The following is a 56741-nucleotide window of genomic DNA, read 5'->3' on the forward strand; positions in this document are numbered from 1 at the left end:
TGATATCAGACATATTAAGAGGGGGCGCAGCAGCCAACATGATTCAGGCTCATGGGCAATCAAGCTCCACCGCAGAAGTAGCAATATTAATCAGGAGGTTACAACGCGCGAATCGAAAGGCTTTTCAAGATACTGTTATCAACATGAAGAAATAGACACAACCCTGAATCAGGCCTGCACAGGGACTGAAACCTGTTTACCCTCGCAGCGGTTACCGCGAAAGCAAACAGGATCATCAAGAAATAGCGGGAGCCCGCCTGTAAGCCGGGTTTTGTCGAGGACAATCATTCATCTAGGACGCATGTCACCATACGCCTCAAGCAACCTACCCGGACCCGACGTGGGCCACGCCTTAAGGGTCCCTATTTGGTCTTGCTCCGAGTGGGGTTTACCATCGCCGTGGAATGTTACCACCCACGCGGTGCGCTCTTACCGCACCCTTTCACCCTTACCGTGACTCCGAAGAGCCCTTAGGCGGTCTACTCTCTGCTGCACTTTCCGTCGGCTCACGCCGCCCAGACGTTATCTGGCACTCTGCCCTGTGGAGCCCGGACTTTCCTCCCCTCTGCAAAAGCAGAGCGGCGATTGTCTGGCAAACTCCCGGGGCGAAGAATACCAGCAACCGCCCTCAGCGCAAAGCGCTCTGTGACACCAACCAGTCATAAATCTGCTTTTTCTTAAGCCCAGTGATGCTGGCCGCCAACCCGGCGGCCTGTTTCGGCGGCAACTCCTCTGCCAACAGTCGCGCAATGCGCTCGGCCTCCGCATCCAACACCTGAGGCAAGGAATCGGAACGGGTAGCACCATGCAACAGTACAACAAACTCACCCCGTTGCTGATTGGTATCGGCATTTACCCAATCACACAGCTGCGCAAGGGTACCGCCCTGTATGGTTTCAAACGTTTTGGTCAGCTCACGCGCGACCACAGCCTGGCGATCATCGCCATAGACCTCACGCATCATGGCAAGACTATCCACGATACGATGTGTGGACTCATAGAAGATCAGAGTTGCGGTTTCAGCAAGATGCTGCTCCAACTGCTTACGCCTCATGCCCGGCTTGGACGGCAGAAAGCCACAGAACAGAAAACGATCAGACGGCAGGCCGGATACGCTCAGCGCAGCAACAAATGCACAACAACCAGGCACAGGAGACACCTTGAACCCTGCATCTCTGACACGCTTGACCAGCACATAACCCGGGTCTGAAATCAGCGGCGTGCCAGCATCCGAAACCAGCGCAAGGCTCTTGCCTTCGGTTAAATACTGAACTATCTGCAAACTTCTTGCGTCCTCATTATGATCATGGACTGAAATCATAGGGACTTTAATGTTAAAGTGCGCCAGCATACGACCGGTATGCCGGGTATCCTCAGCTGCGATATAATCTACGCTGCTCAGAATACTGAGGGCACGGGGCGACAGGTCATCAAGGTTGCCAATCGGTGTGGCTATGACATATAAAACTGGATCCGACATCACATTACCATCCGCTTGCGGGTGTCAGAGTATATGATGAATAGAGTACGCTTGTCTTTTGCTTTAATACTGATCACCATTTTTGTGGCGGGGTGTACCCCTTCGCCTAAAGTACCGCCTCGCACGGCAATCCCGGCACAGGACAGTATTGTGGCCCTGTTGCGAGCCGCCGAGGAATCCCCCCCCATACGCGCAGCAGAGTTACGTGTAGAGGCAGCAAGACGCCTGGTGGATCAGGGGCGCCATGAAGACGCTGTTGCAGCGCTTGATCAGGTAGACACCCGCAGCCTACCCCCTTCACTGGCCTTTGAAGTATCACGACTGCGCGCCTCTTCATCCCTGGAGCGCCAGGATGGCAGTCGCGCACTGCAGTACCTCGACTGGGCTCAGCTGCCACCCAGCATGGATCCCGCACAGGCCGTTGAACTGGCTGAACTTCGCGCCGATGCCTATGAGCAGCAGGATGATCCTTTATCCGCATTGCGCGAGCTGATCATCAGCAGCCAACTGGAGATAGATCACTCCACACGGCTTTATCTGCATGAGCGCATCTGGCGTGAGCTGACCCAGCTCAACCCCAACTTGCTGGACAGTGCCGTGCGTGATCAGCGTAACGGCTATCATGAACAGGGCTGGTTCGAACTGGCACAGACCATGGCCAGCCGCCGTGACCATACCGGCCAGATGGAAGCGCTGGAGCAGTGGCAGATATTGTGGCAGGGCCATCCAGCTGCCATTGAGCCACCCCAGCTGCTGACAGGCATGCAACCCTCGCCCTCAATGGCTCTGCTGCCGACACCCGCACAGCACGGTGGGCGCATTGGCCTGCTGCTGCCTTTTTCCGGTCAACTGAGCCAGGCAGCAACCAATATAAGTGAAGGTTTCATAACAGCCATGCAGACCCAGGGAACAGGCTTCCCGCAGCCTCATCTGCTGATGCTGGACTCAGCACAGATCAGCACGCCGGAACAGCTCTTCGCGGTTGCTCAGCAACAACAGCTGAATCTGATCATAGGCCCACTGGATCGCAGCTTCGTCAACGCCATTGCACAGCAACCCTTCCACCCGGTCCCGGTACTTGCCCTGAATCAGGCAGATCCCGGACCCAGCATGCCCTATCAACTAGACCTGTCTTCAGAACAGGAAGCGATAGAGGTGGCCGAGCGGGCGTTTCGTGATGGTCACCGCAGCATACTGATCATCACACCAAGTGCCGCCTGGGGTGACAGACTGGAGCGGACATTCACTCGTCACTTTGAGTCACTGGGCGGCAGAGTGGCAGGCAGTCTGCGTGCCGATACCAGCGCCAACCTCTCTGGCCAGATCAGTTCACTGGTGGCCACAGATCCGAGACAGCAAAGCTCAATTGCCCTGCGTATCCGTCAGGGAGAGAAGATAGAACCCGAAGAACGACGCCGCCAGGATGTTGATGCGATTCTTCTGGCTGCCAGCCCGCAGGACGCCAGACAGATTCAACCGATGCTGGCTTACCATTATGCCGGCGACATACCCATCTATGCGACTTCACACCTGTATGATGGCCAGCCAGACAGAACAAGAGACACCGATCTGAACAATATTCAGTTCACCGATCTACCCTGGCGAATCAGAGAGCCGAGCCCGACGCATCAGGCAATGCGTGCAGCACGCACCTCCCTCTACGATGATCTGGGCAAGCTGTATGCGCTGGGTGCCGATGCCTACACCCTCTTCCCCTATCTGCAGCAACTGGCATCAACACCCGGCAGCTATATTGAAGGTGAAACCGGCCGCCTGAGCCTGGATCAGCAAAACCGCATAGTGCGCACCCTCCCTTGGGCTATATTCAGAAATGGAATACCACAACCACTTGATTATTGAGAGAAATTCATGGATAGAATTGCTATCGGCACGGATGCCGAAGAACGCGCAACCCTGTGGCTACAGGAGCAGGGGTTGGTACTGCTGCAGAAAAATGCACGCTGCCGCCTCGGCGAGATAGATCTGATCATGCGGGATGAGCAGACGCTTGTTTTCGTAGAGGTGCGACAAAGACGCAGTCGAGCCTATGGCGGTGCAGCCGCTTCAGTGGATTGGCGCAAGCAGCTGAAGATCATACGGACCGCCCGCTATCTGATTGCCGGCAACCCGCGCTGGTCTTCACTGACATGTCGCTTCGACGTAATCGCTTTTGAAGGAGATCAGGAGCCGGTATGGTATAAGGATGCCTTCCGTGCCTGACCTGTGGAAACCGAGTTGATGGAATTACAAGACAGAATCATAAATCAATTTCATAACGCAATGGAGGTGAATGCTCAGACCATCGAGCAGAATACAGCCCTTATTGCGGCAGCGGGTGAACTCCTGCTGCACTGCCTGGTCAGTGAGAACAAGGTACTCTGTGCAGGCAATGGCGCATCTGCAGCCCTGAGCCAACACTTCAGCGCGTTGCTGATAAACCGTTATCGGCACGAGCGCCCCGGATTACCCGCACTCTCACTCAGTGCGGACAGCGCCACGCTGAGTGGTATCGCTGAGGACAGCGGTTTTGCTGACATCTACTCGAAACAGATCAGAGCATTTGGACAGCCTGGGGACATACTGCTGGCCATATCACCCGATGGACGCGCAGCCAGCCTGGTTCAGGCCATTCAGGCAGCGCATGATCGCGGTATGCTGGTAATTGCACTGACCGGTGCCGACGGTGGAAACATGACCGCTCTGATGCAACCCGACGAGATAGAGATATGCGTCCCCTCCACCGACGAGATAGCAGTGCACGACGCTCATCAACTGATACTGCACTGCCTGTGTGACCTGATCGATTATCAATTATTTGGAGCCTGAGCCATGAAAAAAACCCTGCCCTTGCTGCTGTTGCTGTGCGCTTTCATTACCGGCTGCTCAACCATTGTCAGCAGCACCCGGGAAACCCCGATTGATGAACACGAAGGCAGACGAACCATCGGTAACTTCATTGAAGACAATTCGATTGAGTTCAAGGTCAAGGTCAATATCAACAAGGGGTCTCAGGCACTGGCAGACTCAAACATCAGCGTTAACAGCTTCAATCGCCAGATCCTGCTTACCGGCCAGGTGCCCAACGAGCGGGTCAAGGCAGAAGCGGCTGAAGTGGCCAGCCAGGTCCGCGAAGTTCGCAAGATCCATAACGAGCTGGAAATTGCTGGACCGACTTCGATGATGATCCGAGCCAATGACACCTATCTCTCAGGACGGGTCAAGGCACAGCTTCTGGCAGATCGTAATACGGAAGGGATGCGCATCAAGGTGGTAACCGAGAACAGTACCGTCTACCTGATGGGATTAGTGACTCCTGCAGAAGCCGATATCGCGGTTGAAGTTGTACGCTCAATCGTCGGTGTACGCAAGATTGTGAAAGTGTTTGAGTATATCTGATTGGCAAGAGATCGGAACGAGATCCCGGGGTAGCCAGAACAGCAGCCCGGGATTGCAAGAAAATCAGAGTCGTTATTTGACAATTTTCAATGATGGCGGCTTGGACTTGCCCCCCTTACCAGCCTTGGTACCTTTTGCCGGGACCACGCCACTTGGCCCCTTGGATTTCGGTGGCCCAGGTGGTTCAGGCGACTCAGACGGCACCTCGGTCTGAGCAACCGATGTCAGCAGATCTGCACCCGGCTCCATGCCAAACACCATCCCCATGCCATTCTCACGCGCATAGATCGCCACAATGGCGGCCACAGGCACAAAAACATTCATCGGTACGCCACCAAAGCGCGCATTGAATGAAATTGCATCATGCCCAAGCAACAGATCCCTGACCGCACCATAGCCGATATTCAGAACAATCTGATCATTCTGAATAAACTGTACAGGTACCAGAACTCCCTGCATCCTGGTATCGACAGCTATATGCGGCGTCATATCATTGTCAGTGATCCATTGATGCAATGCCTGCAACAGGTATGAACGGCTTGGTGTCATTAACTCTACCCTGATATTCCGATTACTGTGTCAGTCACGCATTTCACGCTCAGCTTCCGACAGGCTTGCCTGGAAAGACTCACGCTCAAAAAGACGTTTCATGTATGCCAGCAGCGGTTTGCACTGCGCTTCAGGCAAATCAATGCCCATCACCTGCAGACGCCACAGTAAAGGCGCAATACAGCAATCCACCAGCGTAAACTCATCACTCATGAAGAACGGCTTGTCAGCAAAGATAGGCGCAATGGAAACCAGACTGTCGCGCAGCTCCTTGCGTGCCCGCTCCAGGGTTTCATCATCAGCCTGCCCTGTCAGCAATATATCCGCATGCACACACCAGTCACGCTGTATGCGATACATGAACAGACGACTGTCAGCTCTGGCCACCGGATACACTGGCAGCAGAGGGGGATGAGGAAAACGCTCATCCAGATATTCCATCATCACACCAGGCTCATAGAGCACCAGATCTCGATCCAGCAGTGTCGGCAAAGTGTTATAAGGATTCAGCCCGACAAGATCTTCAGGCATATCTTCCACTTTACAGTCCACAACATCAACAGCAACGCCTTTTTCCGCCAGCACAATGCGGACACGATGGCTGTATTGATCATCACCATCAGAAAAAAACGTCATGGAAGAACGCTTAGCCACAACACCCATCGAATTACCTCATAATGTATCAGGTACAAAAACAAAAAAGCTACGCGACCCTTGCGGATCGCGTAGTACATTTACCGCCCCATTTCTGGTATCAGTGAATATCTTTCCAGTACTCACGCTTCAACGCATAGGCAAACACGAAGAAGATAGCCAGGAAGATTAACACATAAAGGCCAATTCGTTCAGAATCCATTCTGGTTGGTTCACCAACATAGGTCATGAAGTTAACCAGATCATAGATCGCCTGATCAAACTCCTGCTCCGAAAGACTACCCGTATCAGGCTGCACCGTCAGACACTGCCCCATGCGCTTACCGGTCAGAGGATCAACTGTGCCCTTGTTGCCCTTTTCCAACTCTTCCATTGTGCAGCTGTTGATGACGACACCCTGCAGGTCTTCAAGCACATTCGGCATACCGACATCGGTAAACAGTGCATTGTTGACACCCCATGGGCGGGAGTCATCACGATAAAAAGTACGCATATAGGTGTAGAGCCAGCGAGAGTTGCGTACGCGGGTTAGGTTTGTCAGATCTGGCGGTGGAGCACCGAACCATCCTGCCGCATCCGACTTATCCATAGAGATGGTCATCAGGTCGTTAATGCCATGCTCACCCAGAATCAGATACTCCTCCATCAGATCCTCAGGAATACCCAGGTCATCAGCGGTACGGGCAAAACGCTGGTACTCCAGAGAATGACAGCCCATGCAGCGGTTGACATACAAAGCCATTCCTCGCTGCAGTGACTCCTGATCACGCAGATCGGCCTTGAAGCTGTCCAGCGGATAGTTGCTGGCGGCAGCGGAGGCCAGAGCCGGCACAAGTGCCAGCAATAAAACCAACAGATATTTTTTCATTAGCCTGTCACCCTTTCCGGAACCGGTTTAGTCTTTTCCATCCTGGTGTAGAAAGGCATCAGGATGAAGTAGGCGAAATACAGCACGGTACAGATCTGCGCCACAGCGGTGCGCAGGTCAGTTGCCGGCAATGCACCCAGAACACTGAGAATGACAAAGCTGATGGCAAAGATGACCAGGAATATACGGCTGATATTACCCTTGTAGCGCATTGACTTCACCGGACTGCGGTCAAGCCATGGCAGCACAAACAGAATAGCAATCGCTGCACCCATGACCACAACGCCCCAGAACTTGGCATCCAGACCGAAGAGCGGGAAGGTTACCGCACGCAGCATCGCGTAGAAGGCTGTGAAGTACCAGACAGGCGCGATGTGGTCAGGCGTTTTCAGCGGGTTGGCCGGCTCGAAGTTCGGCGCCTCAAGGAAGTAACCACCCCCTTCAGGGAAGAAGAAGAGTACGATCGAGAAGACAAACAGGAATACCGCAACACCTGCAATATCCTTGACTGTGTAGTAAGGATGGAAAGGGATACCATCAAGCGGCACGCCATTGGCATCCTTCTTCTCTTTGATTTCGATACCATCAGGGTTATTGGAGCCCACTTCGTGCAGCGCAATAATATGCAGCACCACCAGCGCAACGATGACCAGAGGCAGCGCAATGACATGCAGCGCAAAGAAGCGGTTCAGTGTGATACCGGATATCAGATAATCACCCCGAATCCACTGCTGCAGATCGGGACCGATCACAGGAATGGCACCAAACAGTGACACGATAACCTGCGCACCCCAGTAAGACATCTGACCCCATGGCAGCAGATAGCCCATGAAAGCCTCTGCCATCAGCAGCAGGTAGATGGTCATACCGAAGATCCACACCAGCTCACGCGGCTTCTTGTAGGAGCCATAGAGCAGACCACGGAACATATGCAGATAGATGACAACAAAGAATGCTGATGCACCGGTTGAGTGCATGTATCGCAGCAGCCATCCATACTCGACATCACGCATGATGTATTCAATGGACGCAAAGGCACCTTCCGCTGAAGGATTGTAGCTCATGGTCAGCCAGATACCGGTCAGGATCTGATTGACCAGCACCAGCAGTGCCAGTGAACCAAAGAAATACCAGAAGTTGAAGTTCTTTGGCGCATAGTATTTGGATAGATGATCTTCCCACATCTGAGTGGCCGGGAAACGGTCATCGATCCAGCGCATCAGGCCACTTTCTGCTTTACTACGATTAGGATTTCCCATTACGTGTTCTCCTGATCTATACCGATGACCAACGTGTTGTCATCTTCATACGAATGGGGTGGGATAACCAGATTGGTTGGCGCAGGCTGAGCTCTGTATACGCGACCTGACAGGTCGAAACGCGAACCATGGCAAGGACAGAAGAAGCCACCCAGCCACTCACTTCCCAGATCAGCAGGTGCAATCTCTGGACGATAAGTTGGAGAGCAACCCAGGTGAGTACAGATACCCACGACCACCATGATTTCAGGCCTGAGTGCACGAGCCGCTGTTTTCGGGATATAGTCAGGCTGCTCGGATCTGTCGGATTCCGGATCGGCAACACGATCGTTCAACTGATCCAGGTTGGCCAGCGCCTCTTCGGTACGCCTGACGATCCAGACCGGACGACCTCGCCACTCAACAATCATCTGCTGACCAGGCTCGAGTTTACTGATATCAGCCCTGGCAGGGGCACCCGCAGCTCGCGCCTTGGCACTGGGGTGCCAAGAGGCCACGAACGGGACAGCTACCCCTACAGCGCCGACCGCACCCAGTGCAGACGTGGCACCTACGAGGAGCCGACGCCGGCCCTTATTCACGCCGTCATTGCTCATTCACTTCATCTCCACTCATTCGACAGTTTTTTCTGCTACAGAACAGAAGTCCGCCGCCAGTATTTAAACCCACAAAAAATCGGATTCTTCAAATGGCGCAAATAGTAATGAAAATACCCATTTTATACAAGGCATAAAGCCGCAGACCTTAGACCAAGAAACCAGAAAAGTCACACCGGAAACCAGTAACCGCAAGGGCTTGAGCTGCTGACTGATAAATTACTCCGCTTTTGGTAAGGCGAAAAAAAACCCGAAACCTGTACGGGCTTCGGGCTTTTTTGCCAGCGCTTGACACAGGCAGCCATGGCTGCCGGGCAATTAACGCTTGGAGAACTGTGGACGCTTACGTGCTTTACGCAGACCGACCTTCTTACGCTCGACCATACGGGAGTCACGTGTCACGAAACCAGCCTGACGCAGCACGCCACGCAGGTTTTCGTCATATTCCATCAGCGCACGGGTGATACCGTGACGGATAGCACCGGCCTGACCGAAGCTGCCACCACCTGCAACAGTGATCAGCATATCCATCTTGCCGTTCATTTCAGTCAGTTCCAGCGGCTGCATGATGATCATGCGCGCGGTTTCACGACCGAAGTATTCTTCCATAGTGCGCTGGTTGATAGTGATTTTGCCTGTACCTGGACGCAGGAAGACGCGAGCAGTAGAGGTTTTGCGACGGCCTGTGCCGTAATACTGAGTGATTGACATTTTTCGCCTTCCCCTTAGATGTTCAGTTCTTTAGGTTGCTGAGCCTGATGCGGATGCTGATTGCCCGCATAAACTTTCAGCTTGGAGTACATGGCACGACCAAGCGGGCCCTTCGGCAGCATACCTTTCACAGCCAGCTCAATTGTGCGCTCTGGGAAAGTCTGAATCATCTTGTTGAAGTTGGCTTCTTTAAGACCACCAGGGAAGCCGGAATGACGGTAGTACATCTTGTCATTACGCTTGTTACCAGTCACATGTACTTTTTCGGCATTGACGATAACGATGTAGTCGCCGGTATCAACATGTGGAGTAAATTCTGGCTTGTGCTTGCCACGCAGACGGCGTGCAACTTCTGTCGCCAGACGACCAAGAGTTTTACCCTCGGCATTGATCACGTACCAGTCGCGCTTCACATCGGCTGGCTTGGTGCTAACAGTTGTGCTCATTTGAAATCACCTTAACTCGTTAGGCCTCTTCACGCGCAGAGCGACGATCACAGCCTACCTTATAGTTATTTGTTGCCTGCCTTCTTGCAGCCAACGTTTACACCCCTCAAATCAGGGAGCGCAGATTATACTCATCTCTTTTACAAAAAACGAGTATAAAATCGAATAAATTATGCTCTATGCTCACGCGCCAGATATTCGTGCGACTGCATTTCCAGCAATCGACTCTTGGTACGCTCGATTTCGAACGACAAACGCCCTTCAGTATAGATCTCGTGGATCGGAACTGCTGCAGAAATGATCAACTTTACCCCACTGTCGTAAAATTCATCGACCAGATTGATGAAGCGCCGAGCTGCATCATCATTGCTGCGCCCCAGCTGCGGTACATTACTGAGCAGCACCTCATGGTACAACCTGGAGAGTTCAATATAGTCATTCTGCGAGCGCGGCCCTTCACACAGCTCACTGAAATCAAACCAGATCACATCCTCGCACTCACGCCTGCACAGTATCTGGCGACCATTCACCTCTACTGCCTTGCGCTCAACCACAGCACTCAGATCAGGCGCCAGACTTTCGAAACTTTTGTTCAGACTGACATCCGCCTTTTCATCCAGTGGATAATGATAAAGCTCCGCCTGCTGCAGCACTCTCAGGCGATAGTCTATGCCACCATCAACATTCACCACCTCGGTATGTCGATTCAGCAGCGCAATGGCAGGCAGAAAGCGCGCACGTTGCAGACCATCCTTGTACAGACCATCAGGCACAATATTGGATGTCGCGACCAGCACCACACCATTATTGAACAACTGCTCCATCAAGCCGCCAAGAATCATGGCGTCGGTGATATCGGACACGAAGAACTCATCAAAGCAGATGATGCGCGCCTCTTTGGCGTACTTATGCCCTATCTCCACCAGAGGATTCTTAGTCCCTTCGAGCTGCTTCAGCTCCTGATGCACACGCTGCATGAAGCGGTGAAAATGGGTACGGATCTTGCGCTCAAACGGCAGACTCTCGAAGAAGGTATCCATCAGATAAGTCTTGCCGCGACCGACCCCACCCCAGAAGTACAACCCCTTGATTGGCTCAGTCTGGACTTTTCTGAACTTGCCACTGATCCGCTGTATCAGACTGGGAACAGGCGAGTTATCCGTTGCAATCAGCTCATCATAAAGACGCTGCAAGTGCTTGACCGCCACTTCCTGGGTCGGGTCATAGGAGAAATCATCTCTTTCCAGATCCTTTCTATATCGCTCTAACGGAGTCATAGCCTGCCGAAGCCCTCTGCCTGTTCGAAAATCAAGCGCGCACTTTACTGTGCATTTCTTTCAGACGCAATGCGACGAACATCCAGCAGAACCCTGCCACCAGACACTGTTCACACTTGCATCGAACAGCATATCAGGCATCCGCTTCGCAAATTTCAAAGTCATGGGTGATCACCACACCGCCCCGCTCCAGCATCAAGGATGCCGAGCAGTACTGTTCAGCAGACAACTGAACCGCGCGACTGACCTGAGCTTCCTTCAGATTGCGTCCGGTCACAACAAAATGGATATGAATAGAGGTAAAGACAGCCGGCACGGTATCGGCACGCTCTGAACTGATCTCTGCCACACAATCAACGACATCCTGGCGTGACTTCTTCAGAATAGAGATCACATCATAGCTGGTGCAACCACCCAGCCCCAGCAGCATCAGTTCCATCGGGCGGGGACCCGCCTTCTGCTCACCATCGATCATGACATCAAAGCCGGTACCGCTGGTGCCGACAAATCTCAGATCACCATCCCATTTGATAGTCGCTTTCATCAGTATTCTCTTCGTATTTTAGTAATAAGAGCTGTTCCAGTGGATAAGCACCACACCTATTCAGCGTGAAAACATCCGAGAAAAAAATATCAGAGCGAAAACAGCTCTCTGAGCTTCTCACCCGGCTCATCGGCACGCATGAAGGCTTCGCCAACCAGAAATCCGTGCACATTACGTGCTCGCATGGCGCTGACGTCATCTGAGGTGACGATGCCACTTTCAGTCACAACCACACGATCGGCCGGGATCAACGGCAGCAGATCATAGGTATTACTGAGGCTGACATCAAAGCTGTGCAGATCACGGTTGTTGATCCCGATCAGGCGGGTACCGAGCGGCAGAATGCGCATCAACTCCTCTTCGGTATGCACCTCAATCAACACATCCATACCCAGCTCGTGAGTCAGCGCCGTCAGTGATGATAGTTGCTCATCATTCAGAGCTGCCACAATCAGAAGAATACAGTCGGCGCCCAGTACCCGCGCTTCGAGAATCTGATATGGATCAACAATAAAATCCTTGCGGATCACCGGCAGATGACAGGCAGCACGCGCCTGTTGCAGATAGGCATCGCTACCCTGAAAAAAGTCGACATCGGTCAGTACCGACAGGCAACTGGCACCGCCCTGCTCATAGCTGCGAGCGATCGCGGCCGGATCAAAATTTTCGCGGATCACACCTTTGGAAGGACTGGCCTTTTTGGCTTCGGCAATAATACCGGGACGTCCCTGCTCAATACTTCGAACCATCGCATCGACGAAGCCCCTTGGGTCGGTATCGCCGCCTTTCTGGGCCTCGATCTGCTGCCTCAGCGCCTGGGCGGAAACCCGAGCCGAGCGCTCTGCCACTTCCTGCTGCTTGCGCGCAATGATTTTCTTCAGAATTGTCGGTGTATCGCTCATTTTCCGGCCTGTAAAAATTGCTGACTGAACTGTGCCAGCTGTTTCATTTTTGCTGCTGCTGCACCTGATTCGATCACCTCGACCGCCCTGGCAACACCCGCCTTATGACTATCAGCCACACCCGACAGCCAGATTGCTGCTCCGGCATTCAGTGCAATGATCGAGGCGGCTTTTCTTGCAGCGCGCTCATCACTGCCATCCAGCGCCTTGCGAATCAAAGCCAGAGAGTCCTCCACACTGTCGACCTCAAGCCCGATCAGACTCTGACTCTCAATACCCAGAGCCTCAGGCGTGACCGTGTATTCGGTGATAAACCCATCTTTCAACTCAGCGACATGAGTGTGCGTGGCCAGACTGATCTCATCCAGACCATCATCAGCATGCACCACCATGACATGCTCGGCCCCGAGCTGATGCATCACTTCGGCCATCGGGCGGCACAACTGTTCGGTAAACACGCCGATCACCAGATTTTTCACGCCTGCAGGGTTGGTCATCGGTCCGAGAATATTGAAAATAGTACGCATGCCCAACTGTTTGCGCGGGCCTATGGCATGCTTCATCGCACCATGGTGACTCGGAGCGAACATGAAGCCTACGCCCACCTCATCTATGCAACGCGCAACCTGATCCGAGTCCACTCCCAGATAGACACCGGCCGACTCCAGCAGGTCGGCACTGCCACTGTTGGATGACACCGCACGGTTGCCATGTTTAGCCACATTGGCACCCGCCGCAGCGGCAACAAAGGCACTGGCAGTGGATACATTGAACAGATTCGCCCCATCCCCACCAGTACCGACAATATCAACCAGGTGAGATGCACTCACCTTGACTGGTGTCGCCAGCTCACGCATCACCTGTGCAGCGCCGGTGATCTCATCTATGGATTCGCTTTTCATGCGCAGCCCGACAAGGAATCCGGCAATCTGCGCTTCAGAGCACTGCCCCGTCATCACCTGCCGCATCACATCGACCATCTCGGATCGACTGAGATCTATATGCTGTACCACACGGTTCAGCGCTTGCTGTATGTTCATCTGATCTTACTCCAGTCAGTCTGATCTCAAGCCACAGCCAGTGTGCGCCTGATAAAATTATCCAGTAGTTCATGCCCCTGCCGTGTGAGAATCGACTCAGGGTGAAACTGTACGCCTTCGATCGCAAGCGTTTTATGGCGAATACCCATGATCTCGTCCTTCTTGCCCTCGGGTGTCTGAGTCCAGCAGGTTACCTCAAGGCACTCGGGAAGAGTTGTCGCATCTATAATCAGCGAATGATAGCGCGTCACTTCAAGCGGATTCTCAAGCCCGGCAAACACCCCCTTCCCATGATGCCACACCAGAGACGTTTTGCCATGCATCACCTGCCTGGCACGGATTACCTTTGCGCCGAATGCCTGCCCGATAGCCTGATGCCCCAGACAAACACCCAGGATGGGAATCTTACCCGAAAAATGCGTGATGGAGGGAATTGAGATACCCGCCTGATCCGGCGTACAGGGACCGGGGGATATGACCAGATAATCCGGAGAGAGGGCCTCTATGGCCTCAAGTGACAACTGATCATTACGATGGACAAGAACCTCTTTACCCAGCTCCCTGAAGTACTGCACCAGGTTATAGGTAAAGCTATCGTAATTATCGATCATGAGTATTTTTGACATTACACCCTCATATACAGCTGCCGGATAAAGTCGCTTTGTATACAGGGCATAAATAAATCAGCGTATTACGTATATGAGCCCGCCCAGCATAGTCCCATATCTAAGTTCCATATCTAGGCGGCATTCTAACATAGGCAAAGGGCTTGCCGTCTACTCATCCGACGGGCTGTGGAAGTAAGGCAGCAGGCGATCAGTCTCTCTTCTCACCACCTCATAGCACTCACAACAGAGCTCTTCTAGCCTGGGACGATCCAGCACTGTGATATCGCCTCGTTTGTAATGGATGACCCCCAGCTTTTGCAGACGACCAGCAGCCTCTGTCACGCCTTCACGGCGAACACCCAGCATGCTGGCGATCAGCTCCTGAGTCATGGTCAGATGATTGTCAGGCAGACGATCAATCGACATGAGAAGCCAACGGCACAACTGCTGATCAATGGAATGGTGGCGATTACAGACCGCAGTCTGCGCCATCTGGGTAATCAGGGACTGGGTATAGCGCAGCATCAGGTTGTGCAACTGACCATGGAGGTTGAACTCATCTTTCAGGATCTGACTGCGCAATACAAATGCTGAGCCGGCACCCTGCACGACAGCACGACTGGGTGTGCTGAACCCGCCCAGAAACAGAGAGACACCCACAATGCCTTCGTTTCCCACAACAGAAATCTCTGCCGATGAACCGTTCTCCATGACATAAAGCAAAGAGACTATACAGTTGGTAGGGAAGTACACATTCCGCAAGGTATCGCCTGACTCATACAACACCTCACCCAGAGCAAGAGATACCGGCCTGAGATGCGGAAACAAACGCTGCTGCACTTCTTCAGGCAAGGCAGCCAGAAGTCGGTTGTCAGTGGGCAATACTGGATCATTCATGTGGTAACGCCTTTATTCAGCCCCAGAATCATGGCCAAAACTGGATATATGAGTTTTTTGCATTCGGTAGCCAGAAGCCGACCAGTATAGTCCACAAAGACATGTGCCAATGTGCGCTACCGAACATACTCTACACATACCCCTTCCACCGAGTCTCCCTGAAGCTAAAAAAACTGCTTGGTTCGATACCGTACCGACAAGGCTACTACGCCCGGCTAATGTAAGACGACTGCTCAGTATCATCGCCAGTGATGATTCCGGCTGACCCACGAGTCCACGGATAACTGAGATCACTCAGAAAACAACGAGGCATATCATCATGATCCATGCTCACCAAACCTCTTTACCCCTGAACTTTTTACCCCTTCAAGTCAGCAGGTCAGTCCCGAAGCTGGCAATAATCCTTGCCGGTACAGTATTGCTCTCTGCCTGCGCATCATCACCTGAAGCCCCCACTCAGTCACTTCACGCTGCCCAGCAGGCGATCACAACAGCCGAGCAGGCAGGCGTAGCAGACTATTCATCCATTGAGCTGAGCACAGCACGGGCAAAGCTCGCGGCAGCGCACACGGCTGTTAAGCATGAAGAGATGGTTCGCGCTAAACGGATGGCCGAAGAAGCCTTTGTCAGCGCCAAGTTGGCCACAGCCAGAGCGGAAGAGCTCAAGGCCGAAGAGGTCAATGCGCAGATGAAAGCGAGTACAGAAACCTTGAAAGTCGAAATGCGTCGTAATACAGGACAACAGCAATGACCACTAAGCGCTTCAACCTCAAATTGATGACTACCAGCATAGTCGCATCAATCATGCTCACCGCATGCGCAACCACTCAAGCGCCTGATGGCGCAGCTGATGTACGTGGAAAACTGAACCGGTTGCAAGCCAATCAAGAGCTGGCAAGCCGCGCACCTGCCGCGCTCCAGGAAGCTGAAGTAGCTGTTCGCCTGGCAGAAACACCGGAGAGAAACAGAGAGCTGATCACGCACAGACTGGTGATGGCTGATCAAAAAATTGATATCGCAGCAGCCTTGGGACAAGCCCGGCTATATGAAGATCAGCGTGCCGAATTGATCAGAGAAAGTGAGGCTGCACGCCTGGACTCTCGGACCAGAGAAGCCGATCAAGCGAATCTCGATGCATCACTGGCTCGCGAAGATGCAGGTAAGGCGCGGCTGGAAGCCACCGAGCTACAGCGCCAACTGGATGAGCTGAAAGCGCAGGAAACGGATCGAGGTATCGTCATCACCCTTGGGGATGTACTGTTTGCCACAGGCCGATCAGAGCTCACTGGAGCATCCAATGCCCACCTTGCCAAACTCGCCAGATTTCTCAACCAGTATCCAGACCGCACCGTGGTCATAGAGGGACATACGGATAATGTTGGCAGTGAGGGCTCGAACTTCAGCCTGTCACAGAACCGCGCCCTGTCTGTGCAAGCGTTTCTTCTTCAACATGGAGTAGCAAGTAATCGGCTTCGCACGGTACCTATGGGTCAGGGATCTCCTGTCGCCAGCAACGACTCGGCAACGGGTCGTCAACAGAACCGTCGTGTCGAAGTGATCATTGAGAATAATACGCTGACTACCCGATAACTCAACGCTTAAGCATTAAGCCGGGAGCTCTATAGTCTGGAGCTCTCGGGCCCCTCCTGCCTCATGGCAGCCGATAGCTGCTGTACCGAACTCAGCCAGCAGCTCCATCACCCACCCACAGGTGGCGGATAACTGGCCTCCAGAGCCTTGATATGCTCCGACAGGCCTAACGCCTTCTCAACATCTATCTGCAACGCTACCCCGGTACCCAGACTCTCATCCAGCTCACCGGCCTTTACAATCGCTTTCATCACCTGATCCACTCGACGGCTTTCGGCCAGAATCAGTAATACATCACGCGGATTGAGTATTTCAAGCCCCAGAATCCCGATCGCTTTCTGCAACCCCTGCCCGCGTGCATTGGTGATGATTGTTGAACCAGTTGCTCCTGCCTGACGGGATGCATCCAGCACCACATCGCGCTTATCCTCATCCACAAACACCATGATCAGCTTGAAATCCATAACGCCCCCGTTATTCTATCTTTTTCAGCAACTCTTCCATGATGTCATCCATCGAAATGAAACCCACCAGATCATTATCATTAAGCACCAGAAGACGCTTCAGCCTGTGCTGACTCATGATCGCCGCGACATGCTTGACCGCCAGACTCTGCCCAACCGAGAGTGTCGGTTTGGCACAGATGTCATAGACATTGAGCAGATCAATATCTCCATCTTCCGCGATCACGGTTTTCAGGATATTGGTATAGGTGATCAGGCCATAGGCATCATGCGGGTTGGTGCGCTCCACAACCAGAGACTTCAGCCCATGTCGCTTCATCATGCTCAAGGCTTCGCGCAGCTTGGCGAAGGGGGAGATGGTAACCACATCTGTTACCATAAGGTCTTTCACTAACATGGATAACTCCTGTTCCTGTTACTGGCTGATGTTTACAGCGTCTCTTTCATATGTTGTTCAAACTTGGCTACCTGAGACATATCTATACCGCCCAGATGTTCCAGAGGCAGGGTAAACACCAGACCTTTGGAGTCGGTCTCTTGCGGCATCACAATCGACTGTATAGCCTTGAGGACCTGCAAAGACAGGCCTTTTTCAAGCACCATGATCAGCACACTCTGACTGCCATCATAGCTCAGACCGAAAAAGGTTTTCTTCGTATCATTACCTATGCCACGCCCCGACAGTATGGTGATACCACCTGAATCAAGTTCACGGGCAGCATCTATCGCGGGCTGCTCCAGATCTTCTGGAACTATGGCGACAAGAACGGAAAATTTCATGACTTCACCTTACTTAAACTGGCTGTGTACCACTGCATGACAATGGCATAAATCATCACGGTTACGATCGGGAAGATCGAGGCGAAGGCAATCAGCCCAAAACCATCGATCAATACGTTACGACCTTCAATATGGGTGGCGAGACCGATCCCCAGGGCTGTCACCAGTGGCACCGTCACCTCCGATGTGGTCACCCCACCCAGATCATACGCCAGCGCAACAATATAACGCGGTGCAAGAGCTGTCAGAATGATCACCAGAGTATAGCCACTGATGATGTAATAGTGCATGGAGCCACCACTGATGATGCGGTGCACGCCGATGGTAATCCCGACCGCCACACCAATCGCAACCAGCACTCTGATGGCAGTGCCATTGATTTTACCGGACGCCGCCTGCTCCGCCTGCTGCCCCACTGCAATCAATGCCGGTTCCGCCATGGTCGTGGCAAATCCGATCATGAACGCAAAAAGATAAATGAACCCATAGCGTTCCAGAGAAATCAGCTGCTCAGCCATACTGCTGCCGATCGGGAACAGCCCCATTTTCAAGCCCACGACAAAAGCATAGAGACCCAGAATCACCAGAATGAATCCAAAAATTATCTTTGGTGGATTGCTCAGTGGACGCTTGAGGATCAGATACTGGAAAAACAGAATGGTCAGAATAATCGGGATCACGTCACGCAGCATTGTCGCCAGATCCAGCAGCATCCCGATCAAAACATGGCGCCCAACGTCTGAGTCGCCGGAATAGAGCGTCAACTCGGCATCAGGCGCCGGACCGGAAAAAACAATGATACCGTAAAGCTGCACAGTGATCATGGGCACCATGACCGCCAGCGCCACAAGGCCGAAACCGTCGGTGAGCGGATTACGACCACGGATAGACGCCGCCAGACCGATACCGAGTGCCGCAATCAATGGCACCGTGACGATATTGGTCGTAACACCACCGGAGTCATAGGCCAGCCCGACAATCTCCTCGGGTGCGAAGAAGGTCACCAGTACCACCAGCATATAGCCAATGATCATGAACCAATGCAGAGGAAAACCGAAAATGGTCCGAAATACACCCAAAGCAATTACAAAACCAACGGAGATGGCAACCAGCAGACGCAACGTCAGGGCGTCAACCCGCCCTTGGCTGATCTCTTCAGCCTGCTGGGCCACTGCAATCAATGCGGGCTCTGCAACAACCGCAGAAAAGCCTATGGCAAAACCGAAGCTGAGCAGAATGGGAACAGAACCACGTTTGGCAAACTGGTTGGAGAGGCTCTTGCCGACCGGAAAGATACTCAGCTCCAACCCCTGCAGAAAAAGCGCAACACCCACGGCAACGATCAGCAGACCCAGCGCCATGCTCAGGGTGTTATCAGGCACCTGCTGCAGTATCACCAGCTGAAAGAACACCACCACCACAATAATCGGCAGCAGGTTCTTGAGTGCATGCAGAAAGGCATGACTGAAGGCCTTGAGATATATCACGTTAATCCTTGCCCTGTTCGCTGTTCTGTCCGACCTACCCGACGATAACGATCTCAGATAACAACTTTAACTTCTACTTTAATCACAACCGGAACCCAGCCTGGGGTTCGAATTGCACTGAACTGACGCGCATGTTTAGTCTCTATTAATCATGGGATGCTATCATAGTGAACAATTAACTTGCCAGACAGATACTTAGACACAGATCAGGGAAATCTATGAAAAAATCATTCTTTACTCATCAACTGGAGCAGCGTCTGTATAAAATGCTTTTCATTCTGCTCAGCTGCCTGCTGCTGAGTGCCTGTGCCACCTCGCCTACGGGGCGTACGCAACTGACCCTGTTCAGTGAGGGCGAACTGGCTCAGATGGGCAGCGCCAGCTTTGACCAGATCAAGGAAGAGGAAAAGATCAACACCAACCGCGCAGTCAATCAGTACGTTCAATGCGTTTCAGATGCTCTGCTGGCAGTCAGCGGGACTCCTGAGGGCTGGGAGGTTGTCGTGTTTGATGCCGAAGGCGTCAACGCCTTTGCGCTGCCTGGGAAAAAAATCGGTGTCCATACTGGCCTGCTGAAGGTTGCCGAAACCCCGGACCAACTCGCAGCAGTCATAGGGCATGAAATCGGCCATGTACAGGCGCGCCATGGTAATGAGCGGGTCTCGACTGCATTTGCCACTCAGGCAGGACTTGCCTTAATCGGTGCTGTCGTTGCCAGTGGTGAAGAGCCCAGCCCTGCCCTGATGGCTGCACTGGGTCTTGGCGCTCAGGTTGGCGTCATGCTGCCCTTCTCTCGCCAACATGAACTCGAAGCAGACCTTATCGGACTTGACCTGATGGCGAGAGCCGGTTTCGATCCTCAACAAAGTATCACCCTGTGGCAGAACATGAGCCGAAGCGGCGGTGGTCAGAGTGTTGAGTTTCTATCGACCCACCCTGGCCATGAAACGCGCATCAGAACATTGCAACAGTCAATGCCGGGTGCCATGGATACCTATAATCGCGCTCGGGCAGCAGGTAAAAATCCGACCTGTCGTCCACCTGCGAGGATCTGAATCCATTGCTTATCAGTAGGTGAGGATAGAGGATAACAGAAGGGGATAAAGCGGGGGAGTACTCCCCCGCTGACAGGCATCAGACCCTGAAGATAGACACATCTTCAGCCTGAAGGCCCTTATCGCTTTCGCGGACAAAGAAGCGAACGCGCTGACCTTCGTTCAGTGAACGATGACCCCGACCACGAATATTACGGAAGTGAACAAACACATCATCCCCGTTTTCACGGGTAATAAAGCCAAACCCTTTGGATACATTGAACCACTTCACCGTACCGGTTTCGCGGTCATCATCTTCACCGTCATACTCTTCCACACCCGAGTCGTCATCGGCAGCAGCTAACTGACGGCCAGAAGCCGGTACAGGCGCGCCACCAAGAGAGGCCAGCACAGAAGCAGCCAGCACAATCGCAAACACGACAGCAGCCAGTATCGACATATCAAGGTTGAGACTATTTACAACAAACACGATCAATACAGAGGCAATAACACTGAAAATGACACTTTTAACAAACTGATTACCACTCATCTATCTCTTCTCTTTCACTTTTATACACTTAATTTTTATATACTATGAGGCCGTGGCTTCTGTGCAGAAACAACGGCTATGCAGGTATATCTTAATTGACACATTTTTTCAATGCGTTAGCCGATGATGGCTATTTTATTCAGTAAAAAGACTGTTTCTCATCGACTGACAAACCAGCTCAGCCTTGCAGCATGAGTACTGGCTTGACTATGCTTTCTGGCAGACACAAACGGGGCAGCTACCATGACAACAGAAAAAACCATCGAAGAACTGGAAACTCGCATCGCCTTTCAAGAGGATGCCATCGACAAGATCAGCGATGTCGTGGCACGACAAGAGCGCGAGCTGGAGAAGCTCTGGCTGATGGTGCAGCATCTGAGCCAGCAACTGAAACAGCTCGACAACGGCGAGATAGACAACGATAGTGAACATCAACCCCCACCTCATTATTGATCAGGCTTCGTATAAGGAATCCTATGGGCCCCTACGCACTTATTCTGCGCTTACTGACCCGTGTCCACTTCAGCGGCAACCTGGTGCAGGACACACAGGATACCGTCTATGTCATGGAGCGACCCTACCGAAGCCACCGCACCTTGCTTCGCATCGGGCTCAGAGAGCGCAAGCTTGACTGTGATCCTGACCGGATCATCAGCCTGGACAGCGCGAATCAGGAGAACATCCAGAGACAGGTAGAAACGCTTGTAGCCCACCAGCGCAATCATCCGGATAAAGTCATTGCCCTGCAGCCAGTGATGCTTTTCCATGGCCACCTGCCGAGTCAGGAGAAGGGTTTTTTCAAGACTCTGTTTGCCGAGTCATGGGATGGCAGCGGTCGTATCAACCGCGCGCTGCAGATTCTGTTCAATGGTCGTGAGACACTGCTGCGAGCTGATCCACCGCTCCTGCTGACTGACCTGTACAAGCCTGATCTGAGTGATCAGGAAATTGCCCGCCGCGCCATCTGGGTACTGCGCAACCATTTTCACCGTGGCCGTATGGCCATTATCGGACCCGACCTGTCACATCGACGCACGCTGATCTCACAGATAGTCAAGTCAACCGACGTGCAGGAGGCGCTGGAAGAGGAATCAAAAAAGAGTAAGCGCTCGGCACTCGTGCTCGAGCGTGAGGTGCACCATAATCTGGAAGAGATCGTGGCCGATTTCAGCCCCATCACCGCCCGAATTCTGAACCGCATGATCACCTTCATGATGAACAGGTTGTATCAGAAGGTACACCTTAACGGGCTGGATCAGGTACAGCAGTTAGCGCTCACCCATACACTGGTCTATCTGCCCTGCCATCGCAGCCATATGGACTATATCCTGATCTCCTGGGCACTCTATCGGCATGGTCTGATGGTGCCGCATGTGGTTTCGGGTAACAATCTCAATATCCCGGTGATAGGCCCATTGCTCAAGCGTGGTGGAGCCATCTTCATGCGCCGTCAGTTCAAAGGCGACAAGCTCTATCAAACGTTGTTCCGGCGTTACATGACGCTGATGCAGCACCGTGGCCATAGCCTGGAGTACTTCATTGAAGCGGGACGCAGCCGCAGCGGGCGCCTGCTGACGCCCAAGACCGGTCTACTCGGCATGACTACCGAAGCCTGGCATCAGGACCCTTCACGCCCTGTTGCACTGATCCCCATCTGGATCGGCTATGACAGGGTCGCTGAAAGCAGAACCTACCAGCACGAACTGTCGGGAGCCGGCAAAAGCCAGGAAAGCCTGCTGGACACCTTGAGCGCGGCCCGGATCCTGCTGCAGCAGCATGGTGAGGTTACGCTCAGCTTTGGTGAGCCGATAAAACTGGAACAGACGGATGCACAGCTGCAGAAAGAGAGCATTCTGCAGCTGGGACAAAAAGTACTGGAGCATATCAATGCCGCTGCCAAACCCACCCAGATGAGTCTGCTCGCCTCTATTCTGCTGAGCAGTCCCGATCTCATGCTCTCGCGCCAGGTATTGGAAAAGCGCTGCACGCAACTGATATTTGTGTTGCCACCAGAAGCCGCTGGCTCCATAACCCTCAGCGAGCCGGTGTCACACTGGATAGATGCAGCCCGCAAGCGGCAACAGATCTCAATTGAAGGCGATCAGGTCTGGTGTACACCGGAACAGGCCGCCGAGCTGATTTTTTTCCGCAATAACCTGCTGCATCTGTTGATGCTGCCGGGTCTCATGCTATTGCTGTCGCGCCGCCTGCCACAACCTGGCAGCAGCACCATCACACGCCTGATCAAGGGTATTCACCCCTTCCTCGGTGCAGAGCTGACGATTGGCAGCAATGACAGGATACTGAGTCAGCAGATTACGCAGACACGCCAGATACTGATCGAACAAGGCTTGCTGCAGAAGCAGGAGCAACTGCTGATTGAGCAGAACCGCCCCCTGGCACAGCATCTGATCCGACTGGTTGAGCCACTGCTGTTGCGCCAGTTCATGATAGTCTGCGTGCTGGAGCAGCAACCCCGAATCAGTATCGATACGCTGATTGATGTCACCCGCGATCTGGCAACCAGAGTTCATCGTAAATATGGCTATGATGCACCTGAGTATGCCGAGCGCAGATTGATGGAGGGGCTGGTGGAGCAGTTGCTGAGCAGCCGTTTACTGGAGGGTGAGCGAGATTGCCTGTGGCCAGCGCGCAGCCTGACACCGATTATGAGGCTGGGTGAGAAGATCTTGCCGCAATCTCTGACGCGATTGATTCAGCAAAGCCTGAACGCACCCTGATTCTGCCTGAGCAAACCGAGTGCATGAAGCTGGAAGCCTGAAACTGTATGCCTGAAGCCAGGTGCCCGATCAGTTTCCTGCATCCATTTTGCGCAGCGCATAGATATCATAGCGACAGGACTTGCCCGGCATCTGGTGCGAGGGTGCCCTCCCCTTGATCACAGGTGCCTTTCTCGGCCGTTTGACTACAACACGACAGCGCGCCGTTTCCAGTGCTGCCGCCAGCAGCTCAGTGGCGTCATCATCCGCACCGATGATATCGCGAAACAGCAGCATCTCCTTTTTCACCTGTGCAGACTTATCTGTATGCGGAAACATCGGATCGACATAAACGACATCCGGCCGCTGCTCATCGGCACAATCTGCCAGCCACTGCCTGCCATCGGCATGATGCAGATCGATGCGTGACAGAATAGGCAACAGCTCCTCGGCAGAACAAGCGCGCGCCAGTGCGTCACGCAGCAATGCATGCACCACACCTGAGCGCTCCACCAGACTCACCCGGCAACCAAGCGTTGCCAGTACAAAGCCATCCCGCCCAAGACCTGCCGTGACATCTGCAATACTGGGCAAGATACCGGATTTAAGGCCGCAGGCTTTGGCTATCAACTGACCCTTGCCACCACCGAACATGCGCCGATGCGCGACTGCTCCGGATACGAAATCAGCCATCACCGGTCCAGGCCGCTTACGCCCTGTCTGCTGCAGCGCGAGCCCCTGCTGTGACAGAATCAACAGCGTGCTCCACGCCTTGTCATCATCCGGATCTGCCTCACTCAGCAACACCAGCTCCAGCTCCGTAGCCAGCATCTGTGCCTGAGGCATGAGCGCCTCATCTGCGCACCACAGAGCCACCTGCTTAAGCATCATGGATTCAGGCAAAGTGGATTCAGAGGATTCCAGGGAGGAGTCGTTGCTCATGGTTCAACCCGGCATGGAGAAAAATATAAACAGTAACAAGGCACCCAGCAGCAGGCGATAGATAACAAAAGGCATCATGCCGATCTGAGCAATCCACTTGAGAAACAGATGAATACAGGTCCAGGCACTGATACCCGCAATCACAGCCCCTACCAGCAACATCTCCCAGGGAAGTATTGTGCCACCTGTCGCCACCTTGGCAGCCATCATGATACACGCACCCAGCGTGACCGGGATCGAGAGCAGAAACGAGAAACGTGCGGCCGACTGGCGATCAAAGCCCAGCATCAGCGCTGCCGTGATTGTGGCACCGGAGCGTGACGTTCCCGGTATCAATGATACCGCCTGCGCCATGCCGATCCAGATCGCATCTTTGAGATTCAGTGACCCCAGGGTGCGCTCTTCGCGACGATAGATATCAGCAACGCCCATCAGTGCACCGAATACCAGCGTAGTGGCAGCAATCACCAGAATGGAGCGGCCATAGGTTTCAATCAGTCCAATAAACAACGCACCAGCGATTACAGCCGGTAACGTACCGAGTATCACCAACCAGCTCAGCATCGCCTCAGCACTGCGTTCACCCTGAAATGAGCGACACCAGGCACCAAACATTGATCTCAGATCGGAGCGGAAATAGATCACCACCGCGCACAGTGTACCCAGATGAACCCCGACATCGAACGATAGCCCCTGATCCTCCCAGTCCAGCAACTGTGCGGGCAGAATCAGATGCGCAGAGCTGGATATGGGCAGAAATTCAGACAGCCCCTGAATCAGGGCCAGTACAACCGCCTGCACCCACTCGCTTATACTCACTGCTGATCCTTTTTCTTCCAGGCAACTTCGTCGCGTAGATAAACCGGTGTGGCATCGTCTGCCTGAATCAACTGTCCGTTGGCAAAAGCACGCTCAGCCAGTTTCAGCATTGCGCCCGCCCGCGGATAGAGATCCAGATCGGGATTGTTCACCTGATCCCTGATATCTGACGTCATCTGATCCAGATAGCGCCAGCCACTGCCGATCGCCACCCAGCTTGTCATATCCGCTGGTAATATCAGTGCCTGAGGGCTGGACACCTGCTCCGGCAGGCGCTCGGTGACTGCACAATCGTCATCGACCTGCACAGCACTCCAGTAAATTTCATTCATGCGCGCATCCAGGGCGGCAACGAACATTCTCTCTGTAGAGCGACTCTCTGTAGAAGAGCAGTCAGCAGCACGGCTGGCGGCATCCACCGCCATCGCCTGCAGGGTGGAAACCGGAATAAGCGGAATATCAACCGCCAGCGCCAGCCCCTGTGCTGCACCGGTCGCGATACGGATACCAGCAAAAGAACCCGGACCACGACCAAAAGCGATCGCATCCAACTGACCAAAGCCCAGGCCTGCGTCTGACATGATCGCCTCAACCATCGGCAACAGAAGATGGGTGTGCCGACGAGGCGCTATACGAAAATCCTCTTGCACCTCACCATCCACCAGCAGTGCAACCGAGCAGGCATCAGTGGAGGTATCAAGCGCTAGAATACGGGTCATGACTTATTTCCGAGATTGAACAGGCAGCGCGCATTCTATCCGCTGATTTCGTTGAATGCACACCTGCGGTCTAAAAATATCCTAAAGCAGCTTCTCTCCCCAGCGAGGCAGCAGTGTCTGCTCAAAGCCCAGCTGTGACAAAATCCGGGCAACAATGAAGTCGATCATATCCTCGATACTCTGCGGACGATGATAGAAACCCGGGCTGGCGGGGATAATGACAACACCCATGCGCGTGAGTTTCAGCATATTTTCAAGATGCAGCTCTGAATAGGGCGCTTCACGTGGCACCATGATCAGCTGGCGACGCTCTTTCAATGCCACATCCGCCGCACGTTCGATCAGATTATTACTGGCACCCGTTGCCACCGCCGACAGGGTACCGGTGCTGCAGGGGCAGATCACCATGGACGAAGGCGCGCCGGAGCCTGAGGCCACCGGCGCCATCCACTGCTCACGACCAAAGACACGGATCTGATCCGGCCTGGCCGCAAAGTGCTGGGTCAGGAACTCGGTCTGTTTCTCTGGCGTACCCGGCAGCGCCAGATCTGTTTCCGTGGCAATAACCACCTGAGCGGCTTTGGACACCATCAGCAACACCTGGCAGTTCAGTTGCAGCAGACACTCCATCAGGCGCAAACCATATTGCGCACCGGATGCGCCCGTCAGTGCCAGAGTGATCCGACGATCAAATGGCTCGCTCATGATGTCACCCCCTGCTCTGCCTGCTGCCACTGAGTCATCGCCTGCAGTAACTGCTGATGAAGTCCACCGAAACTACCGTTGGACATGATCACGATATGCGATCCCGGAGTGGCATCCTGGCGCAACTGCTCAATGATCTGCGTTGTCGAGGCATAAACACCTGCCGGTACCGGGCTATCCGACAACAAAGAATCGAGCGACCAATCAATCCCCTGCGGCTGATACCATAACACCTGATCCGCATCCTTCGTCACCGGCATCAGCTTATCCCGGTGCGCACCAAGGCGCATGGTGTTGGAGCGTGGTTCTATCACCGCGAGTAAACGCTCATTGCCGATCTGCGCACGAATACCCGCCAGCGTGGTGGCAATTGCCGTCGGGTGGTGGGCGAAGTCGTCATACACGCGCACACCCGCCACCTCGCCAATCAGCTCCATGCGTCGTTTAACACCGGCAAAGCGACTCAATGCCTGTATCGCCACCTGGGGCTGCACCCCGACATGCCGTGCCGCCACCAGCGCATTCAGTGCATTGCTGACATTGTGCCGCCCGGTCAGTCCCCAGTTCACCTGCCCCTGAACGTCACCCTTGTGCAATACATCGAACCGGCTGCCATCGGCACTGAGCAGCCTGACAGACCACTCGGCCTCGCTCTCTACACCAGTTGTGACCTGTTCACTCCAGCAACCCAACCCGATCACCTGCTGCAGCGCGACATCAGACGCAGGATAGATCACCTGACCAGAGGCTGGAACAATCCTCAACAGATGGTGAAACTGGCGTTGAATCGCTGCCAGATCAGGAAAGATATCCGCATGATCATACTCAAGATTATTCATGATCACTGTTCTGGGCGCATAGTGAACAAACTTGGAGCGCTTATCGAAAAAAGCGGTGTCGTACTCATCCGCCTCAATCACGAAAAAGGGGGTGTCACCAATCCGGGCAGAAGCATCAAACCCCTGAGGTACTCCTCCGATCAGAAACCCGGGGGCCATCCCCGCATCGTCCAGAATGCTCGCCAGCATCGTCGCCGTGGTCGTTTTGCCATGCGTGCCAGACACCGCCAGCACCCAACGATCCTTCAACAGATGATCATGCAGCCACTGCGGACCCGACATATAGGGCAAGCCATGATCCAGCATATATTCAACGCAGGGATTACCACGAGACATCGCATTACCGACAATCACACAATCAGGAGCAGGCTGCAGTTGATCCGGATCATACCCCTCGATCAGACTGATCCCCTGTTGTTCCAGTTGCGTGCTCATCGGCGGGTAGACATTGCTGTCTGACCCTGTGACCCGATGCCCCAGCTGCCTTGCCAGAATCGCCAGCGACCCCATAAAGGTCCCGCAAATGCCCAGAATATGAATATGCACTACACTGTCCCCGATCAATTTACCTCAGGCCGGTTACCAAACCTCAACCGGACCGTTTAATCGCAGAATAATATCAGCTTTGCTCTTTCCAGGCGGTTTTTTACACCACTTTTCATGCAATTTTGCTCTCGGTCACGTAAAATACCGCCTGATTGGACCTCAACCGCCAAGACAGTAATACATAGCCCAAGATATCAACCAACTCCCCGGGAAAACGCAGACCCATGCAACTGCTGAACAGCTTTCTGAAACATCACCAGACCGACCCTGAACTTGTTGAACTGATCGATACGCTGATGATCGCGTGCAAGGAGATCGCCCTGCAGCTGCGCGAAGGCGAACTTTCCGGCGTGCTCGGCGTCACTGACAACACCAATATTCAGGGCGAGACACAGAAAAAGCTGGACGTTATTGCCAATGAGGTGCTGAAAAAAGTACTGCTACTCAATCCACTGGTTCGCGGCATCGCTTCAGAGGAAGAGGATGACCCCGTTTTCAGTGAGCATAAAGAAGGGCGCTTTCTGGTCACCTTCGATCCGCTGGATGGTTCATCCAACATCGATATCAACGTGTCGGTTGGCACCATCTTCTCGATTCTCGAAGCTCCGCGCGGCGCAGAGGAGAACAGCGTCGAACTGTTCCTGCAGAATGGCTGCAACCAGGTCGCTGCCGGCTATGTGCTGTATGGCCCCTCTGCCGTACTGGCTCTGACTACTGGCGATGGCGTGAACATGTTCACCCTGGCACATACCGGAGACTTCCTGCTGACCCATGAGGACGTGACCATCCCTGTGAGCACAGGCGAATTTGCGATTAACATGTCCAACTATCGTTTCTGGGAAGAACCGATGCGTCAGTATATTGATGACCTGATAGCTGGCAACGAGGGCCCGCGTGAAAAAAACTACAATATGCGCTGGATCGCATCGATGGTTGCTGAAGTGCACCGAATTCTGACACGTGGCGGCCTCTTCACCTATCCCTGGGATGCCCGCGAACCTGCAAAGCCTGGCAAACTGCGTCTGATGTATGAAGGCAATCCGATGAGCATGCTGATCGAGCAGGCCGGTGGTCTGTCGAGCACCTGCTACAGCCGCATCATGGAGGTGGAGCCGGATCATATCCATCAGCGCGTCTCCATCGCACTGGGCTCTCGCGAAGAGGTTGAGACGCTGATCAAGTATCACGAGAAGAAGTGATTCAGCGTTAAGTCTTATTCTGGTCAGGCAGGACAGGCCTTATAATCCTGCCAGACATGATTCTTATATACCGACTTTTAACTTGAACAGGAACTCAAACATGAGCTTTGCAAACGTACCTTCCGGCAAAGAGTTGCCGAACGACATCTATGTTGTGATCGAAATCCCAGCCGAAAGCTCACCGGTTAAATATGAGATCGACAAGGACAGCGATGCCGTTTTTGTTGACCGCTTCATGGCAGCGCCCATGTTCTATCCTGCCAACTACGGCTACATCAACCACACGCTGGCTGATGATGGCGATGCTCTGGATGTACTGGTCATCACCCCCTATCCTGTAGTGGTTGGTTCCGTGATCCGCTGCCGTCCTGTCGGCATTCTGAACATGACTGATGAAGCTGGCGAAGATGCCAAGCTGGTTGCTGTTCCTCACCAGAAGCTGACTCAGGCCTATAACGACATTCATGACATTGATGATCTGCCACAACTGACTAAAGATCGCATTGCCCACTTCTTCGAGAACTACAAGAAGCTGGAAAAAGGCAAGTGGGTCAAGGTTGAGGGCTGGTCTGACGCACAGGCAGCTCGTGATGCAATCATGCAGTCTGTTGCTGCTTACGAGGCTGCAGCCAAAGGCTGATTGGTCTGCTTTACGGCGGCCATAGTGCTTTCACGCGCATGGCCGCGCGCACTCTTCATACAACCGTTTCCTTAAAGCTCGTTTCATAAAGCCCTGCTTTATGAGCATCTCCTCATCAAGCCCTCTGACCTTCCACTGCAGATCTGATAAACTTGCCCCTCCTGGATGTTATTTGAGGTTTGCGCATGAAGTTTTCCGGTACCCGTCGTTATGTTGCCACCGACGATCTGAGCATGGCCGTGAATGCCGCCATTACGCTGCAACGCCCGCTGCTGGTGAAGGGTGAGCCAGGCACCGGCAAGACCCTGCTGGCCGAAGAGATCGCCGGCGCGCTGAACAAACCGCTGCTGCGCTGGCATATCAAATCCACCACCAAAGCCCAGCAAGGACTGTATGAATATGATGCCGTATCGCGACTGCGCGACTCTCAGCTTGGTGATGAGCGGGTACACGACATCAACAACTATATTCGCAAGGGTGTGTTGTGGCAGGCATTTGAAGCGGAGCAACAGCCCGTCCTGCTGATCGACGAAATAGACAAAGCCGATATCGAATTCCCCAACGATCTTCTGCACGAACTCGACAAGATGGAGTTCGCCGTTTACGAAACCGGCGAAGTGGTATCCGCCAGAAATCGTCCGATCATTATCATCACCAGCAACAACGAGAAAGAGCTGCCGGATCCCTTCCTGCGCCGCTGTTTCTTCCACTACATCAGCTTCCCGGATCGCGACACGCTGAAGCAGATCATTCAGGTTCATTTCCCGGATATCGAAAGCAAACTGGTCCGTGAGGCGCTTGAGGTCTTTTTCCGCCTGCGCGAAATCAATCAGTTGAAGAAAAAGCCTTCCACCTCTGAACTGATCGACTGGCTCAAACTGATTCTGGCTGATCAGATTCCAGCAGATGTGCTGGCCAGCACCGATGCCGCATCAGCCATGCCACCACTCTATGGCGCTCTGCTGAAGAATGAACAGGATGTGCATATGCTGCAGCGCCTGGCCTTTCTGGCACGTCGTGAGGCGCGCTGATGCTGGTTGATTTTTTCACCACCCTGCGCCGTGGCCAGTTACCGGTGTCGCTGCGCGAATTGTTGGATCTAATCAATGCGCTGCAGGCCGGCGTTGCTGATATGGATATGGACGATTTCTATCTGCTTGCCCGTACCTGCCTGGTCAAGGATGAGAAATACTATGATCGCTTCGATCGTACTTTTGCAGCCTATTTCAACAATCTGCAGCTACAGGGTGATATCACCGATGCACTGATCCCCCAGCACTGGCTGGACAGCGATTTCATCAAACAGTTGAGTCAGGAGGAGCGGGATCAGATTGAAGCGCTCGGTGGTCTCGACAAGCTGCTGGAAACCCTGCGTGAACGCCTGGAAGAGCAGAAGGAACGCCACTCAGGTGGCAGCAAGTGGATTGGGACCGGCGGTACATCACCCTTTGGCCACAGCGGATTCAACCCTGAAGGGATACGCATCGGTGGTCAGAGCAAACATAAGCGTGCCGTGAAGGTGTGGGAGAAGCGCGAGTTCCGCAACCTCGACGACAGCCTGCAGCTGGGTACCCGCAACATCAAGGTAGCCCTGCGCAAACTGCGCAAATTCGCCCGCACCGGGGCCGCCGACCAGTTGGATCTGGATGACACCATCCGCTCCACAGCTCATAACGCCGGGCTGCTGGATCTGAAAATGGTGCCGGAGCGCCACAATGCCGCCAAGGTGATTCTGCTGTTTGATGTCGGTGGCTCGATGGACCCCTTCATCCGCACCTGCGAAGAGCTGTTCTCAGCTGCACGCAGTGAGTTCAAGCACCTGGAGTACTTCTACTTTCATAACTGCGTGTATGAAAAAGTCTGGCGCGACAATCAGCGTCGCTTCAGTGAAGGGATTCCCACTCTGGACCTGCTGCACACCTATGGCCGTGATTATCGCGTGATCTTTGTCGGCGATGCAGCCATGTCACCCTATGAGCTGAGTATGGCTGGTGGCAGTGTCGAGCATATGAATGATGAACCGGGCCAGATCTGGCTGCAGCGTATTCTGGATACCTGGGAGAAAACCGTGTGGCTAAACCCTGCACAACCCCACTACTGGCAGTATACACAGAGCACCCAGATGATTCGTCAGCAGTTGAACGGGCATATGTACCCCCTGACGGTAGCAGGAATAGAGGCAGCAACTCGCCACCTGTCACGCTGAAACTGACAGGTAGCAAGTTGCCGACAGAAAGGCGCTTCAGCGACCGCTGCGCAGCATATCGATATGCAGAATCCCATCCTCATCATAGGGTTCGGATACCGGTCGATAACCAAAGCCGGTATAGAACTCGCTCAGATGATGCTGTGCCGAGATGCGATTATCCGCACCGGGATAGATCTCATCCAGTTGCTGCAGCGCCTGCTGCATCAACTGTCGACCCAACCCCAACCCACGCCCCGCTTGTGCGGTGATCACACGCCCGATGGAAGGCTCGGTATGCTTAATGCCGGGCTGTACCACGCGCAGGTAGGCCAATAACTGTCCATCATCACGTCTCCAGCCGCACAGATGCCAGGATGACTGATCCAGATGATCGATATCACCATAGACGCAGTTCTGCTCAATAATGAACACATCCTGCCTGAGCTTCAGAATCGCATACAGCTGATCACGACTCAGCGCCTCATAGCTTAACCATTGCCAATCGATCAACAGAACTCTCCTGAACAACCATCTCTGAACATCTAACATTGTTTCATGGTGTAACCGGATCAACAGGCCGCCAACTCAATCCCGACCATGCTGTACCAGATCATCAACCACTTCCTGCTCCACATGCAGGTCATCCGCATCCTGACTGGGCATCGGCAGAATCAGGTTCAGAATGATGGCTACGATACCGCACAGGCTCACACCCTGCAGACTCAGCGCACCATCGCCAATCGCCATGCCGCCGATACCGAACACCAGTACTGTTGCCACGATGACGAGGTTACGCTGCTGTGCCATATCGACCTTCGCCTTGATCATCGTATTCATGCCGACCGCAGCAATCGAGCCGAACAGCAGAATCAGAATCCCGCCCATGACGGGCGCCGGAATCGTCTGCAGCAGTATGCCGAACTTCGCGACAAAGGCCAGGAAGATGGCAAAACCCGCCGCCCAGACCATCACCACAGGATTAAACGAGCGCGTCAGCATCACCGCACCGGTCACTTCTGAATAGGTCGTATTGGGTGGGCCACCGAACATGGCCGCCATGGATGTCGCGATACCATCACCAAACAGCGTGCGATGCAGGCCCGGTTTTTTCACATAGTCCTTGCCGGTGACATTACTGATCGCCAGCACATCACCGACATGCTCAATCGCCGGCGCTATCGCCACCGGTATCATGAATAGAATCGCCTGCCAGTGAAACTCAGGCATGACGAAGGCCGGGACAGCCAACAAAGGCGCATCATGCACTATCTGAAAATCAACCATTCCCATGAAAAATGCCACGGCATAACCGGCCAGCGCGCCACACATGATCGGCAGCAAACGAAACAGTCCACGCGCAAATACCGCCACCAGCAGCGTAGTAACCAAAGCGACCATCGAGACGATCATTGCATCCTGATAGGGAAACAACTCGATCGCACCATCACCGGTTTTGCCCATCGCCATATGCACGGCAATCGGCGCCAGCCCAAGTCCAATCACCATGATCACCGGGCCTGTGACAACCGGCGGTAGAATGCGATGAATAAAGCCGGGGCCACGCAGTTTCACTGCGATACCCAGCATCATGTAGACAACACCGGCACACAAAAGAGCCCCCATCGTAGCCGGTACGCCCCAGGTCTGAACCGAGAAGATGATCGGCGCGATAAACACGAAAGAGGATGCCAGAAAGATCGGCATGGTCAGCCCGGTGACGAAGTGGAACATCAGCGTACCGACACCGGCCGTAAAGAGCGCCACACTCGGATCAAGCCCGGTCAACAGTGGCATCAGCACCAGTGCACCAAAGGCAACAAACAGCATTTGCGAGCCTGCCAGCGCCGTGCGCCAGTTCATCGGCCCGGAAGAGATAGTCCGACCACTCATGGATTTATCCTTTTATTGTAGTTATTAAATACAGCATTTATGGCTTTTATTTTGTTCCGAAAATTTTGTCGCCGGCATCACCCAGTCCCGGGATGATGTAACCCTGCTCATTCAGATGAGAGTCTATCGATGCGGTAAAGATATCCACATCAGGATGTGCAGCCTGAACCTTGGCGATCCCCTCCGGCGCCGCCACCAGCACCAGCGCACGGATACTGCTGCAGCCCGCTTTTTTCAGCATATCGATCGCCGCAATCATCGAGCCACCGGTTGCCAGCATCGGATCAACTATCAGCGCCATACGTGAATCGATATCACTGGCCAGCTTCTCGAAATAGGGAACTGGCTCCAGCGTTTCTTCATCACGATACACCCCGATTACCGAAATTTTGGCGCTCGGTACCAGCTCCAGCACACCATCAAGCATTCCCAGCCCGGCACGCAGAATCGGCACCACCGTGATCTTCTTGCCCTTGATCTGCTGCGCCTTGATCGGGCCGCACCAGCCCTCCACCTCATAGTCTTCAAGTTCGAAATCCTTGGTCGCCTCGTAGGTCAGCAGGCATCCCACTTCCGCAGCAAGCTGGCGAAAACCGCGGGTACTCTTGTGGACAGAACGCATCAATCCCAGCTTGTGTTGAACCAGTGGGTGGCGGATCTCATGAACACTCATCAAAAACTCTCCGGTGACTTTCAGGGCTTTTTTACCTAACCTGATACTATAGTCGTGAAACGAAAATTTCTGAAGAAAACTGAGCCACAAAACTCTGTATATTTGCCCTTTCAAGCAAAGATGGTTATCGTTTGCTCCTTTTTTACACAAGACCTCGCATGAGGTCGGATCAGAGACAGGTTTAATGAGCCAGACAGAATTTGATGTGATGCAGCAAGTGTATGATGAGGCGGATCTACTGCACAGCCAGGCAGAAGTTGATGCCGCCATGGATCGCATGGCCAGTGATATCACTGCCGCACTGGGCCAACTCAACCCTGTTCTGTTTGCGGTCATGAATGGTGGGCTGGTGATTGGCGGACAACTGCTGACCCGCCTGCACTTTCCGCTGCAGGTCAGCTATCTGCATGCCACCCGCTACCGCAATACCACCTCCGGCTGCAGCCTGGAGTGGAAGGTCCCGCCAATGGTTGAGTTCAAGGGCCGTCCGGTACTGATCCTGGATGACATCCTGGATGAAGGCCACACCCTGGCTGAGATTGTCGAGTATTGTGAGCGCGAAGGTGCCGCCAGCGTTCAGACAGCCGTGCTGGTCAACAAGTTGCATGACCGCAAGGCGCGCCCCGGCATGAAAGCCGACTACACAGGCATGGATATTGAAGACCGATATGTGTTCGGATTCGGCATGGATTACAAGGGATACTGGCGCAACGCACCGGGTATTTTTGCCGTCAAAGGGCTCTGATGCAGAGCCCTGTATACTTCTGACTCAGCCCTGGAGTTCATGATACAGCGCCACAAACTCCTGAGTCAGCTTATGATTCGGCGCCAGCCAGATCAATGGCACGGCAGCCGTATGCGACTCCTTCATCTTGACTGACGAAGAGATCCGTGACTTCAATACCGGCAACTCTTCAGCCTCCAGTTCATTGACAATACGCAACGGCAGAGATGCACGTGGCTGAAACTGATTTACCACTATCCCCTCCACTTCAAGCCGATCATTGTGGTCTGCGCGTGTTTCGTGAACATTATTCAGCAGACTGTAGAGTGCCTGGCGTGCAAAATCGTCACAGTCAAACGGTATCAGACAGCGATCTGCCCCAGCCAGAGCAGACAGCGAGAAGAAATTGAACGCTGGTGGCGTATCGATATAAATGGCATCAAACTGCTGTCTGAGTTCAGTCAGCGCATCACGCAGCTTGTAGATTTTGTGCTTGCTTTCAAGTTTGGACTGCAGATCGCCAAGATCAGGGTTGGACGGTATCAGAAACAGATTCTCGAAGGGGGTCGCATGAACGAAGCTGTCTGCAGCTGCAGGCTTGAGCTGAAACGTCAGCGCCTGCTCAAAAAAGCCACGCACATCACTATCAGGCGTATTGGATTCGTCTCCGAGCAGATAGTGTGTCGAGTTGCACTGAGGATCAAGATCCACCACCAGGGTTCGCTGCCCCTGCTGGGCACTGATGGCTGCGAGATTGACGGCGATGCTCGATTTCCCGACACCCCCTTTCTGATTGAACACCACGCGAATCATAACAGGTCTCCATTGTCCGGCACGACTGACTGAACGTCTTTGCACGCGGCAGAATATGCGGCATTATGCTGCATTGCACTATGGGTAGCACTATGGCGAATTTACCTGCGTCGGTCAACGTCTGCAAAACATGACCAAGACAAGGCCAACCCCAGCGCTCTACAGTAAAAATGCGTTAACTTCGCCAAACTGGCAGCTAAACACACAAAATTTCTTTCATCAAATAGACAGTTAGTCTAATTTCAGGCAAACTTGCTAGACTTTCAAACATGGCTCTGAAACCACTGACAATGGCTAGAATTCTGCTTCTGAATGGTCCCAATCTCAATCTCCTCGGCACGCGCGAGCCTGCCGTCTATGGTGCTACCACCCTGCACGAGATAGAGCAGGACCTGATACAGCAGGCCCATCAGACGGGTCATGAGCTGGTATGTTTTCAGAGTAACGCGGAGCATGAACTGATACAGCGCATCCATCAGTGCGGCGCAGATAACATCAGTTTCGTGATCATCAATCCCGCCGCCTTCACCCATACCAGCGTCGCGATCCGGGATGCCCTTGCAGGTGTTGCAGTGCCGTTTATTGAAGTACATCTCTCCAACGTTCATGCACGTGAGCCTTTTCGTCATCATTCCTACCTGTCTGATATTGCCGTAGGTGTAATTTTCGGACTGGGAGCACAGGGATACGATCTGGCACTGCAGGCGGCGATTCATCGCCTGCCATCCGGCATGAGCGCTGACTAACACCTTTCAAGAACATTAGACACAGAGAAGCTGACAGCATGGATATTCGCAAAGTAAAGAAACTGATCGAACTGCTTGAAGAGTCCAACATCAACGAAATAGAGATCAAGGAAGGCGAGGAATCAGTTCGAATCAGTCGTGGTGCACAGAGCACAGCGCCCGTCTATCACGCGCAGACCTACGCGGCACCTCAGCCAATGGCAGCGCCGGCCCCTGCTGCGGCTCCGGCACCCGCTTCAGCAGAGCCAGCAGAAACCAAACAGAATGGACATGTGGTTCGCTCACCGATGGTAGGCACCTTCTACAGCGCACCATCGCCAAGCTCTCCTGCATTCACGGCAGTGGGCAAATCGGTCAAGATAGGGGATGTGATCTGCATCATCGAAGCGATGAAGATGATGAACCAGATCGAGGCAGACAAAGCCGGCGTGGTTGAAGCCATTCTGGCTGAAGATGGTCAGCCGGTGGAGTTCGATCAGCCACTGTTCACCATCGTCTGACTCCCTACTCACTGAAGAAAGCAAGGATCTTTTCAACATGCTGGATAAAGTTCTGATTGCGAATCGCGGTGAGATAGCACTGCGTATTCTGAGGGCATGTAAAGAGTTGGGCATCAAAACCGTTGCCGTGCACTCTGTCGCCGACCGTGATCTGATGCATGTACGCCTCTCGGACGAAGCGGTCTGTATCGGACCTGCCCCCTCCTCCAAAAGCTACCTCAACATTCCTGCGTTGATCAGCGCGGCAGAGGTCACTGACTCAGTGGGTATTCATCCCGGATATGGATTCCTCGCTGAAAGCGCCACTTTTGCAGAGCAGGTCGAGCGTTCCGGCTTTACCTTTATCGGCCCGAGTGCAGATGTCATACGCCTGATGGGCGACAAGGTATCAGCCATAGCCGCAATGAAGAAAGCGGGTGTACCGACAGTTCCCGGCTCGGACGGCCCACTGCCGGAAGATACCGGCGAGCTCTTCGCCATTGCCAACCGCATCGGCTATCCGGTGATCATCAAGGCAGCTGCCGGTGGTGGTGGCCGCGGCATGCGCGTAGTGCACTCTGAGGCGCACCTGTTGAATGCGATTCAGGTGACCCGCTCGGAAGCCGGCGCGGCCTTCGGCGACGATACGCTCTATATGGAAAAGTTCCTGGAGCGCCCTCGTCATGTCGAGATTCAGGTGCTGGCAGATGGCCAGGGCAATGCGATCCACCTCTATGACCGCGACTGCTCCATGCAGCGCCGCCATCAGAAAGTGGTTGAAGAAGCCCCAGCGCCAATGATCGATGAAGAAGCTCGGCAGAAAGTGTTCAAGTCCTGCGTCGATGCCTGTATCCATATCGGCTACCGTGGTGCCGGCACCTTCGAATTCCTCTATGAAGACGGCAACTTCTACTTCATCGAGATGAACACCCGTGTTCAGGTGGAGCACCCGGTCACTGAAGCGATCACTGGCGTGGATATCGTCAAGGAGCAGTTGCGCATCGCATCAGGTATGCCCTTGTCTTACAAGCAGGAAGACATCAAGGTTCGCGGCCATGCATTCGAATGCCGAATCAATGCCGAAGACCCGAAAACCTTCATGCCCTGCCCCGGCAAGGTCACACACTTCCATGCCCCTGGTGGCAATGGCGTACGTGTAGACTCCCATCTGTATGATGGCTACACCGTGCCACCTCACTATGATTCACTGATCGCCAAACTGATCACTCATGGTGAAGACAGGGCCACAGCCCTGGCGCGCATGAAAAATGCATTGGAAGAGGTACTGATTGACGGCATTCGTACCAATATTCCATTGCATGCAGAGATAGTGCGTGACAGTAACTTCCGTAATGGTGGCGTGAATATCCACTATCTGGAGAAAAAACTCGGACTCTGAAGCCACTCTTCAGGCTACTGAGCAATCTGTCAAAGCCAGGCATTCATACTGGATGCAGCGTGACCTTGACAGCCCGAAACCGTTTCCAGTCAGAGAAAGTCCGATTTTTCGGGCTTTTTTTGTTTTCAGATCAGAGACTTTGGGCAATACTTGTATTGATCCCATGAAAGGAGGCTGGAATGCCCTGGTTACAAATCAAAGTGACGACAGACCCCGAGCAGGCCGAACGCTATGAAGATATGCTGCTGGCGGCTGGCTGTGCCGTCGTGACTTTTCAGGACGGCGAAGATGAGCCTATCTTTGAGCCCGATCTGGGTACGACCCCCTTGTGGAGTCAGACAGTGGTGACAGGACTGTTTGCGGCCGAGCATGACCTGACCGAAACCCTGGAGTTGCTGCATCAGGCACAGGATCTGGCTTTTCCCAATGACAGCCATAAGCCGGTGTTCAAGACAGAAATTCTGGAAGACAAAGACTGGGAGCGCGAATGGATGGAGAATTACCATCCGATGCAGTTTGGCAAACGCCTGTGGGTTTGCCCGAGCTGGCGCGAAGCTCCGCACCCCGAAGCTGTCAATCTGATGCTGGACCCCGGGCTTGCCTTTGGTACAGGCACTCACCCAACCACAGCGCTATGCCTTGAGTGGCTGGACAGCCAGCCCCTGGATGACTGTCTGGTGATTGATTATGGCTGCGGTTCAGGCATTCTCGGCATTGCATCCCTGTTACTGGGTGCCCGCAAGGTGATGGCGGTCGATATCGACCCCCAGGCACTGCTCGCCACACGAGATAATCTGCTGCGTAATCAGCTCGAGGATGATCGCCTGAATACCTATCTGCCGGGCGAGATCCCCGCCATCGAAGCCGATGTACTGGTCGCCAACATTCTGGCTGGACCTTTGGTGCAACTGGCACCAACCCTGAGCAGTCTGGTCAAACCAGGCGGACGCCTGTTGCTGTCAGGACTGCTGCCGCCACAGGCAGAAGAGATCACTCTGGCCTATCACGGCTGTTTTGAGATGGCCCCACCGGTTGAACACGACGGCTGGATACGTCTGACTGGAATCAGGCGCTGATCCGATGCAAAACTCAGTCATCACCCAGTGTCCCAACTGCGAAGAGCGCTTCAAGGTTACCCCAGGGCAACTGAAGCTTGCTCATGGCAAGGTACGCTGCGGTGAATGCCTGACGGTATTTGATGCACTGGCTTGTGCAGAGGATAAACCGGAGGTGGCGCCCAGCTATCCGGAAATAGACCGTCGCAAGCCGCAAGCGCCCCCTCAGCAACCACTGGATCTGAAGCCTACTGCACCACCCGAACCCTTTATCAGCATCGACCAACAAGTCACACCTCCGGCTGTTACGGCTCCAGTCCCTGCCACCCCTGGCAGCATGACAGGTACAAAACCCTCAACTGAGCAGAGGCAGGACCCGACCTTTCAACCGCAACAGATGCAGCCAGTGGCACCCGCTCCAACTCAGGCAACAGCATCCCAGCCTGCAGCACAGTCGACACCTATCCACATGCCGACGCCGACACCTGTTGCAGCACCAGCTCAGAAGCCTGCACCTGTCGCAGCACCGACTCCTGCTCAAACGCCGATGCAGGAGTCACCAGCAGCTTTCAGCAGTGGCCTGATGGCAGAGCGGGATGACAGGCCGCAAAGAAGCTCGGCCAAATCAACAACCAGTAGATATCACCCGCCAATGCTGGATATCAAACCCGAACCGGTTGTGATGCACATGACAGAAAATGAGTCAGACAACCCCTACAATGTCACCGGATGGCTGCTCGGCACTCTCGTCGCTATCGGCCTTCTGCTGTTTCAGGTGTTCTGGTTCGAACGTCAGACACTGGCTGCCTATCCCGAGCTGCGCCCGATCTACTATCTGCTGTGTGATCATCTGGATTGCAGCCTGCACGGCCCCAAGGCGATCGATCAGATCGCAACACGACAACTGATCATCCGCCCCAATCCGTATTTCACCGGTGCGCTCAGCGTATCCGTTGTGCTGGAAAATCAGACCGCCTTCAATCAACACTTCCCGATACTTCGCCTGATGTTCAATGACACTCAGGGGCGCCATGTCGCCGGTCGAGATTTCAAACCTGAAGAGTATCTCGATACACAGCGCGTCGACCCGCGTTACATGAGCCCTGGCCAGCCCTTTGAGCTGACGCTGGAGCTGCTGTCGCCCGCCACAGGCACCCTCGGATATCAGCTTGATCTGCTCCCATACCACTAAGTTTTCGCCTTGGCAATAGATCATTTTTTCATCAAATACGTCTTGGAGCCCCGGGTTTTAAAGGGTATCATTGGCCCCCTTCCGTAAGTAAACCCAGTTCCGCTGCTCAGGCAACGGTAAATATTTGACTCTTTCTAAGGTGCAGTATGTTTCGGGTCGGTCCCCACAACATTGAAAGCCAGGTGATTCTGGCACCGATGGCAGGTGTTACCGACAGGCCCTTCAGGCAGCTATGCCGCAGGATGGGTGCTGGACTTGCTGTATCCGAGATGGTCACCTCCGATACCAATCTCTGGAACACTCGAAAATCCAGCCTTCGACTGGACCATATGGGCGAGACGGGCATCAGATCGGTACAGATCGCGGGAGCAGACCCTGAGATGATGGCTCATGCCGCGCAGATGAATGTTGAGCGCGGCGCACAGATCATCGACATCAACATGGGCTGCCCGGCCAAAAAGGTATGCAACAAGGCGGCAGGTTCAGCTCTGTTGCGTGATACCGAACTGGTCACGCAGATTCTGGAAGCGGTGGTTCAGGCGGTGGATGTCCCTGTAACGCTGAAGATTCGCACCGGCTGGTCTCCTGATCAGCGCAATGGCGTCAAGATCGCGCAGATTGCTCAAGCGGTGGGTATCCAGGCACTGGCTGTGCATGGACGTACGCGCGCCGACAAGTATCAAGGTGCAGCAGAGTATGAAACCCTGGCCAGAATCAGAGATGCCATCACTATCCCACTGTTTGCAAACGGTGACATCGACTCCCCACAGAAAGCTCGTCAGGTGCTGGACTACTGTGGTGCCGATGCGGTCATGATCGGTCGAGCTGCGCAGGGCCGACCCTGGATGATCCGTGAGATAGATCATTACCTGCGTTCAGGCGAGTTATTACCCGCCCCGGAAATGAGTGAAATACAACAGATACTGAACGATCACATGCAGGAGCTGCACACCTTTTACGGTGAGTTCATGGGCGTACGCATTTCACGCAAACATATCGGTTGGTATCTACAGCAGCATCGGAATGGGTCAGACCTACGGAAGCATTTCAACACTTTGGAAACAGCAGATGAGCAGATTGCAGCCCTTGCCGACATCTTCACTTCGACGCAGCCTGCAGCTGCCTGAGAGTCAGGATCAGCTAATGAACACCATGGACACCAAAAACGTGAAGCAAATCAACACCGCTCAGCCAGCGAAACTGGCGCAGAAAACTCTGCGCGATTATGTTCAGCACTCCATGACCAGCTACTTCAAGCAGCTGGATGGGCAGCCGGTTACGGATGTCTATCAGATGGTTCTGGCCGAAATTGAAGCCCCCCTGTTTGAAAGCGTCATGGCGTACACCAAGGACAATCAGACCAAGGCATCAGAGATGCTCGGTCTGAACCGCGGCACCCTGCGCAAGAAACTGAAACAGTACGGACTGCTGTAAGCCAATCAAACTCTGAACGCCGGAAACCGTAATACTATGTCTGAGCAGAAAGTAACCCCGATTCGCCGTGCGCTGATCAGCGTATCCGACAAAACCGGTATCGTCGAATTTGCCCGATCTCTGACCGAGCTGGGAGTCGAGATACTCTCGACCGGTGGCACCTTCAAACTGCTGTGTGATAACAAGATTCCAGCCATTGAAGTATCTGACCACACCGGATTTCCGGAGATGATGGATGGCCGGGTCAAGACCCTGCATCCGAAAATCCATGGCGGCATTCTCGGTCGTCGTGGTCAGGACGATGCCGTCATGACCGAGCATGGCATCGCGCCAATCGACATGGTGGTAGTGAATCTCTATCCCTTCGCGCAGACCATCGCACGCGCTGACTGCGACCTGCCGATGGCGATCGAGAACATCGATATCGGTGGTCCGACCATGGTTCGCTCTGCCGCGAAGAACCACAAGGACGTTGCCATTATTGTCAATGCCTCTGACTACGACCGCGTCCTGAAAGAACTCGCCGAGCAGCAGGGGCTGAGCCACTCCACTCGCTTTGATCTTGCCGTGCGTGCATTTGAGCATACGGCAGCCTACGACGGCATGATCGCCAACTATCTTGGTGCGGTAGTCGAAGGTGATGAGGAGGTGGCAGCGGATTTTCCACGCACCTTCAACACCCAGTTCATCAAGGTGCAGGAGATGCGTTACGGTGAAAACCCGCATCAGCGTGCTGCCTTCTATCGTGAAGAGAATCCGGCAGAACCCTCTGTGTCTACGGCTCGCCAGGTACAGGGCAAAGCGTTGTCATACAACAATGTGGCCGATACCGATGCTGCGCTGGAGTGTGTCAAGCCTTTCCGCGATCCTGCCTGCGTTATCGTCAAGCATGCCAACCCCTGCGGCGTGGCGATCGGCAGCGATATTCTGGAAGCCTACAATCGTGCTTTCCAGACCGACCCAACCTCTGCCTTCGGCGGTATCATCGCTTTCAACCGCACACTCGACGGCAAAACCGCTCAGGCGATTGTCGATCGTCAGTTTGTTGAAGTGATCATCGCACCTGAAGTGACTCAGGAAGCCTCCGATATCATTGCCAGCAAACCCAATGTGCGCCTGCTCGAATGCGGCATGTGGGATGCACAGCGTGCTCATGCCTTCGATTACAAACGTGTCAATGGTGGCCTGCTGATTCAGGATCGTGATCTGGGTATGATCGACGCTTCGCAGTTGCGTATCGTCTCTCAGCGCCAGCCCACTGAAGATGAGATCCGCGACCTGCTGTTCTGCTGGGAAGTGGCCAAGTTCGTCAAGTCCAATGCGATCGTTTATGCCCGTGATGGCCAGACCATCGGTATCGGTGCCGGCCAGATGAGCCGCGTCTATTCCGCTCGTATTGCGGCGATCAAAGCCGCTGACGAAGGGCTTGAAGTGAAGGGTTCCGTGATGGCATCTGATGCTTTCTTCCCCTTCCGTGACGGTATCGACTCAGCTGCCGAAACAGGTATTACTGCGGTAATTCAGCCAGGTGGCTCAATGCGCGATCAGGAAGTGATTGATGCAGCCAATGAGCATGGCATGGCCATGGTCTTCACCGGTATGCGCCATTTCCGCCACTGACAGACAGGAACTGCTGATGAACATTCTGATTATAGGGTCCGGTGGACGTGAACATGCGCTGGCCTGGTCCTGTGCACGTGATGCAGCCGTTGAGAAGGTTTTCGTTGCCCCCGGCAATGCGGCAACTGCCCTTGAAAACAAGCTGCAGAACATCGCCATCGACAGTATGGATATCGACGGCTTGATCGACTTTGCCAGACGCGAAGCGATTGATCTGACGATCGTTGGCCCCGAAGCGCCACTGGTGGCGGGTGTGGTGAATCGTTTTCAGGATGCAGGTCTGCGCATATTCGGTCCTACCGAAGGTGCCGCTCAGCTCGAAGGCTCCAAGGCGTTCACCAAGGACTTTCTGGCGCGCCATCAGATCCCGACGGCTGAGTATCAGAACTTTACCGACCTGGAAGCGGCTCTTGCCTATGTGCGCGAGAAAGGCGCGCCGATCGTGATCAAGGCCGATGGTCTGGCTGCGGGCAAGGGCGTGATCGTCGCCATGACTCTGCAGGAAGCAGAAGCTGCCGTTCGCGATATGCTGGCTGGAAACGCCTTTGGCGATGCCGGGCACCGCGTGGTGATCGAGGAGTTTCTTGAAGGCGAGGAAGCCTCCTACATTGTCATGGTTGATGGCGAGCATGTGCTGCCAATGGCCACCAGCCAGGATCACAAGCGTGTCGGTAAGGGCGATACCGGCCCCAACACCGGCGGTATGGGTGCATACTCACCCGCACCGGTCGTGACACCCGAGATCGAGCAGCGTGTGCTGGACGAAGTGATCATGCCAACTGTTCGCGGCATGGCCGCCGAAGGCAACAGTTATACGGGCTTTCTGTATGCCGGGCTGATGATCACCAGCGACGGCACACCCAAAGTGATCGAGTACAACTGCCGTTTCGGTGACCCCGAAACCCAACCGATCATGATGCGCCTGCGCTCCAGTCTGGTAGAAATGTGCAACGCCGCACTCGACAAGCGCCTGGATCAGGTGACTGCTGACTGGGACCCGCGCCGTGCGCTGGGTGTTGTGATGGCTGCCGGTGGTTATCCCGACAGCTATGCCAAGGGGGACGCGATCAGCTTCCCGGACAGCTACCCTGCCAACACCAAGGTGTTCCAGGCCGGTACCCAGCTCAAGGATGGTCAGGTAGTTACCGCAGGCGGTCGTGTGCTGTGCGTAACAGCTCTGGGGGATACTGTCACCGAAGCTCAGCGCAAGGCCTATGAGGTCGTTAATCAGATCAGCTGGAAGGGTGCCTTCTTCCGCGATGATATCGGCTATCGTGCGATTGCCAGAGAGCAGAACTAAGCACTCGCTGCCCTGTTATCTGACACAAGCACTCGCGCCGATCCCTGATGGGGTCGGCGCGACTTTTGTTAAAAAATCATCACGAAGCACATATTTTGTGCGATGCAGCATATCATCCCTGTAAACTATTCAACACGCCTGCTTTCAGTCCACTCAGCTCCGTGCTGCAGCTGCTAAAAAGTCAATTCCCGCCTCAAATAGCTCTCTGGTTTGCCTGAACTTTCGTCCCTTTTGTGCTATCACAAAAGAGGAGTAGATATTCACAAGAGCGTCACTCCAGACAGATCAATACAGGATCTGTGACAACAAAACACAACAGAATCTGAATACCCGTTTTCCAACAGCAAGAATCATGCGGAGGATCCCGACATGTTGCAACAGATGGAAAACGCAGGGCTCAGCGATCTGCACCTAGGGCTGGATCCTGCCAGTGGCATGCGCGCCATCATTGCCATCCATTCAACCACACTAGGCCCCGCCATAGGCGGATGCCGTTTCATCCATTACGATCAGGAAGAGGATGCCATCACCGATGCTCTTCGCCTGGCAAGAGGAATGACCTATAAAGCCGCACTGGCAGGACTGCCTCACGGCGGCGGTAAGGCCGTACTGATAAAACCCAAAGTTGATTTCAATCGAACAGAAATGATGTCCGCATTCGGACGTTTCATTCATACCCTCAAGGGTCGTTACATCACCGCCATGGACAGTGGCACAGAAGTGTCCGACATGGACATCATTGCCAGCGAAACGCCCTATGCCAGCTGTACCAGCGCCAGCGGAGACCCCTCTCCTCACACCGCACTGGGCGTATTTGAAGGCATCCAGGCCGCCGTGCGTTTCACCCTCGGCAGAGATGATCTCAGAGGTATCCATGTTGCACTGCAGGGGTTGGGGCATGTCGGGTTCGAGCTGGCTGCCAGATTGCATGCAGCCGGCGCCAGACTCACCGTCACAGATATCGATATCAGCAAGGTGGACAGCTGTGTGCGATCCTTCGGTGCCGATGCGGTCAATGCTGATGAGATCTATGGCGTCAACTGCGATCTCTTCTGCCCCTGCGGCCTGGGGGCAGTGCTCAACCCTGAAACCATCTCCCGGTTGAAGTGCAAAATGGTGGCCGGCAGCGCCAACAATCAACTCAGCAAAGGCAGCGATGGCGACCTGCTGCATGGCCGCGACATACTCTATGCCCCTGACTATGTGATCAATGCCGGCGGGCTGATTCATGTTGCCCTGAACCATGCGCAAGCCGACAAAATGGCCATCCGCAACAAGGTATTGACCATTGGCCAGACGCTGAGTGACCTGTTTACGCGCGCCGCTGCGGCACAGATGCCGGTACACCGTATTGCCGACCAACAGGCCGAAGTGATATTGCAACAGGGCAACACACGACCATCTTTCAGCTGTGATACTGCCTGACACGGAGGAACGATCATGAGTGAACTTGTCTATCGGGGAGAGATTCAGCTGACCCGCTATCTGGCTGATGACGGAACACCTCTGGGCCCTCTGCCCGGCTGGGCGCAGGGACCCGATCCACTGACCGGTTATTACCGTCAGATGGTGCTGGCCCGTCAGTTCGACACCAAGGCTATTGCCCTGCAACGCACCGGACAGCTGGGTACCTACGCCTCACTGCTGGGCGCCGAGGCGATAGATGTCGTCACCGCCTGCCTGATGCAACCCAGCGATGTGCTGGTGCCCTACTACCGCAACCATATCATGCAGGTGATACGTGGCGCCGAGATGCACGAAGTGCTGCTTTACTGGGGCGGAGATGAACGCGGTAATGCCTGCCCCGGCATGAATCAGGATCTGCCTAACTGTGTCCCGATCGCCACGCAATGCCTGCATGCCAGTGGTGTTGCCAGTGCCATCAAGATACGGGATGAGAAGCGTGCCGTTCTCACCATGATCGGTGATGGTGGCACCTCCAAGGGCGACTTTATGGAAGCAATCAATGTCGCCGGTGCCTGGCAGCTACCGGTCGTATTCCTGGTCAATAACAATCAGTGGGCGATATCAGTACCGCGATCCAGACAGACCTGCGCTCAGACACTGGCACAGAAAGCACTGGGTGCCGGTATTCGCGGTGAACAGGTGGATGGTAATGATGCCATCGCGCTGCACGAAGTGATTTCACGCGCGCTTGAACAGGCACGTCAGGGTAAGGGACCAACACTGATTGAGGCGCTGAGCTATCGTCTGTCGGACCATACCACTGCTGATGATGCCACGCGCTATCGTGAGCAGAGCGAGCTCAAAGCGGCCTGGGAAAGAGAACCGGTACAGCGGCTGCGCAACTATCTGCATCAATGTGGTCACTGGGATGAAAGCCGCGAGCAGGCCCTGCTTGAGGAGACCAAAACAACAGTGCAGTCGGCGGTTGAACAGTACCTGGCCACTCCCTCCCAACCTGTGGATGATCTGTTCGATTATCTTTATGAGGAGTGCCCGCCGGGACTCGCAGAACAACGCGAGCAAGCTCGACAGAAAATGGCCGGAGGTGAGCATCATGAGTAATGCCATTACAATGATAGAAGCCGTCAACCTGGCACTGGCAAGAGCCATGACCGATGATCCGGATGTGATCCTGCTGGGTGAAGATATCGCCACCAACGGTGGTGTGTTTCGTGCCACTGTAGGCCTGCTGGAACAGTTCGGCGAACGCCGCGTCATCGATACACCACTGGCCGAAACCATGATTGGCGGTCTGGCGGTAGGGATGTCCACTCAGGGCCTGCGACCTGTGGCCGAGATCCAATTCATGGGCTTTATCTTTCCGGCGCTGGATCACCTGATCGCCCATGCCGCGCGCATGCGCAACCGCACACGTGGTCGCCTGCACTGCCCACTGGTATTGCGCGCACCCTTCGGCGGCGGCATACGTGCGCCGGAACATCACTCTGAAAGCACAGAAACCTTAATGGCTCATATTCCGGGGTTGCGTGTGGTGATCCCCTCCTCTCCCGCGCGTGCCTATGGCCTGCTGCTGGCGGCCATTCGCTGCAATGATCCTGTCGTATTCCTGGAGCCCAAACGCATCTACCGTGCCAGCAAAACCCTGGTTGAAGACAATGGCCAGGCCCTGCCTCTGGACACCTGTTTTACCCTGCGTGAAGGGGGTGATATCACCCTGATCTGTTGGGGGGCTGTGGTACAGGAAACGCTTGAAGCCGCCACCCGACTCGCCGACAAAGGGATCGGCTGTGAGGTGATAGATGTCGCAACCCTGAACCCAATCGATCACGATACGCTGCTGGCGTCGGTCAGTCGTACCGGGCGCTGCGTCATCATTCATGAAGCCCCGCGTCATGGTGGCATGGGGGCAGAGATCGCAGCCACCCTGGCGGAGAAAGCACTGTTATCGCTGCAGGCTCCGATCCGCCGCGTGACCGGTTACGACGCCGTCATGCCCTACTATCGAAATGAGCAGATCTACCTCCCCAGTGTCGAGGACATTATGAGCGCTGTTGAACAAACCATGGAGTTCGTCTGATGAAATATTTCAAGCTGCCCGATCTGGGCGAAGGCCTTCCAGAGGCAGAGATCATCGAGTGGCATGTCAAGGAAGGCGACGAAGTCAAAACCGATCAGATACTGGTGGTCGTTGAAACTGCCAAGGCGATCATTGAAGTACCCTCGCCCTGCGATGGCACGATTTCGCACCTTTTTGGTGCAGAGGGTGACACCATCCATACCGGTGAACCTCTGGTTGAGTTTGTCGACAGTGGTGACAGTGACAGCGGCACGGTGGTCGGCGAACTGAAGCGCTCCAGCACCCCTGATTCACAGGAGGAGCACTTCATCATAGGTTCGGCTCATGGTTCACAGCCAGCCCGCAGCAATGGCCAGATCCGCGCAACGCCAGCGGTACGGGCACTGGCTCAGCGGCTGGGAGTTTCTCTGAACACCCTGCGTGGGACCGGCAGCGGCAACAGCATCACCCCGGAGGATGTGGAACGGGCAGCAGAGCGGGATAAGACGCTCGGAGCCCCTGAGCTGCTCCGAGGAGTTCGCAAGCAGATGGCCAGAACCATGGCCCAGGCTCACGCCGAAGTGGTAGCAGTGACACTGTGTGAAGATGCCGATATCAACCACTGGCCGAAGGGTACTGATATCAACATGAGACTGGTACAGGCGATCGCCGCTGCCTGCAAGGCAGAGCCCGCCCTGAATGCCTGGTTCGATGGCCAGCAACTGGCCAGACGTATGAATGAAAAGATCGATCTGGGTGTAGCCGTCGATACGGAAGCAGGTCTGTTTGTGCCAGTGTTGCGTAACATAGGTGAACGCACACCGGAGGACCTGCGTGAAGGACTGGATCGACTGCGTGCTGATGTGCTTGCACGCTCCATACCCCCGCAGGAGATGCAGGGGGCGACCATTACACTGAGCAACTTTGGCACCATCTGCGGGCGCTATGCCAGTCCGATTGTTGTACCACCTCAGGTGGCCATTATCGGTGCCGGGGTGATCCGTCAGCAGGCGATGGTGGTACAGGAAGAGATCGTACCTCGCCGGATCATGCCTTTGTCGCTGACCTTCGATCACCGGGCTGCCACCGGAGGAGAAGCGGCACGATTCATGCAGGCTCTGATAAGAACTTTACAGGAGCATAATTAGAAAAATTAATTCAAATTCAGCAGCCAAGTGTCAGGAATTGTCTAAACTGAACCTGTGAGGTTGACGAACGTATTGACCATTTCGGCGTCCAACCTACAGGACGCAAAGCAACTTGACACGCGCCAATGGACTACACTGAAAGCAAGGGGACGTTCTAACTTAACTTCAACCATAACCACTTGATCTTTTTTACCCATTCACTGCGCGCACGAAGTACAGGAAGGTGAGCAATGAGTATATTTGAGCATTACAAAGCACGTTATACCGCTATTCAGCAGGAAGAGATGTCTCTTCATGAGTACCTGAATATGTGCAAGAACGAGCCTATTGCTTATGCCAATGCAGCAGAAAGGATGCTGTCCGCCATAGGTGAGCCCGAGGTGGTTGATACTGCCCGGGACCCAAGACTCAGCCGCATATTCTCGAACAAGGTGATCAAGCGCTATCCTGCTTTCTCCGAGTTCTACGGTATGGAAGATGCCATCGAAAACATGGTGTCCTACTACCGTCATGCGGCGCAGGGACTGGAGGAGAAAAAACAGATCCTCTACCTGCTGGGCCCCGTCGGCGGCGGTAAATCCTCACTCGCTGAACGCCTCAAGCACCTGATGGAGCGCATCCCCTTCTACGCCATCAAGGACTCACCAGTCTTCGAATCCCCACTCGGGCTGTTCAACCCCGAAGAGGATGCCGACATACTTGAAGAGGAGTACGGTATTCCTCGTCGCTACCTGCGCGGCATCATGTCGCCCTGGGCAGCCAAACGGATGCAGGAATTCGGCGGTGATATCAGCCAGTTCCGGGTAGTGAAGCTATACCCATCGATTCTGAACCAGATCGCAATAGCCAAGACAGAACCCGGTGATGAAAACAACCAGGATATCTCCAGTCTGGTCGGCAAGGTGGATATCCGTAAGTTGGAAGAGTATCCGCAGCATGATCCGGATGCCTATAGTTTCTCCGGTGCGCTGTGCCGTGCCAACCAGGGGATGATGGAGTTCGTGGAGATGTTCAAGGCGCCGATCAAGGTGCTGCACCCACTGCTGACCGCCACCCAGGAAGGCAACTACAACAGCACTGAGGGTATGGGGGCGATACCTTTTGACGGTATCATTCTGGCTCACTCGAACGAGTCCGAGTGGCAGACCTTCAAGAACAACAAAACCAACGAAGCCTTTATCGACCGTGTCTATATCGTCAAGGTTCCTTATTGCACACGTGTCACCGAAGAGATTCATATCTACGAAAAACTGCTGGAGAACAGCTCGCTCAAGGCGGCGCCCTGCGCTCCGGATACTCTGAGTATGCTGGCCCAGTTCACAGTGTTGTCACGTCTGAAAATGCCGGAAAACTCCAGCGTTTACTCGAAGATGCGTATCTACGATGGCGAGAACCTGAAGGACACCGATCCCAAGGCCAAGTCGCAGCAGGAGTACAAGGATTCAGCAGGTGTGAACGAAGGGATGGACGGTCTTTCAACCCGCTTTGCCTTCAAGATACTGTCCAAGGTATTCAACTTCGACGCTGTTGAGGTCGCCGCCAACCCGGTGCATCTGCTGTATGTGCTGGAGCGAGAGATCACCCAGCAGCAGTTCCCGCAGGAGACTCAGGAACGTTATCTGGGCTTTCTGAAAGAGTTCATCGCTCCTAAATATATCGAGTACCTTGGCAAGGAGATCCAGACCGCCTATCTCGAATCCTATTCAGAGTATGGCCAGAATATCTTCGATCGCTATGTCACCTATGCCGATTTCTGGATTCAGGACCAGGAGTATCGCGATCCCGAAACCGGCGACATACTCGATCGTCAGTCGATCAACGAAGAGCTGGAGAAAATCGAAAAACCGGCGGGTATCAGCAATCCGAAAGATTTCCGCCATGAGATTGTCAACTTCGTGCTGCGTGCCCGGGCCAACAATAACGGCAAGAATCCACCCTGGAACAGCTATGAGAAGATGAGATCTGTGATCGAGAAAAAAATGTTCGCCAATACCGAAGATCTGCTGCCGGTGATCTCCTTCAATGCGAAGGCCTCCTCAGAAGATCAGAAGAAACATGGCGAGTTTGTTAAACGCATGATCGAACGTGGCTACACAGAAAAACAGGTCAGATTACTCTCAGAGTGGTATATCCGGGTCCGCAAGTCTCAGTAGCTATCCTGTCAACCAACCTTAATCCAGGGTGAGCCCCTACCGGGCTCACCAGCAAGTGGAGCAGGCGTGAATGAGCTACATAATTGACAGACGACTGAACGCAAAAAAGAAAAGCACCGTGAATCGGCAGCGCTTTCTGCGCCGGTACAAGGAGCATATCAAGCGCGCCGTTGAGGACGCGATACATGACCGTTCCATCATCGATATGGAGCGGGGCAGCGAGGTGTCCATCCCCAGCCGGGATATATCAGAACCGGTGTTTCACCACGGCAACGGCGGTGTTCGCCAGCGCGTATTCCCGGGCAATAAAGAGTTTGTCGAAGGTGACGAGATACGTCGTCCATCAGGCGGTGGTGGAGGCGGCGGAAGTGGCCAGGGCCAGGCCAGTAATCAGGGCGAAGGGGAGGATGAGTTTACCTTCAATATCAGTCAGGAAGAGTTTCTGGACTTCATGTTTGAAGATCTCGAGCTGCCCTATCTGGTGCGCAAAAAACTGAAGGACGCCACCCAGTTTGAAACTCGCCGAGCAGGTTTCAGCAGCCATGGCTCACCGGAAAAACTGCATATCGTCCGCTCACTCAGGGCTGCCCATGCGCGCCGCATAGCACTCGCGGGCAAAGGTGAGAGCCGCAAAGAGATCCGCGCACTGCGTAAAGAGCTCTGGGTGCTTGAAGCCAAACCTATCTCGGATGAAACCCGGCTCAAAATGGCCGAACTGCGAGAACAGATTCAGAAGCTGGAGAAAAGTGCCAAACGCCTGCCATTCATCGACGACTTCGACCTGCGCTACAACAACCTGGTCAAGGTACCGGTGCCCTCCAGCAAGGCAGTAATGTTCTGTCTGATGGACGTGTCCGGCTCCATGACTCAGAGCGTCAAGGATATGGCCAAGCGTTTCTTTATTCTGCTGTATCTGTTTCTGCAACGAAACTACAAACAGATCGAGGTGGTGTTCGTGCGCCACCACACCCATGCCAAGGAGGTGGATGAACAGGAGTTTTTCTACTCCCGCGAAACCGGCGGAACCATCGTCTCCAGCGCGCTTAATCTGAGCGCCGATATCATCGATGCCCGCTACTCCCCTGCCGAATGGAATATCTATGTGGCGCAAGCCTCAGATGGTGATAACTGGGATGGCGACTCTGCCAACTGCCGCCAGTTGCTGAGCAAGCGCATTCTGCCGAAAACTCAGTACTATGCCTATGTCGAGATCACCAGCGGCCCGCAGCAAAACCTCTGGTATGAGTATGAACAGGTCAGGACTGAGTACCCCGATCAGTTTGCCATGCAGCAGATAAGGGAAGCGTCTGATATCTATCCGGTGTTCCGCAAGTTGTTTGAGAAGCGCACGGAGAATGTGGCATGAAGAAAAAGAAGCAGCCTATTTCGACCGGCTCTGAGTGGACCTTTGAGCTGATCGAAACCTACGACCGTGAAATTGCCCGTGTCGCCCGTGACTTCGGGCTGGATACCTATCCGAACCAGATCGAGGTGATCACCTCCGAACAGATGATGGATGCCTATGCGTCTATCGGTATGCCCTTGAACTACAACCACTGGTCCTTCGGCAAACAGTTTGTCGATACCGAACAGAACTATCGCCGCGGCCGTATGGGTCTGGCCTATGAGATAGTGATCAACTCAGATCCCTGCATCGCCTATCTGATGGAGGAGAACACCATGACCATGCAGGCGCTGGTGATTGCGCATGCCTGCTATGGTCATAACTCTTTCTTCAAGGGCAACTACCTGTTCAGGACCTGGACGGATGCATCGGCCATCATCGATTACCTGCTGTTTGCCCGCAACTATATCCGCCAGTGCGAGGAGCGCTACGGCGTTGACGAAGTGGAGGAGATTCTCGATTCCTGCCATGCGCTGATGAACTATGGCGTGAATCGCTATAAGCGTCCGCAACCTCTGACCGCTGCCGAGGAAAAGGAGCGCCAGCGCCAGCGCGAAGAGTATATCCAGCGCCACCTGAACCAGCTCTGGCAGACCATTCCTCGACGTGAAGAGAGTGGAGATATTGAAGCGCAGCGCTTTCCCAGCGAACCGGAGGAGAACATCCTCTATTTTATCGAAAAAAATGCCCCGCTGCTGGAGCCTTGGCAGCGTGAAGTGATCCGCATCGTGCGCAAACTGGCACAGTATTTTTATCCACAGAAACAGACTCAGGTGATGAACGAGGGCTGGGCCTGCTTCTGGCACTACACCCTGCTGCATCAGCTCTATGATGAAGGGCTGGTGACCGATGGCTTCATGATGGAGTTTCTGCATTCGCACAGTAGCGTAGTATATCAACCCCCCTTTGACAGCCCCTGGTTCAGCGGTATCAACCCCTACACCCTGGGCTACAACATGATGCAAGACATTCGCCGCATCTGTGAAAAACCCACCCCTGAGGATCGCGAATGGTTCCCCGATATCGCCGGCAGTGACTGGAAGGTAACCCTCGATCAGGCTATGCGCAACTACAAGGACGAGAGCTTTATTCTACAGTTTCTGTCACCCAGGCTGATTCGTGAGCTGAAGCTCTTCACCCTGGTCGATAATGCTGAGCACCCCAACCTGAAAGTGTCATCAATCCATAATGAGATGGGCTACAAACGCATTCGGGAAGATATGGCTGCCAACTACAATCTGGGCAATCGCGAACCCAACATTCAGGTCTATAACGTTAATGTCCGTGGGGATCGCTCTCTCACGTTGCGCCATTTCATGCACAACAGCCAGCCTCTGGGTGAGTCTACCGAAGAGGTGCTGAAGCATCTCCACCGCCTCTGGGGCTTCGATATTCATCTGGAATCGGTGCAACCCGACGGCACGGTCGCCAAACGCTATGAGTGCCCTAAATCAAATGCACTTGAGGTGATCTGAACAGTCTGACTATACTGGACTGAACTCGCAGGCTGTCTGCGCTTGCTCAGCACGTTTTCTCAGCAAGAGCCCAGCCTGCATTTTCATATGCCGTATTGTTGCTTACCCTCAGATGGAGAGTTCAGATGGATTGCCTGTTCTGCAAGATCGTTAATCAGGAAATACCCGCCAATATCCTGTATCAGGATGACAAAGTACTCGCCTTTATGGATATCAACCCACAGGCCCCCTTCCATGCCCTGATCATCCCGCGCCTGCATATCGCCACACTGAACGATGTCGAAGAATCACACAGCGAGTTGGTCGGTCATATGGTGAAAACTGCAGCACACCTGGCTAAGGAGCAGGGCTTTGCCGATGATGGCTATCGTACCGTCTTCAACTGTAACCCGCATGGGGGGCAGACGGTTTACCATATTCACCTGCACCTGCTCGGCGGCAAGCCGATGGGATGGCCGCCCTATCAGGAAACGCTGAAAACACCTGTTTGACCCTTCGGGTTGATAGAACTTGCTGCATTGCAACATATCAAGGTAATCTAATACACTTGTTGTGTGATTAATCAGCCTGGAGTCGACTGTGAGCAATTCTGAGATGGACACCCTTAACCCTGGTCTGCCTGAGCAACCACCTGCACACGATCAACTTGAGTTCTTTATAGAGCAGGCCAGAAAAGCAGGCCCTGTCAGAACCGCCGTGGTTCACCCGGTCGACAAGAACAGTCTACTGGGTGCTATAGAAGCCGCTGAGCTTGGATTGATTGTGCCTTTACTGGTAGGCCCTGAATATAAAATCCGGGCAGCTGCCGAGCTAGAAGGTATCGATCTATCACCCTACGAGATCATCTCCACCGAGCACAGCCATATGGCTGCTGAACGTGCCTGCGACCTTGTACGTGCCGCTGAGGTGGTCGCGATGATGAAAGGCAGCCTTGGTACCTCCGAACTGCTGGCCGCGATTATTCACAAAACCAAGGGAATACGTACCGAACGCCGCCTGAGCCATGTCTGGGTGTTTGATATTCCCAACTATCACAAACCCCTGGTGATCACCGATGCTGCCATAAATGTCGCGCCGGACCTGCTCGCCAAGCGTGACATCCTGCAGAACGCTATCAACTTCTGTCACGCTTTGGGCAACCCGATGCCCAAGGTGGCATTACTGGCCGCAGTTGAAAAGGTGAAGCCGAGCATGCAGAGCACCATCGATGCAGCCTGTTTGTGCAAGATGTCTGACCGTGGCCAGATCACAGGCGCGATCATCGATGGACCGCTGGCATTTGATAATGCCATTTCGCTGCAG

60 protein-coding genes and 1 other RNA gene (1 of these 61 running past the window's edge) are annotated in these 56741 nt (G+C 54.0%); 32 read left to right on the top strand and 29 right to left on the bottom strand.

Translation table 11 applies throughout. The features are described from left to right. Window positions 1–244: 244 nt before the first annotated feature. An RNA gene (gene rnpB / locus F7R27_RS08730) (RNase P RNA component class A) lies at window positions 245–601 on the bottom strand. Between the two features lie 27 nt (window positions 602–628). Beyond that, on the bottom strand, window positions 629–1480 hold the full coding sequence (rsmI, locus tag F7R27_RS08735; RefSeq protein WP_151703863.1) for a 16S rRNA (cytidine(1402)-2'-O)-methyltransferase: 852 nt from the start codon (window positions 1478–1480) through the stop codon (window positions 629–631). A gap of 33 nt (window positions 1481–1513) precedes the next feature. On the opposite strand from rsmI, the gene F7R27_RS08740 reads away from it, so the two are divergent. Genes F7R27_RS08740 through F7R27_RS08755 form a run of 4 tightly spaced genes read left to right on the top strand, consistent with a single transcriptional unit; the run spans window position 1514 to window position 4876 of the window. Next, window positions 1514–3340, top strand: coding sequence for a penicillin-binding protein activator (locus F7R27_RS08740; protein WP_151703864.1), 1827 nt, complete (start codon window positions 1514–1516; stop codon window positions 3338–3340). Between the two features lie 9 nt (window positions 3341–3349). Continuing rightward, window positions 3350–3700: a YraN family protein gene (locus tag F7R27_RS08745; RefSeq protein ID WP_151703865.1), complete on the top strand. Its 351-nt coding sequence runs from the start codon at window positions 3350–3352 to the stop codon at window positions 3698–3700. 18 nt (window positions 3701–3718) lie between these two features. Next, window positions 3719–4306, top strand: a complete 588-nt coding sequence (locus F7R27_RS08750; protein ID WP_151703866.1) for an SIS domain-containing protein — start codon at window positions 3719–3721, stop codon at window positions 4304–4306. Between the two features lie 3 nt (window positions 4307–4309). After that, complete coding sequence (locus F7R27_RS08755; RefSeq protein WP_151703867.1) at window positions 4310–4876, top strand: BON domain-containing protein; 567 nt, start codon at window positions 4310–4312, stop codon at window positions 4874–4876. A gap of 72 nt (window positions 4877–4948) precedes the next feature. Here F7R27_RS08755 and F7R27_RS08760 read toward each other — a convergent pair whose 3' ends face one another. From F7R27_RS08760 to F7R27_RS08820, 13 genes are all read right to left on the bottom strand, one after another. Then, window positions 4949–5425 (bottom strand): ClpXP protease specificity-enhancing factor, encoded by a 477-nt coding sequence (locus tag F7R27_RS08760; protein ID WP_151703868.1) that lies wholly within the window; start codon window positions 5423–5425, stop codon window positions 4949–4951. A 30-nt stretch (window positions 5426–5455) separates the two neighbouring features. Next, window positions 5456–6088 carry a glutathione S-transferase N-terminal domain-containing protein gene (locus F7R27_RS08765; RefSeq protein WP_151703869.1) on the bottom strand — a complete coding sequence of 211 codons (633 nt, stop codon included), beginning with the start codon at window positions 6086–6088 and terminating at the stop codon, window positions 5456–5458. A 91-nt stretch (window positions 6089–6179) separates the two neighbouring features. Continuing rightward, on the bottom strand, window positions 6180–6947 hold the full coding sequence (locus tag F7R27_RS08770) for a cytochrome c1 (protein WP_151703870.1): 768 nt from the start codon (window positions 6945–6947) through the stop codon (window positions 6180–6182). Further along, complete coding sequence (locus F7R27_RS08775) at window positions 6947–8206, bottom strand: cytochrome b (protein WP_151703871.1); 1260 nt, start codon at window positions 8204–8206, stop codon at window positions 6947–6949. Before F7R27_RS08775 ends, F7R27_RS08770 begins: the two co-directional genes overlap by 1 nt. Next, entirely contained in the window at window positions 8206–8802 is a 597-nt protein-coding gene (petA, locus tag F7R27_RS08780) for a ubiquinol-cytochrome c reductase iron-sulfur subunit (protein WP_151703872.1), read from the bottom strand. Before petA ends, F7R27_RS08775 begins: the two co-directional genes overlap by 1 nt. 318 nt (window positions 8803–9120) lie before the next feature. Next, window positions 9121–9513, bottom strand: a complete 393-nt coding sequence (gene rpsI / locus F7R27_RS08785; protein WP_151703873.1) for a 30S ribosomal protein S9 — start codon at window positions 9511–9513, stop codon at window positions 9121–9123. Between the two features lie 14 nt (window positions 9514–9527). Continuing rightward, a complete protein-coding gene (gene rplM / locus F7R27_RS08790; RefSeq protein WP_151703874.1) occupies window positions 9528–9959 on the bottom strand; it encodes a 50S ribosomal protein L13 in 432 nt (143 codons plus the stop codon). 170 nt (window positions 9960–10129) lie between these two features. Then, window positions 10130–11236, bottom strand: a complete 1107-nt coding sequence (gene zapE, locus F7R27_RS08795; protein ID WP_151703875.1) for a cell division protein ZapE — start codon at window positions 11234–11236, stop codon at window positions 10130–10132. 133 nt (window positions 11237–11369) lie between these two features. Beyond that, the gene (locus tag F7R27_RS08800) at window positions 11370–11780 is read right to left on the bottom strand and encodes an OsmC family protein (RefSeq protein ID WP_151703876.1); all 411 of its coding nucleotides are present in this window, start codon (window positions 11778–11780) and stop codon (window positions 11370–11372) included. Between the two features lie 89 nt (window positions 11781–11869). Next, window positions 11870–12682 (bottom strand): indole-3-glycerol phosphate synthase TrpC, encoded by an 813-nt coding sequence (gene trpC, locus F7R27_RS08805; protein ID WP_151703877.1) that lies wholly within the window; start codon window positions 12680–12682, stop codon window positions 11870–11872. Beyond that, window positions 12679–13722, bottom strand: coding sequence for an anthranilate phosphoribosyltransferase (gene trpD / locus F7R27_RS08810; RefSeq protein WP_151703878.1), 1044 nt, complete (start codon window positions 13720–13722; stop codon window positions 12679–12681). The genes trpC and trpD overlap by 4 nt, the downstream gene beginning before the upstream one ends. 26 nt (window positions 13723–13748) lie before the next feature. Beyond that, entirely contained in the window at window positions 13749–14348 is a 600-nt protein-coding gene (locus tag F7R27_RS08815) for an anthranilate synthase component II (protein WP_151703879.1), read from the bottom strand. Window positions 14349–14498: 150 nt separating this feature from the next. Then, on the bottom strand, window positions 14499–15227 hold the full coding sequence (locus tag F7R27_RS08820; protein WP_151703880.1) for a Crp/Fnr family transcriptional regulator: 729 nt from the start codon (window positions 15225–15227) through the stop codon (window positions 14499–14501). Between the two features lie 319 nt (window positions 15228–15546). On the opposite strand from F7R27_RS08820, the gene F7R27_RS08825 reads away from it, so the two are divergent. Continuing rightward, window positions 15547–15978 (top strand): DUF4398 domain-containing protein, encoded by a 432-nt coding sequence (locus F7R27_RS08825; RefSeq protein WP_151703881.1) that lies wholly within the window; start codon window positions 15547–15549, stop codon window positions 15976–15978. Continuing rightward, window positions 15975–16817, top strand: a complete 843-nt coding sequence (locus F7R27_RS08830; RefSeq protein WP_151703882.1) for an OmpA family protein — start codon at window positions 15975–15977, stop codon at window positions 16815–16817. Before F7R27_RS08825 ends, F7R27_RS08830 begins: the two co-directional genes overlap by 4 nt. 107 nt (window positions 16818–16924) lie before the next feature. Here the strand turns inward: F7R27_RS08830 and F7R27_RS08835 are convergent, their stop codons facing one another. From F7R27_RS08835 to F7R27_RS18960, 4 genes are read right to left on the bottom strand one after another with little or no spacing between them, the layout of a single operon-like run. Then, window positions 16925–17281 carry a P-II family nitrogen regulator gene (locus F7R27_RS08835; RefSeq protein WP_151703883.1) on the bottom strand — a complete coding sequence of 119 codons (357 nt, stop codon included), beginning with the start codon at window positions 17279–17281 and terminating at the stop codon, window positions 16925–16927. 10 nt (window positions 17282–17291) lie between these two features. Next, window positions 17292–17678 (bottom strand): CBS domain-containing protein, encoded by a 387-nt coding sequence (locus tag F7R27_RS08840; RefSeq protein ID WP_151703884.1) that lies wholly within the window; start codon window positions 17676–17678, stop codon window positions 17292–17294. A 32-nt stretch (window positions 17679–17710) separates the two neighbouring features. Then, the gene (locus F7R27_RS08845; protein WP_151703885.1) at window positions 17711–18061 is read right to left on the bottom strand and encodes a transcriptional regulator; all 351 of its coding nucleotides are present in this window, start codon (window positions 18059–18061) and stop codon (window positions 17711–17713) included. Continuing rightward, a complete protein-coding gene (locus F7R27_RS18960; protein WP_151703886.1) occupies window positions 18058–19548 on the bottom strand; it encodes a DUF1538 family protein in 1491 nt (496 codons plus the stop codon). The genes F7R27_RS08845 and F7R27_RS18960 overlap by 4 nt, the downstream gene beginning before the upstream one ends. A 218-nt stretch (window positions 19549–19766) precedes the next feature. Here F7R27_RS18960 and F7R27_RS08855 point away from each other — a divergent pair, with 218 nt between their 5' ends. Next, the gene (locus tag F7R27_RS08855) at window positions 19767–20603 is read left to right on the top strand and encodes a M48 family metallopeptidase (protein WP_240776308.1); all 837 of its coding nucleotides are present in this window, start codon (window positions 19767–19769) and stop codon (window positions 20601–20603) included. Between the two features lie 79 nt (window positions 20604–20682). Here F7R27_RS08855 and F7R27_RS18910 read toward each other — a convergent pair whose 3' ends face one another. Then, entirely contained in the window at window positions 20683–21132 is a 450-nt protein-coding gene (locus F7R27_RS18910) for a cold-shock protein (RefSeq protein ID WP_151703887.1), read from the bottom strand. Window positions 21133–21375: 243 nt separating this feature from the next. Between F7R27_RS18910 and F7R27_RS08865 the strand changes: the two genes are divergently transcribed. Then, window positions 21376–21585, top strand: coding sequence for a SlyX family protein (locus F7R27_RS08865; protein ID WP_151703888.1), 210 nt, complete (start codon window positions 21376–21378; stop codon window positions 21583–21585). A 23-nt stretch (window positions 21586–21608) separates the two neighbouring features. Then, window positions 21609–23873: a 1-acyl-sn-glycerol-3-phosphate acyltransferase gene (locus tag F7R27_RS08870; RefSeq protein WP_151703889.1), complete on the top strand. Its 2265-nt coding sequence runs from the start codon at window positions 21609–21611 to the stop codon at window positions 23871–23873. Between the two features lie 69 nt (window positions 23874–23942). Here the strand turns inward: F7R27_RS08870 and F7R27_RS08875 are convergent, their stop codons facing one another. The 5 genes from F7R27_RS08875 to mpl all read right to left on the bottom strand — a co-directional run bounded on the left by F7R27_RS08875 (window position 23943) and on the right by mpl (window position 28422). After that, complete coding sequence (locus F7R27_RS08875) at window positions 23943–24794, bottom strand: class I SAM-dependent methyltransferase (protein ID WP_240776310.1); 852 nt, start codon at window positions 24792–24794, stop codon at window positions 23943–23945. A 3-nt stretch (window positions 24795–24797) separates the two neighbouring features. Further along, window positions 24798–25613, bottom strand: coding sequence for an undecaprenyl-diphosphate phosphatase (locus F7R27_RS08880; RefSeq protein ID WP_151703890.1), 816 nt, complete (start codon window positions 25611–25613; stop codon window positions 24798–24800). Then, window positions 25610–26332: a tRNA (adenosine(37)-N6)-threonylcarbamoyltransferase complex dimerization subunit type 1 TsaB gene (gene tsaB / locus F7R27_RS08885; protein ID WP_151703891.1), complete on the bottom strand. Its 723-nt coding sequence runs from the start codon at window positions 26330–26332 to the stop codon at window positions 25610–25612. Before tsaB ends, F7R27_RS08880 begins: the two co-directional genes overlap by 4 nt. An 81-nt stretch (window positions 26333–26413) precedes the next feature. After that, window positions 26414–27037, bottom strand: coding sequence for a flavin prenyltransferase UbiX (locus tag F7R27_RS08890; protein WP_151703892.1), 624 nt, complete (start codon window positions 27035–27037; stop codon window positions 26414–26416). Beyond that, on the bottom strand, window positions 27034–28422 hold the full coding sequence (mpl, locus tag F7R27_RS08895) for a UDP-N-acetylmuramate:L-alanyl-gamma-D-glutamyl-meso-diaminopimelate ligase (protein ID WP_151703893.1): 1389 nt from the start codon (window positions 28420–28422) through the stop codon (window positions 27034–27036). Before mpl ends, F7R27_RS08890 begins: the two co-directional genes overlap by 4 nt. 224 nt (window positions 28423–28646) lie before the next feature. Between mpl and F7R27_RS08900 the strand changes: the two genes are divergently transcribed. The 4 genes from F7R27_RS08900 to F7R27_RS08915 all read left to right on the top strand — a co-directional run bounded on the left by F7R27_RS08900 (window position 28647) and on the right by F7R27_RS08915 (window position 32467). Then, window positions 28647–29621, top strand: coding sequence for a class 1 fructose-bisphosphatase (locus F7R27_RS08900; RefSeq protein ID WP_151703894.1), 975 nt, complete (start codon window positions 28647–28649; stop codon window positions 29619–29621). A gap of 100 nt (window positions 29622–29721) precedes the next feature. Continuing rightward, window positions 29722–30261: an inorganic diphosphatase gene (gene ppa, locus F7R27_RS08905; protein WP_151703895.1), complete on the top strand. Its 540-nt coding sequence runs from the start codon at window positions 29722–29724 to the stop codon at window positions 30259–30261. A gap of 185 nt (window positions 30262–30446) precedes the next feature. After that, window positions 30447–31292, top strand: coding sequence for an AAA family ATPase (locus tag F7R27_RS08910; RefSeq protein WP_151703896.1), 846 nt, complete (start codon window positions 30447–30449; stop codon window positions 31290–31292). Continuing rightward, entirely contained in the window at window positions 31292–32467 is a 1176-nt protein-coding gene (locus F7R27_RS08915; protein WP_151703897.1) for a vWA domain-containing protein, read from the top strand. Before F7R27_RS08910 ends, F7R27_RS08915 begins: the two co-directional genes overlap by 1 nt. Window positions 32468–32503: 36 nt before the next feature. On the opposite strand, the gene F7R27_RS08920 is transcribed toward F7R27_RS08915, so the two are convergent. The 3 genes from F7R27_RS08920 to upp form a co-directional block, all read right to left on the bottom strand. Beyond that, window positions 32504–32959 carry a GNAT family N-acetyltransferase gene (locus tag F7R27_RS08920; RefSeq protein WP_151703898.1) on the bottom strand — a complete coding sequence of 152 codons (456 nt, stop codon included), beginning with the start codon at window positions 32957–32959 and terminating at the stop codon, window positions 32504–32506. Window positions 32960–33034: 75 nt separating this feature from the next. Further along, entirely contained in the window at window positions 33035–34339 is a 1305-nt protein-coding gene (locus tag F7R27_RS08925; RefSeq protein ID WP_151703899.1) for a uracil-xanthine permease family protein, read from the bottom strand. A 46-nt stretch (window positions 34340–34385) separates the two neighbouring features. Then, window positions 34386–35012 carry a uracil phosphoribosyltransferase gene (upp, locus tag F7R27_RS08930; protein WP_151703900.1) on the bottom strand — a complete coding sequence of 209 codons (627 nt, stop codon included), beginning with the start codon at window positions 35010–35012 and terminating at the stop codon, window positions 34386–34388. Window positions 35013–35196: 184 nt separating this feature from the next. On the opposite strand from upp, the gene F7R27_RS08935 reads away from it, so the two are divergent. Further along, window positions 35197–35757 (top strand): hypoxanthine-guanine phosphoribosyltransferase, encoded by a 561-nt coding sequence (locus F7R27_RS08935; RefSeq protein ID WP_151703901.1) that lies wholly within the window; start codon window positions 35197–35199, stop codon window positions 35755–35757. A 24-nt stretch (window positions 35758–35781) separates the two neighbouring features. Here F7R27_RS08935 and F7R27_RS08940 read toward each other — a convergent pair whose 3' ends face one another. Further along, window positions 35782–36549, bottom strand: a complete 768-nt coding sequence (locus F7R27_RS08940; RefSeq protein ID WP_151703902.1) for a ParA family protein — start codon at window positions 36547–36549, stop codon at window positions 35782–35784. A gap of 290 nt (window positions 36550–36839) precedes the next feature. On the opposite strand from F7R27_RS08940, the gene aroQ reads away from it, so the two are divergent. The 18 genes from aroQ to F7R27_RS09030 all read left to right on the top strand — a co-directional run. Then, complete coding sequence (gene aroQ / locus F7R27_RS08945) at window positions 36840–37295, top strand: type II 3-dehydroquinate dehydratase (protein WP_151703903.1); 456 nt, start codon at window positions 36840–36842, stop codon at window positions 37293–37295. Window positions 37296–37333: 38 nt separating this feature from the next. Then, entirely contained in the window at window positions 37334–37795 is a 462-nt protein-coding gene (gene accB, locus F7R27_RS08950; protein WP_151703904.1) for an acetyl-CoA carboxylase biotin carboxyl carrier protein, read from the top strand. Window positions 37796–37832: 37 nt separating this feature from the next. Beyond that, window positions 37833–39173, top strand: a complete 1341-nt coding sequence (gene accC / locus F7R27_RS08955) for an acetyl-CoA carboxylase biotin carboxylase subunit (protein ID WP_151703905.1) — start codon at window positions 37833–37835, stop codon at window positions 39171–39173. 179 nt (window positions 39174–39352) lie between these two features. Then, entirely contained in the window at window positions 39353–40249 is an 897-nt protein-coding gene (gene prmA, locus F7R27_RS08960) for a 50S ribosomal protein L11 methyltransferase (protein WP_151703906.1), read from the top strand. A 4-nt stretch (window positions 40250–40253) separates the two neighbouring features. Beyond that, a complete protein-coding gene (locus F7R27_RS08965; RefSeq protein WP_151703907.1) occupies window positions 40254–41420 on the top strand; it encodes a zinc-ribbon and DUF3426 domain-containing protein in 1167 nt (388 codons plus the stop codon). A gap of 146 nt (window positions 41421–41566) precedes the next feature. Next, window positions 41567–42547, top strand: a complete 981-nt coding sequence (dusB, locus tag F7R27_RS08970) for a tRNA dihydrouridine synthase DusB (protein WP_151703908.1) — start codon at window positions 41567–41569, stop codon at window positions 42545–42547. A 25-nt stretch (window positions 42548–42572) separates the two neighbouring features. Next, entirely contained in the window at window positions 42573–42854 is a 282-nt protein-coding gene (gene fis, locus F7R27_RS08975) for a DNA-binding transcriptional regulator Fis (protein WP_151704145.1), read from the top strand. Window positions 42855–42890: 36 nt separating this feature from the next. Next, the gene (gene purH / locus F7R27_RS08980) at window positions 42891–44474 is read left to right on the top strand and encodes a bifunctional phosphoribosylaminoimidazolecarboxamide formyltransferase/IMP cyclohydrolase (RefSeq protein WP_151703909.1); all 1584 of its coding nucleotides are present in this window, start codon (window positions 42891–42893) and stop codon (window positions 44472–44474) included. 16 nt (window positions 44475–44490) lie between these two features. Further along, a complete protein-coding gene (gene purD / locus F7R27_RS08985) occupies window positions 44491–45774 on the top strand; it encodes a phosphoribosylamine--glycine ligase (protein WP_151703910.1) in 1284 nt (427 codons plus the stop codon). A 369-nt stretch (window positions 45775–46143) separates the two neighbouring features. Continuing rightward, the gene (locus F7R27_RS08990; RefSeq protein WP_151703911.1) at window positions 46144–47199 is read left to right on the top strand and encodes a Leu/Phe/Val dehydrogenase; all 1056 of its coding nucleotides are present in this window, start codon (window positions 46144–46146) and stop codon (window positions 47197–47199) included. 15 nt (window positions 47200–47214) lie between these two features. After that, a complete protein-coding gene (pdhA, locus tag F7R27_RS08995; RefSeq protein ID WP_151703912.1) occupies window positions 47215–48303 on the top strand; it encodes a pyruvate dehydrogenase (acetyl-transferring) E1 component subunit alpha in 1089 nt (362 codons plus the stop codon). Then, window positions 48296–49279: an alpha-ketoacid dehydrogenase subunit beta gene (locus tag F7R27_RS09000; RefSeq protein ID WP_151703913.1), complete on the top strand. Its 984-nt coding sequence runs from the start codon at window positions 48296–48298 to the stop codon at window positions 49277–49279. The genes pdhA and F7R27_RS09000 overlap by 8 nt, the downstream gene beginning before the upstream one ends. Then, window positions 49279–50406 carry a dihydrolipoamide acetyltransferase family protein gene (locus F7R27_RS09005; protein WP_151703914.1) on the top strand — a complete coding sequence of 376 codons (1128 nt, stop codon included), beginning with the start codon at window positions 49279–49281 and terminating at the stop codon, window positions 50404–50406. The genes F7R27_RS09000 and F7R27_RS09005 overlap by 1 nt, the downstream gene beginning before the upstream one ends. A gap of 230 nt (window positions 50407–50636) precedes the next feature. Next, a complete protein-coding gene (locus F7R27_RS09010; RefSeq protein WP_151703915.1) occupies window positions 50637–52559 on the top strand; it encodes a PrkA family serine protein kinase in 1923 nt (640 codons plus the stop codon). A 70-nt stretch (window positions 52560–52629) separates the two neighbouring features. Beyond that, window positions 52630–53925: a YeaH/YhbH family protein gene (locus F7R27_RS09015; protein WP_151703916.1), complete on the top strand. Its 1296-nt coding sequence runs from the start codon at window positions 52630–52632 to the stop codon at window positions 53923–53925. Continuing rightward, window positions 53922–55439 (top strand): SpoVR family protein, encoded by a 1518-nt coding sequence (locus F7R27_RS09020; RefSeq protein WP_151703917.1) that lies wholly within the window; start codon window positions 53922–53924, stop codon window positions 55437–55439. The genes F7R27_RS09015 and F7R27_RS09020 overlap by 4 nt, the downstream gene beginning before the upstream one ends. 125 nt (window positions 55440–55564) lie before the next feature. After that, a complete protein-coding gene (locus tag F7R27_RS09025) occupies window positions 55565–55930 on the top strand; it encodes a histidine triad nucleotide-binding protein (RefSeq protein ID WP_151703918.1) in 366 nt (121 codons plus the stop codon). An 88-nt stretch (window positions 55931–56018) separates the two neighbouring features. Continuing rightward, on the top strand, window positions 56019–56741 hold the 5' portion of the coding sequence (locus tag F7R27_RS09030; RefSeq protein ID WP_240776311.1) for a bifunctional enoyl-CoA hydratase/phosphate acetyltransferase. The gene runs 249 nt beyond the window's last position; only the first 723 of its 972 coding nucleotides appear in the window; the start codon lies at window positions 56019–56021; its stop codon lies beyond the right edge, outside the window.

This window comes from Nitrincola alkalilacustris, from assembly GCF_008973755.1.
Classification (GTDB): domain Bacteria; phylum Pseudomonadota; class Gammaproteobacteria; order Pseudomonadales; family Balneatricaceae; genus Nitrincola; species Nitrincola alkalilacustris.

Excerpts from the sequence above, each read along its gene's own strand:
- rsmI (WP_151703863.1), bottom strand. The coding sequence starts at position 1,480 with ATGTCGGATCCAGTTTTATATGTCATAGCCACACCGATTGGCAACCTT.
- F7R27_RS08740 (WP_151703864.1), top strand. The coding sequence starts at position 1,514 with ATGATGAATAGAGTACGCTTGTCTTTTGCTTTAATACTGATCACCATT.
- F7R27_RS08745 (WP_151703865.1), top strand. The coding sequence starts at position 3,350 with ATGGATAGAATTGCTATCGGCACGGATGCCGAAGAACGCGCAACCCTG.
- F7R27_RS08750 (WP_151703866.1), top strand. The coding sequence starts at position 3,719 with ATGGAATTACAAGACAGAATCATAAATCAATTTCATAACGCAATGGAG.
- F7R27_RS08755 (WP_151703867.1), top strand. The coding sequence starts at position 4,310 with ATGAAAAAAACCCTGCCCTTGCTGCTGTTGCTGTGCGCTTTCATTACC.
- F7R27_RS08760 (WP_151703868.1), bottom strand. The coding sequence starts at position 5,425 with ATGACACCAAGCCGTTCATACCTGTTGCAGGCATTGCATCAATGGATC.
- F7R27_RS08765 (WP_151703869.1), bottom strand. The coding sequence starts at position 6,088 with ATGGGTGTTGTGGCTAAGCGTTCTTCCATGACGTTTTTTTCTGATGGT.
- F7R27_RS08770 (WP_151703870.1), bottom strand. The coding sequence starts at position 6,947 with ATGAAAAAATATCTGTTGGTTTTATTGCTGGCACTTGTGCCGGCTCTG.
- F7R27_RS08775 (WP_151703871.1), bottom strand. The coding sequence starts at position 8,206 with ATGGGAAATCCTAATCGTAGTAAAGCAGAAAGTGGCCTGATGCGCTGG.
- petA (WP_151703872.1), bottom strand. The coding sequence starts at position 8,802 with ATGAGCAATGACGGCGTGAATAAGGGCCGGCGTCGGCTCCTCGTAGGT.
- rpsI (WP_151703873.1), bottom strand. The coding sequence starts at position 9,513 with ATGTCAATCACTCAGTATTACGGCACAGGCCGTCGCAAAACCTCTACT.
- rplM (WP_151703874.1), bottom strand. The coding sequence starts at position 9,959 with ATGAGCACAACTGTTAGCACCAAGCCAGCCGATGTGAAGCGCGACTGG.
- zapE (WP_151703875.1), bottom strand. The coding sequence starts at position 11,236 with ATGACTCCGTTAGAGCGATATAGAAAGGATCTGGAAAGAGATGATTTC.
- F7R27_RS08800 (WP_151703876.1), bottom strand. The coding sequence starts at position 11,780 with ATGAAAGCGACTATCAAATGGGATGGTGATCTGAGATTTGTCGGCACC.
- trpC (WP_151703877.1), bottom strand. The coding sequence starts at position 12,682 with ATGAGCGATACACCGACAATTCTGAAGAAAATCATTGCGCGCAAGCAG.
- trpD (WP_151703878.1), bottom strand. The coding sequence starts at position 13,722 with ATGAACATACAGCAAGCGCTGAACCGTGTGGTACAGCATATAGATCTC.
- F7R27_RS08815 (WP_151703879.1), bottom strand. The coding sequence starts at position 14,348 with ATGTCAAAAATACTCATGATCGATAATTACGATAGCTTTACCTATAAC.
- F7R27_RS08820 (WP_151703880.1), bottom strand. The coding sequence starts at position 15,227 with ATGAATGATCCAGTATTGCCCACTGACAACCGACTTCTGGCTGCCTTG.
- F7R27_RS08825 (WP_151703881.1), top strand. The coding sequence starts at position 15,547 with ATGATCCATGCTCACCAAACCTCTTTACCCCTGAACTTTTTACCCCTT.
- F7R27_RS08830 (WP_151703882.1), top strand. The coding sequence starts at position 15,975 with ATGACCACTAAGCGCTTCAACCTCAAATTGATGACTACCAGCATAGTC.
- F7R27_RS08835 (WP_151703883.1), bottom strand. The coding sequence starts at position 17,281 with ATGGATTTCAAGCTGATCATGGTGTTTGTGGATGAGGATAAGCGCGAT.
- F7R27_RS08840 (WP_151703884.1), bottom strand. The coding sequence starts at position 17,678 with ATGTTAGTGAAAGACCTTATGGTAACAGATGTGGTTACCATCTCCCCC.
- F7R27_RS08845 (WP_151703885.1), bottom strand. The coding sequence starts at position 18,061 with ATGAAATTTTCCGTTCTTGTCGCCATAGTTCCAGAAGATCTGGAGCAG.
- F7R27_RS08855 (WP_240776308.1), top strand. The coding sequence starts at position 19,767 with ATGAAAAAATCATTCTTTACTCATCAACTGGAGCAGCGTCTGTATAAA.
- F7R27_RS18910 (WP_151703887.1), bottom strand. The coding sequence starts at position 21,132 with ATGAGTGGTAATCAGTTTGTTAAAAGTGTCATTTTCAGTGTTATTGCC.
- F7R27_RS08865 (WP_151703888.1), top strand. The coding sequence starts at position 21,376 with ATGACAACAGAAAAAACCATCGAAGAACTGGAAACTCGCATCGCCTTT.
- F7R27_RS08870 (WP_151703889.1), top strand. The coding sequence starts at position 21,609 with ATGGGCCCCTACGCACTTATTCTGCGCTTACTGACCCGTGTCCACTTC.
- F7R27_RS08875 (WP_240776310.1), bottom strand. The coding sequence starts at position 24,794 with ATGAGCAACGACTCCTCCCTGGAATCCTCTGAATCCACTTTGCCTGAA.
- tsaB (WP_151703891.1), bottom strand. The coding sequence starts at position 26,332 with ATGACCCGTATTCTAGCGCTTGATACCTCCACTGATGCCTGCTCGGTT.
- F7R27_RS08890 (WP_151703892.1), bottom strand. The coding sequence starts at position 27,037 with ATGAGCGAGCCATTTGATCGTCGGATCACTCTGGCACTGACGGGCGCA.
- F7R27_RS08900 (WP_151703894.1), top strand. The coding sequence starts at position 28,647 with ATGCAACTGCTGAACAGCTTTCTGAAACATCACCAGACCGACCCTGAA.
- ppa (WP_151703895.1), top strand. The coding sequence starts at position 29,722 with ATGAGCTTTGCAAACGTACCTTCCGGCAAAGAGTTGCCGAACGACATC.
- F7R27_RS08910 (WP_151703896.1), top strand. The coding sequence starts at position 30,447 with ATGAAGTTTTCCGGTACCCGTCGTTATGTTGCCACCGACGATCTGAGC.
- F7R27_RS08915 (WP_151703897.1), top strand. The coding sequence starts at position 31,292 with ATGCTGGTTGATTTTTTCACCACCCTGCGCCGTGGCCAGTTACCGGTG.
- F7R27_RS08925 (WP_151703899.1), bottom strand. The coding sequence starts at position 34,339 with ATGAGTGGTCGGACTATCTCTTCCGGGCCGATGAACTGGCGCACGGCG.
- upp (WP_151703900.1), bottom strand. The coding sequence starts at position 35,012 with ATGAGTGTTCATGAGATCCGCCACCCACTGGTTCAACACAAGCTGGGA.
- F7R27_RS08935 (WP_151703901.1), top strand. The coding sequence starts at position 35,197 with ATGAGCCAGACAGAATTTGATGTGATGCAGCAAGTGTATGATGAGGCG.
- F7R27_RS08940 (WP_151703902.1), bottom strand. The coding sequence starts at position 36,549 with ATGATTCGCGTGGTGTTCAATCAGAAAGGGGGTGTCGGGAAATCGAGC.
- aroQ (WP_151703903.1), top strand. The coding sequence starts at position 36,840 with ATGGCTAGAATTCTGCTTCTGAATGGTCCCAATCTCAATCTCCTCGGC.
- accB (WP_151703904.1), top strand. The coding sequence starts at position 37,334 with ATGGATATTCGCAAAGTAAAGAAACTGATCGAACTGCTTGAAGAGTCC.
- accC (WP_151703905.1), top strand. The coding sequence starts at position 37,833 with ATGCTGGATAAAGTTCTGATTGCGAATCGCGGTGAGATAGCACTGCGT.
- prmA (WP_151703906.1), top strand. The coding sequence starts at position 39,353 with ATGCCCTGGTTACAAATCAAAGTGACGACAGACCCCGAGCAGGCCGAA.
- F7R27_RS08965 (WP_151703907.1), top strand. The coding sequence starts at position 40,254 with ATGCAAAACTCAGTCATCACCCAGTGTCCCAACTGCGAAGAGCGCTTC.
- dusB (WP_151703908.1), top strand. The coding sequence starts at position 41,567 with ATGTTTCGGGTCGGTCCCCACAACATTGAAAGCCAGGTGATTCTGGCA.
- fis (WP_151704145.1), top strand. The coding sequence starts at position 42,573 with ATGGACACCAAAAACGTGAAGCAAATCAACACCGCTCAGCCAGCGAAA.
- purH (WP_151703909.1), top strand. The coding sequence starts at position 42,891 with ATGTCTGAGCAGAAAGTAACCCCGATTCGCCGTGCGCTGATCAGCGTA.
- purD (WP_151703910.1), top strand. The coding sequence starts at position 44,491 with ATGAACATTCTGATTATAGGGTCCGGTGGACGTGAACATGCGCTGGCC.
- F7R27_RS08990 (WP_151703911.1), top strand. The coding sequence starts at position 46,144 with ATGTTGCAACAGATGGAAAACGCAGGGCTCAGCGATCTGCACCTAGGG.
- pdhA (WP_151703912.1), top strand. The coding sequence starts at position 47,215 with ATGAGTGAACTTGTCTATCGGGGAGAGATTCAGCTGACCCGCTATCTG.
- F7R27_RS09000 (WP_151703913.1), top strand. The coding sequence starts at position 48,296 with ATGAGTAATGCCATTACAATGATAGAAGCCGTCAACCTGGCACTGGCA.
- F7R27_RS09005 (WP_151703914.1), top strand. The coding sequence starts at position 49,279 with ATGAAATATTTCAAGCTGCCCGATCTGGGCGAAGGCCTTCCAGAGGCA.
- F7R27_RS09010 (WP_151703915.1), top strand. The coding sequence starts at position 50,637 with ATGAGTATATTTGAGCATTACAAAGCACGTTATACCGCTATTCAGCAG.
- F7R27_RS09015 (WP_151703916.1), top strand. The coding sequence starts at position 52,630 with ATGAGCTACATAATTGACAGACGACTGAACGCAAAAAAGAAAAGCACC.
- F7R27_RS09020 (WP_151703917.1), top strand. The coding sequence starts at position 53,922 with ATGAAGAAAAAGAAGCAGCCTATTTCGACCGGCTCTGAGTGGACCTTT.
- F7R27_RS09025 (WP_151703918.1), top strand. The coding sequence starts at position 55,565 with ATGGATTGCCTGTTCTGCAAGATCGTTAATCAGGAAATACCCGCCAAT.